Annotated in this window: 56 protein-coding genes and 1 pseudogene (2 of these 57 cut by a window edge); 12 read left to right on the forward strand and 45 right to left on the reverse strand. The window is 61.1% G+C overall.

Annotated elements, in window-relative coordinates:
* From ACVWSC_RS20450 to ACVWSC_RS20465, 4 genes are all read left to right on the forward strand, one after another.
* Window positions 1-1,037: the 3' portion of a mechanosensitive ion channel family protein gene (locus ACVWSC_RS20450; protein WP_442108908.1), read on the forward strand. 1,003 nt of this gene lie to the left of the window's left edge; only the last 1,037 of its 2,040 coding nucleotides appear in the window; its start codon lies off the left edge, out of view; its stop codon occupies window positions 1,035-1,037.
* Window positions 1,038-1,080: 43 nt separating this feature from the next.
* Window positions 1,081-1,467 carry a DUF2946 domain-containing protein gene (locus ACVWSC_RS20455; protein ID WP_442108909.1) on the forward strand — a complete coding sequence of 129 codons (387 nt, stop codon included), beginning with the start codon at window positions 1,081-1,083 and terminating at the stop codon, window positions 1,465-1,467.
* Between the two features lie 99 nt (window positions 1,468-1,566).
* Window positions 1,567-3,735, forward strand: a complete 2,169-nt coding sequence (locus ACVWSC_RS20460; RefSeq protein WP_442108910.1) for a TonB-dependent receptor — start codon at window positions 1,567-1,569, stop codon at window positions 3,733-3,735.
* 10 nt (window positions 3,736-3,745) lie between these two features.
* Window positions 3,746-5,209 carry a PepSY domain-containing protein gene (locus tag ACVWSC_RS20465; protein ID WP_442108911.1) on the forward strand — a complete coding sequence of 488 codons (1,464 nt, stop codon included), beginning with the start codon at window positions 3,746-3,748 and terminating at the stop codon, window positions 5,207-5,209.
* Window positions 5,210-5,279: 70 nt separating this feature from the next.
* On the opposite strand, the gene ACVWSC_RS20470 is transcribed toward ACVWSC_RS20465, so the two are convergent.
* Window positions 5,280-6,200, reverse strand: coding sequence for a class I SAM-dependent methyltransferase (locus ACVWSC_RS20470; protein ID WP_442108912.1), 921 nt, complete (start codon window positions 6,198-6,200; stop codon window positions 5,280-5,282).
* Between the two features lie 116 nt (window positions 6,201-6,316).
* Here ACVWSC_RS20470 and ACVWSC_RS20475 point away from each other — a divergent pair, with 116 nt between their 5' ends.
* Complete coding sequence (locus ACVWSC_RS20475; protein ID WP_442108913.1) at window positions 6,317-7,009, forward strand: alpha/beta hydrolase; 693 nt, start codon at window positions 6,317-6,319, stop codon at window positions 7,007-7,009.
* Here the strand turns inward: ACVWSC_RS20475 and ACVWSC_RS20480 are convergent.
* Window positions 6,996-7,901: a DMT family transporter gene (locus ACVWSC_RS20480; protein WP_442108914.1), complete on the reverse strand. Its 906-nt coding sequence runs from the start codon at window positions 7,899-7,901 to the stop codon at window positions 6,996-6,998. The two genes, ACVWSC_RS20475 and ACVWSC_RS20480, sit on opposite strands and share 14 nt — an antisense overlap.
* Window positions 7,902-8,031: 130 nt before the next feature.
* Between ACVWSC_RS20480 and ACVWSC_RS20485 the strand changes: the two genes are divergently transcribed.
* Window positions 8,032-8,469, forward strand: coding sequence for an Lrp/AsnC family transcriptional regulator (locus tag ACVWSC_RS20485; RefSeq protein WP_442108915.1), 438 nt, complete (start codon window positions 8,032-8,034; stop codon window positions 8,467-8,469).
* Between the two features lie 126 nt (window positions 8,470-8,595).
* Here the strand turns inward: ACVWSC_RS20485 and ACVWSC_RS20490 are convergent, their stop codons facing one another.
* From ACVWSC_RS20490 to ACVWSC_RS20500, 3 genes are all read right to left on the reverse strand, one after another.
* The gene (locus ACVWSC_RS20490) at window positions 8,596-9,258 is read right to left on the reverse strand and encodes a histidine phosphatase family protein (protein ID WP_442108916.1); all 663 of its coding nucleotides are present in this window, start codon (window positions 9,256-9,258) and stop codon (window positions 8,596-8,598) included.
* 212 nt (window positions 9,259-9,470) lie between these two features.
* Window positions 9,471-9,809, reverse strand: coding sequence for an FKBP-type peptidyl-prolyl cis-trans isomerase (locus ACVWSC_RS20495; protein ID WP_442108917.1), 339 nt, complete (start codon window positions 9,807-9,809; stop codon window positions 9,471-9,473).
* Between the two features lie 45 nt (window positions 9,810-9,854).
* A complete protein-coding gene (locus tag ACVWSC_RS20500) occupies window positions 9,855-10,796 on the reverse strand; it encodes a DMT family transporter (RefSeq protein WP_442108918.1) in 942 nt (313 codons plus the stop codon).
* Between the two features lie 154 nt (window positions 10,797-10,950).
* Here ACVWSC_RS20500 and ACVWSC_RS20505 point away from each other — a divergent pair, with 154 nt between their 5' ends.
* Window positions 10,951-11,844 (forward strand): LysR substrate-binding domain-containing protein, encoded by an 894-nt coding sequence (locus ACVWSC_RS20505; protein ID WP_442108919.1) that lies wholly within the window; start codon window positions 10,951-10,953, stop codon window positions 11,842-11,844.
* Here ACVWSC_RS20505 and ACVWSC_RS20510 read toward each other — a convergent pair.
* The 11 genes from ACVWSC_RS20510 to ccmA form a co-directional block, all read right to left on the reverse strand.
* Entirely contained in the window at window positions 11,830-12,252 is a 423-nt protein-coding gene (locus tag ACVWSC_RS20510) for a GFA family protein (protein WP_442108920.1), read from the reverse strand. The two genes, ACVWSC_RS20505 and ACVWSC_RS20510, sit on opposite strands and share 15 nt — an antisense overlap.
* Before the next feature lie 75 nt (window positions 12,253-12,327).
* On the reverse strand, window positions 12,328-12,744 hold the full coding sequence (locus ACVWSC_RS20515) for a hypothetical protein (RefSeq protein ID WP_442108921.1): 417 nt from the start codon (window positions 12,742-12,744) through the stop codon (window positions 12,328-12,330).
* 10 nt (window positions 12,745-12,754) lie between these two features.
* Entirely contained in the window at window positions 12,755-13,975 is a 1,221-nt protein-coding gene (gene ccmI, locus ACVWSC_RS20520; RefSeq protein WP_442108922.1) for a c-type cytochrome biogenesis protein CcmI, read from the reverse strand.
* Entirely contained in the window at window positions 13,968-14,444 is a 477-nt protein-coding gene (locus tag ACVWSC_RS20525) for a cytochrome c-type biogenesis protein (RefSeq protein ID WP_442108923.1), read from the reverse strand. Before ACVWSC_RS20525 ends, ccmI begins: the two co-directional genes overlap by 8 nt.
* Entirely contained in the window at window positions 14,441-14,977 is a 537-nt protein-coding gene (locus tag ACVWSC_RS20530) for a DsbE family thiol:disulfide interchange protein (RefSeq protein WP_442108924.1), read from the reverse strand. Before ACVWSC_RS20530 ends, ACVWSC_RS20525 begins: the two co-directional genes overlap by 4 nt.
* Entirely contained in the window at window positions 14,974-16,947 is a 1,974-nt protein-coding gene (locus ACVWSC_RS20535; protein ID WP_442114344.1) for a heme lyase CcmF/NrfE family subunit, read from the reverse strand. Before ACVWSC_RS20535 ends, ACVWSC_RS20530 begins: the two co-directional genes overlap by 4 nt.
* Before the next feature lie 11 nt (window positions 16,948-16,958).
* Window positions 16,959-17,414 (reverse strand): cytochrome c maturation protein CcmE, encoded by a 456-nt coding sequence (ccmE, locus tag ACVWSC_RS20540; RefSeq protein ID WP_442108925.1) that lies wholly within the window; start codon window positions 17,412-17,414, stop codon window positions 16,959-16,961.
* Window positions 17,411-17,587, reverse strand: coding sequence for a heme exporter protein CcmD (ccmD, locus tag ACVWSC_RS20545; protein WP_442108926.1), 177 nt, complete (start codon window positions 17,585-17,587; stop codon window positions 17,411-17,413). Before ccmD ends, ccmE begins: the two co-directional genes overlap by 4 nt.
* Window positions 17,584-18,360 (reverse strand): heme ABC transporter permease, encoded by a 777-nt coding sequence (locus ACVWSC_RS20550; protein WP_442108927.1) that lies wholly within the window; start codon window positions 18,358-18,360, stop codon window positions 17,584-17,586. Before ACVWSC_RS20550 ends, ccmD begins: the two co-directional genes overlap by 4 nt.
* Before the next feature lie 43 nt (window positions 18,361-18,403).
* Entirely contained in the window at window positions 18,404-19,072 is a 669-nt protein-coding gene (ccmB, locus tag ACVWSC_RS20555) for a heme exporter protein CcmB (protein ID WP_038616869.1), read from the reverse strand.
* Window positions 19,069-19,701, reverse strand: coding sequence for a cytochrome c biogenesis heme-transporting ATPase CcmA (gene ccmA, locus ACVWSC_RS20560; protein WP_442108928.1), 633 nt, complete (start codon window positions 19,699-19,701; stop codon window positions 19,069-19,071). The genes ccmB and ccmA overlap by 4 nt, the downstream gene beginning before the upstream one ends.
* Before the next feature lie 163 nt (window positions 19,702-19,864).
* Between ccmA and fliK the strand changes: the two genes are divergently transcribed.
* The 5 genes and pseudogenes from fliK (at window position 19,865) to ACVWSC_RS20585 (ending at window position 30,592) form a co-directional block, all read left to right on the forward strand.
* On the forward strand, window positions 19,865-21,433 hold the full coding sequence (gene fliK / locus ACVWSC_RS20565) for a flagellar hook-length control protein FliK (RefSeq protein ID WP_442108929.1): 1,569 nt from the start codon (window positions 19,865-19,867) through the stop codon (window positions 21,431-21,433).
* A gap of 93 nt (window positions 21,434-21,526) precedes the next feature.
* Window positions 21,527-21,862, forward strand: coding sequence for an EscU/YscU/HrcU family type III secretion system export apparatus switch protein (locus ACVWSC_RS20570; RefSeq protein WP_442108930.1), 336 nt, complete (start codon window positions 21,527-21,529; stop codon window positions 21,860-21,862).
* A gap of 75 nt (window positions 21,863-21,937) precedes the next feature.
* A complete protein-coding gene (locus ACVWSC_RS20575) occupies window positions 21,938-24,679 on the forward strand; it encodes a dermonecrotic toxin domain-containing protein (RefSeq protein ID WP_442108931.1) in 2,742 nt (913 codons plus the stop codon).
* Between the two features lie 168 nt (window positions 24,680-24,847).
* Complete coding sequence (locus tag ACVWSC_RS20580) at window positions 24,848-27,610, forward strand: dermonecrotic toxin domain-containing protein (protein WP_442108932.1); 2,763 nt, start codon at window positions 24,848-24,850, stop codon at window positions 27,608-27,610.
* A gap of 226 nt (window positions 27,611-27,836) precedes the next feature.
* Window positions 27,837-30,592: pseudogene (locus tag ACVWSC_RS20585) on the forward strand (dermonecrotic toxin domain-containing protein).
* A 248-nt stretch (window positions 30,593-30,840) separates the two neighbouring features.
* Here the strand turns inward: ACVWSC_RS20585 and ACVWSC_RS20590 are convergent.
* From ACVWSC_RS20590 to fliH, 29 genes are all read right to left on the reverse strand, one after another.
* Complete coding sequence (locus ACVWSC_RS20590; RefSeq protein WP_442108933.1) at window positions 30,841-31,236, reverse strand: DUF2802 domain-containing protein; 396 nt, start codon at window positions 31,234-31,236, stop codon at window positions 30,841-30,843.
* Between the two features lies 1 nt (window position 31,237).
* Complete coding sequence (locus ACVWSC_RS20595; RefSeq protein WP_442108934.1) at window positions 31,238-31,717, reverse strand: chemotaxis protein CheW; 480 nt, start codon at window positions 31,715-31,717, stop codon at window positions 31,238-31,240.
* 61 nt (window positions 31,718-31,778) lie between these two features.
* Window positions 31,779-32,645 (reverse strand): CheW domain-containing protein, encoded by an 867-nt coding sequence (locus ACVWSC_RS20600; protein ID WP_442108935.1) that lies wholly within the window; start codon window positions 32,643-32,645, stop codon window positions 31,779-31,781.
* Window positions 32,645-33,433, reverse strand: coding sequence for a ParA family protein (locus ACVWSC_RS20605; protein ID WP_442108936.1), 789 nt, complete (start codon window positions 33,431-33,433; stop codon window positions 32,645-32,647). The genes ACVWSC_RS20600 and ACVWSC_RS20605 overlap by 1 nt, the downstream gene beginning before the upstream one ends.
* A 45-nt stretch (window positions 33,434-33,478) precedes the next feature.
* Complete coding sequence (motD, locus tag ACVWSC_RS20610; protein WP_442108937.1) at window positions 33,479-34,366, reverse strand: flagellar motor protein MotD; 888 nt, start codon at window positions 34,364-34,366, stop codon at window positions 33,479-33,481.
* Between the two features lie 3 nt (window positions 34,367-34,369).
* Window positions 34,370-35,110 (reverse strand): flagellar motor protein, encoded by a 741-nt coding sequence (locus ACVWSC_RS20615; RefSeq protein ID WP_442108938.1) that lies wholly within the window; start codon window positions 35,108-35,110, stop codon window positions 34,370-34,372.
* Window positions 35,110-36,219, reverse strand: a complete 1,110-nt coding sequence (locus tag ACVWSC_RS20620; RefSeq protein ID WP_442108939.1) for a protein-glutamate methylesterase/protein-glutamine glutaminase — start codon at window positions 36,217-36,219, stop codon at window positions 35,110-35,112. Before ACVWSC_RS20620 ends, ACVWSC_RS20615 begins: the two co-directional genes overlap by 1 nt.
* A 45-nt stretch (window positions 36,220-36,264) precedes the next feature.
* Entirely contained in the window at window positions 36,265-38,481 is a 2,217-nt protein-coding gene (locus ACVWSC_RS20625) for a chemotaxis protein CheA (RefSeq protein WP_442108940.1), read from the reverse strand.
* 12 nt (window positions 38,482-38,493) lie between these two features.
* Window positions 38,494-39,282 (reverse strand): protein phosphatase CheZ, encoded by a 789-nt coding sequence (locus ACVWSC_RS20630; RefSeq protein WP_442108941.1) that lies wholly within the window; start codon window positions 39,280-39,282, stop codon window positions 38,494-38,496.
* A gap of 19 nt (window positions 39,283-39,301) precedes the next feature.
* Window positions 39,302-39,676 carry a chemotaxis response regulator CheY gene (locus ACVWSC_RS20635; protein ID WP_036990294.1) on the reverse strand — a complete coding sequence of 125 codons (375 nt, stop codon included), beginning with the start codon at window positions 39,674-39,676 and terminating at the stop codon, window positions 39,302-39,304.
* Window positions 39,677-39,780: 104 nt separating this feature from the next.
* Window positions 39,781-40,521: an RNA polymerase sigma factor FliA gene (gene fliA, locus ACVWSC_RS20640; protein WP_133217286.1), complete on the reverse strand. Its 741-nt coding sequence runs from the start codon at window positions 40,519-40,521 to the stop codon at window positions 39,781-39,783.
* Complete coding sequence (gene fleN, locus ACVWSC_RS20645; RefSeq protein WP_038613333.1) at window positions 40,518-41,351, reverse strand: flagellar synthesis regulator FleN; 834 nt, start codon at window positions 41,349-41,351, stop codon at window positions 40,518-40,520. Before fleN ends, fliA begins: the two co-directional genes overlap by 4 nt.
* A gap of 119 nt (window positions 41,352-41,470) precedes the next feature.
* Window positions 41,471-42,781: a flagellar biosynthesis protein FlhF gene (flhF, locus tag ACVWSC_RS20650; protein ID WP_442108942.1), complete on the reverse strand. Its 1,311-nt coding sequence runs from the start codon at window positions 42,779-42,781 to the stop codon at window positions 41,471-41,473.
* A gap of 11 nt (window positions 42,782-42,792) precedes the next feature.
* Window positions 42,793-44,922, reverse strand: coding sequence for a flagellar biosynthesis protein FlhA (flhA, locus tag ACVWSC_RS20655; protein WP_442108943.1), 2,130 nt, complete (start codon window positions 44,920-44,922; stop codon window positions 42,793-42,795).
* Between the two features lie 180 nt (window positions 44,923-45,102).
* On the reverse strand, window positions 45,103-46,236 hold the full coding sequence (gene flhB / locus ACVWSC_RS20660) for a flagellar biosynthesis protein FlhB (RefSeq protein WP_442108944.1): 1,134 nt from the start codon (window positions 46,234-46,236) through the stop codon (window positions 45,103-45,105).
* Between the two features lie 2 nt (window positions 46,237-46,238).
* The gene (gene fliR, locus ACVWSC_RS20665; protein WP_442108945.1) at window positions 46,239-47,015 is read right to left on the reverse strand and encodes a flagellar biosynthetic protein FliR; all 777 of its coding nucleotides are present in this window, start codon (window positions 47,013-47,015) and stop codon (window positions 46,239-46,241) included.
* A 7-nt stretch (window positions 47,016-47,022) separates the two neighbouring features.
* Window positions 47,023-47,292 (reverse strand): flagellar biosynthesis protein FliQ, encoded by a 270-nt coding sequence (fliQ, locus tag ACVWSC_RS20670; protein WP_133217292.1) that lies wholly within the window; start codon window positions 47,290-47,292, stop codon window positions 47,023-47,025.
* Window positions 47,293-47,313: 21 nt separating this feature from the next.
* Window positions 47,314-48,066 carry a flagellar type III secretion system pore protein FliP gene (gene fliP, locus ACVWSC_RS20675; RefSeq protein ID WP_442108946.1) on the reverse strand — a complete coding sequence of 251 codons (753 nt, stop codon included), beginning with the start codon at window positions 48,064-48,066 and terminating at the stop codon, window positions 47,314-47,316.
* Window positions 48,066-48,470, reverse strand: coding sequence for a flagellar biosynthetic protein FliO (fliO, locus tag ACVWSC_RS20680; RefSeq protein ID WP_442114345.1), 405 nt, complete (start codon window positions 48,468-48,470; stop codon window positions 48,066-48,068). The genes fliP and fliO overlap by 1 nt, the downstream gene beginning before the upstream one ends.
* A 54-nt stretch (window positions 48,471-48,524) precedes the next feature.
* On the reverse strand, window positions 48,525-48,989 hold the full coding sequence (gene fliN, locus ACVWSC_RS20685) for a flagellar motor switch protein FliN (protein WP_442108947.1): 465 nt from the start codon (window positions 48,987-48,989) through the stop codon (window positions 48,525-48,527).
* A gap of 48 nt (window positions 48,990-49,037) precedes the next feature.
* On the reverse strand, window positions 49,038-50,006 hold the full coding sequence (fliM, locus tag ACVWSC_RS20690; protein ID WP_442108948.1) for a flagellar motor switch protein FliM: 969 nt from the start codon (window positions 50,004-50,006) through the stop codon (window positions 49,038-49,040).
* A 9-nt stretch (window positions 50,007-50,015) separates the two neighbouring features.
* Entirely contained in the window at window positions 50,016-50,513 is a 498-nt protein-coding gene (gene fliL / locus ACVWSC_RS20695) for a flagellar basal body-associated protein FliL (RefSeq protein ID WP_442108949.1), read from the reverse strand.
* 152 nt (window positions 50,514-50,665) lie between these two features.
* Window positions 50,666-51,949: a flagellar hook-length control protein FliK gene (locus ACVWSC_RS20700; RefSeq protein ID WP_442108950.1), complete on the reverse strand. Its 1,284-nt coding sequence runs from the start codon at window positions 51,947-51,949 to the stop codon at window positions 50,666-50,668.
* A 137-nt stretch (window positions 51,950-52,086) separates the two neighbouring features.
* Entirely contained in the window at window positions 52,087-52,434 is a 348-nt protein-coding gene (locus ACVWSC_RS20705; RefSeq protein WP_442108951.1) for an Hpt domain-containing protein, read from the reverse strand.
* A gap of 25 nt (window positions 52,435-52,459) precedes the next feature.
* Window positions 52,460-54,160: a SpoIIE family protein phosphatase gene (locus tag ACVWSC_RS20710; RefSeq protein WP_442108952.1), complete on the reverse strand. Its 1,701-nt coding sequence runs from the start codon at window positions 54,158-54,160 to the stop codon at window positions 52,460-52,462.
* Between the two features lie 8 nt (window positions 54,161-54,168).
* Entirely contained in the window at window positions 54,169-54,465 is a 297-nt protein-coding gene (locus ACVWSC_RS20715; protein WP_442108953.1) for an STAS domain-containing protein, read from the reverse strand.
* A 90-nt stretch (window positions 54,466-54,555) separates the two neighbouring features.
* A complete protein-coding gene (gene fliJ, locus ACVWSC_RS20720) occupies window positions 54,556-55,005 on the reverse strand; it encodes a flagellar export protein FliJ (RefSeq protein ID WP_442108954.1) in 450 nt (149 codons plus the stop codon).
* Window positions 55,006-55,011: 6 nt separating this feature from the next.
* A complete protein-coding gene (gene fliI, locus ACVWSC_RS20725; protein WP_442108955.1) occupies window positions 55,012-56,379 on the reverse strand; it encodes a flagellar protein export ATPase FliI in 1,368 nt (455 codons plus the stop codon).
* A protein-coding gene (fliH, locus tag ACVWSC_RS20730) for a flagellar assembly protein FliH (RefSeq protein ID WP_442108956.1) crosses the window boundary here: on the reverse strand, window positions 56,369-56,747 show its 3' end. 395 nt of this gene lie beyond the right edge of the window; 379 of the gene's 774 nt are visible here — the last part of the coding sequence; the start codon falls outside the window, past its right edge; its stop codon occupies window positions 56,369-56,371. The genes fliI and fliH overlap by 11 nt, the downstream gene beginning before the upstream one ends.

A 56,747-nucleotide genomic window follows, 5' to 3' on the forward strand; every position in this document is an offset into this window, starting at 1 on the left:
TCGGCACGGTGTTTATCAGTACCGTGCTGCAACGCATGTTCAAGCACCAGAACGAAGAGGATGCCAGGGCCCGCCTGCGCCCCTACAAGGAGTTGTTGCGCAACCTCGCCCACGCCCTGCTGCGCATCGCCATTGCGGTGATTTTCATTGAACTGCTGGGGCGCATCTGGGGTTTTTCCGTGCTCGATTTCGCCCTGCGCAACAGCCTCGGCCGGGCCATCAGCGACTCGTTGAGCAGCATCGGCCTGATCCTGCTGGTCACCTGGCTGCTGTGGGTGGTGATCGACACCGCCATTCAGGAAGCACTCAAGCCCACGGTCGGGCGCCGCGCCGCCCGCCAGCCCAGCACGCGGGTGCGCACCATCCTGCCGATGCTGCGTAACGCGATAAAAATCGTGCTGGTGGTGATCTGCACCATCACCACCATGGCCAACCTGGGTATCAACGTCGCGCCGTTCCTGGCCGGTGCCGGGGTGGTTGGCCTGGCCATCGGCTTCGGCTCCCAGCAACTGGTGCAAGATGTTATTACCGGGCTGTTCATCCTCATCGAAGACACCATTGCCATCGGCGATTGGGTCGTGCTCGACTCCGGTCACGCCGGCACGGTCGAAAGCCTGACCATCCGCACCCTGCGCCTGCGTGACGGCAAAGGCTTCGTGCACTCGGTGCCGTTCGGCCAGATCAAGGCCGTCACCAACCAGTCGAGACAGTTCGCCTACGCGTTCTTTTCCGTGCAGTTCAGCTATGAAACCGACGTTGACAGTGCCTTGCGCCTGATCCGTGAAGTCGGCCACTCGATCAGTGAAGACCCGATGCTGCGCCACAGCCTGCAAGGCCCTCTGCAGGTGTTTGGCGTCGATAGCATGAACCTCAACGGCATCACCCTCACCGCGCAGTTTCGCACCACCTCTGGCGGGCAGTACGCGGTCAACCGGGCCTTCAATGAACGCCTGAAGAAGCGCGTGGACCAAACCGATGATGTCAGCTTCGCCCAGTACAACCCACCGCCCGCACGTTTGCCTGACGGACACGCCTGATATGCCTTTCTAGCCTTTGGCCATCAATGATAGAGTCGCGTCCATGAACCCATCCCCCGCCAACCGCCCGCTGATTGCCTGGACTCTGTATTTCTGTGTCCTGTTCAATCTGTTCGCCTGCGGTATCGGTCATGGGCAGATGATGGGCCTGCAGCTCAACGGTGTCGGCGGTGCCTACTGCTCGGCGATGGGCAGCGCCGGGCCGACGCTGAAAAGTGATTTCAGCGACCAGTCCGTCTCCGGCTGGGACAGCATGCAAACCTGCCCGGTGTGCGCCGCTGCCGTGGTGTGCCTGGGCCTGGCGCTGGTCATCGGCTGGCTGCTGGCTGCCACCCGCACTCGGCGTTATCACCGCGAACTGCGCAGCAAGGCCCCGCCACGCTATTGCTGGCCCGCTGCCAACCCCCGCGCCTCCCCGCTTCTGGCTTGATCCCTGCGGCAGCCTGTCCGGCTGCCGGTAACCGGCCATTTAGCTGCACCTGCCCGTCAGGTGTCGCTGGCCGCTGGCTCAATTTCCAGAGTACCTTTGATGCCTTACACCTATCGCCTTTCCGGTTGCGCGGCGCTGCTGTGCGCGTTGTCCTTTCAAGCCTCGGCCGAAGCGCCGTTGACCCTGCCTGACCTGCGCATCAGCGAGCGCGCAGAAAGCGACGAAGGCGTGCTGCTCGACACGCCGTCGCAAACCGGTTCACGCCTCGGCCTGACCCCACGGGAAACCCCCGCTTCGGTGACGGTCGTCAACCGCCAGCAGATCGAACAACGCGGCGCACAAACCACCCAGGACATGCTCAACGGCGTGCCCGGCATGACCGCCGCCTCACCGCCCGGTTCGGCAGGTTCGGTGGCCTACCGTGGCTTCTCCGGTGCGCAGATCACCCAGTTGTTCAACGGCATCAGCGTGCAGTACGACGCGATTGCCGCACGGCCGGTAGACAGCTGGATCTACGACCGCGTCGAAGCCATCGGCGGGCCTTCGAGCTTTCTGTTCGGCGCCGGTGCAGTGGGGGGCTCGATCAACTACATCACCAAGCTGGCCAGCCGCGACGAAAGCTTCAACGAAGGCCGCATCAAGTACGGCTCTTACGACAGCAGCGAAACCTCGTTTGGCTTCAATCACGCCCTCAACGACGGCGATGGCATACGCAACTACGCGCGCCTGGACTTCAGCCACACCCACAGCAATGGTTACGTCGACCGTGAAGAGCGCGATGCCTGGAGTGTGGCCTTCTCGCTGCTGACCGACATCAACGACCAGCTGTCGCATACCCTGGCCCTGGAATACCAGAACGAAAGCGTCGACAGCCCGTACTGGGGCAGCCCGGTGCTCAACCCGCTGGGCGGCGAAATGAAGGTCGACGAGAGCCGGCGCTTTGAAAACTACAACGTCGAAGATGGTCGCTACGAGCAACGCGTACGCTGGCTGCGTTCGATCACCGAGTACCGCTTCAACAGCGACACCTCGCTGCGCAACACCCTCTACCACTACAACACCGAGCGTAACTTCCGTAACCTCGAAACCTACACCTACAACGCCGACAACAGCCAGGTCATCCGCTCCAACGCACTGTTGCAGCGCCATGATCAGGAGCTCAACGGCAACCGCCTGGAACTGCTGCATCAAGGCACACTCTTTGGGATGAACAGCCAATGGTCGAGCGGCCTGGACTACAGCCACAACGTGCAGATGAACTACCCGCGCTCGGTCAGTGGGCCGTTCGGCAGCGTTGACCCGGCAAACTTCGACCCCGGGCACTTCTACGACCTCGATGGCATGGTGCCGGGCTACCAGAAAAACCGTCAGAACACCGTCGATACCTGGGCGGCGTTCGTGGAGAACCGCCTGCAACTGACCGAGCGCCTGTCGCTGCTGAGTGGCCTGCGCTACGACCACATCGACCTGCAGGTGCACAACTACCGGGCGGTCAACGCCAACAACCCACTGGACTTCAAACGCAACTACGAGCCCACCACCGGGCGTATCGGTCTGGTTTACGAGCTCACCCCAGCGGCCAACGTCTACGTGCAGTACAGCACCGCCGCCGATCCGCCCGCCGGTATCCTCACCACCGCCACCTTTGCCCAGCTGCGCGACTTTGACCTGAGCACTGGCAAACAGGTCGAGGTGGGCAGCAAGTTCAGCTTCCTTGACGGTCGCGGCGCCGCCACCGTGGCGGCTTACCATATCGAACGGAAAAACCTGGCCACCGCCGACCCGAACAACCCCGGCTTCACCCAGCCGGTGGGCAAACAATCGTCACACGGCGTGGAGCTGGCGGCATCACTGCGCGTCACCCCGCAACTGCTGGCCGAAGGTAACTTCGCCTACGTCGATGCCCAGTACGACGAATTCAACGAAAACGTCGGCGGCACCAGCGTCTCGCGCAAGGGCAACACACCCACCAACATCCCGGAACGGGTGGCTAATTTCTGGCTGACCTACGACATCGACCCCAACTGGCAGGTGGGCGCCGACAGCCGTTACGTGTCGTCGGTGTATGCCGATGCCGCCAACACCCGCCATGCGCCGTCCTACACGGTGTTCGGCGCGTTTGCCGGCTACAAGGTGGATCGCGACACCACCATCAGCGCCCGGGTGCGCAACCTGACCGACGAGGTATACGCCCGCTGGACCAGCGCCAGCATGCTCTACCTCGGCGCGCCGCGCACCCTGGAGCTGGCTGTGCAGACGCGCTTCTAGGACACCTTTGATGAAACGCTACCTGTACTTGTGGCACCGCTGGCTGGGCATTGGCCTGTGCCTGTTCATGGCGCTGTGGTTTTTCTCCGGCGTGGTCATGCTGTATGTCGGCTATCCCAAGCTGACACCCCGTGAACACCTGGCGCACCTGCCTGCACTCGATCTGCAGGACTGCTGCATCGACCTCGGCACCGCCTTGCACAGCGCCAACAGCGAACGGGCGCCGCTCAGCATCCGCCTCACCACGGTAGCCGGGGCGCCACGCTACCTGTTCAGCTATCCCGGCCGCAGCACGGTGGCCGTCGATGCGCGCAGCGGTGAGCGCCTGACCGGTATCGGGGAGGATCAGGCGCTGGCGGCTGCCCGCCAGTACCAGCCGATGGTTTCCGCGCACTACCGTGGCAGCGTGCAGGAAGACCTCTGGAGCCATTCCCGCGCCCTGGATGCCGAGCGCCCGTTGCACCGCGTGCAACTGGCCGACGCCGAACGCACGCTGTTGTACATCTCCGGGCAAACCGGCGAGGTGGTGCGTGATGCCAGCGCCCTGGAACGTGGCTGGAACCTGGTCGGCGCCTGGCTGCACTGGCTGTACCCGCTGCGCGGCATCGGCCTGGATGGTCTGTGGAGCAACCTGGTGATCTACCTGTCGCTGGCGGCTACCGTCATGGCCGTACTGGGAGCCGTGATCGGGGTGTTGCGCTGGCGCTTCACGGCGCCCTACCGCAGTGGTTCGCGCTCGCCCTATCGCGGCTTTGCCCGCTGGCACCACATCGGCGGCTTGCTGTTTGGGGTGCTGGCGATCACCTGGATCTTCAGTGGCCTGATGTCGATGAACCCCTGGCGGCTATTCAGCAGCGCCGCGCCACTGGAGACATCGGCGTATCAAGGGGGACCGCTGCAGGCCCAGGCGTTTCCGCTGTCCGCGAAGCAAGCGCTGGCGAAGTTTGCCGATAGCGGCCTGGATGCACGGGAGCTGGAATGGCGACTGATTGGCGGCGAAGGCTATCTCATCGGTCATGACCGCAGCGGCCGCACCCGCGTGTTGTCGATGGCCGATGGACAAGTGCATACGCAATTGCCGCAGGAGATGCTGGAGCGCGCCGCGCAGGCCGTATGGCCACAAGGACACATGCGCACCGAGCGGTTACAGGCTTACGACTTCTACTACTACGCCAGGGCCGAACAGAGCATGCTCGGCCACCTGGACAAGCGCTTGCCGGTGTTGCGCGTGCGCTTTGATGATCCGAACGCCACCTGGCTACATCTGGACCTGTACACCGGTGAAGTGCTGGGCACACTGGATCAGCCCAAACGTGTCTCACGCTGGTTGTTTTCGCTGCTGCACAGCTGGGACTGGTTGCCCCTACTGCAACGGCGGCCGTTGTGGGATGCATGGATGATCGGGCTGAGTGTCGGCGGCTTGGTACTCAGCGTCAGCGCTGTAGTACTGGGCTGGCGCCGCTTGCGCAAATAACCTGTAGGAGCGGGCTTGCCCCGCGATCGCGATGTATCAGACACACCGCGATCGCAGGTCAAGCCCGCGCCTACCGAAACACCAGCGCCTTGAGGCCACCTTCAGGATCGCTGTCAGGAAACTCCGGCGGATTGGCCAGGCGCTCGACAAAGGCCAGATCCGGCGCTTCTTCAGCCATGCCTTCAATCAGAAAGTCCGGGCCGATGGCCGGATCATTGACACAGGCCAGCACCGTCCCGCCCAGGGTCAACAACTCCGGCAAACGCCGCAGAATTTTGCGGTAGTCCTGGGTCAACACGAAGCTGCCCTTCTGGAAAGTCGGCGGATCGATAATGATCAGATCATAGGGGCCGGACTTACGCACCTTGCCCCACGACTTGAACAACTCATGGCCCAGAAAACTCACACGCCCCAGATCGTGACCGTTGAGGCGATGGTTGTCGCGCCCGCGGCTCAAGGCCGAACGTGCCATGTCGAGGTTGACCACCTGCTCGGCCCCCCCGGCAATCGCCGCCACGGAAAACCCGCAGGTGTAGGCGAACAGGTTCAGCACGCGCTTGCCCGCCGCCTGCTCACGGACCCAACGCCGCCCGTAACGCATGTCGAGGAACAAACCGGTGTTCTGCTTCAGGCCCAGATCCAGCTGATAGCGCAAGCCGTCTTCATCGATCAACCAGTGCTCGCTGGGCTCGCCGAGCAACCACTGCCCGGGGCTGTCGGGCAGATAGCGATGCTGAATCAAGATTGCCTGCCCACTCCAGCAAGACGCCTGCGCCAGCGCCAGGAGCATCTGCTCCAGCTCAGCGAGCTGGCCGCTTGGAGGCTCGCGAAACAACGATACCAGCAGCACCCCTTGCAACCAGTCCACGGTGATTTGCTCAAGCCCCGCCCAGCAACGGCCGCGGCCATGAAACAGGCGGCGGGTTTCGGCGGGTGCCGGGTCAAGCGACGCACGCAGGTGCTGGGCAAGGGTGTCGATTACAGAAGTCATGGGCCGGTTCAATCAGGGAAAGCCGACTATTGTAACCCGACCGCCCGGCTTTGCTGCTTCAGCAATCGCCTGCAGCATCTACACTGCAATTCCCACCCTCTATGCAGGACACCCTCATGAGAGCGAAACCCACCATTGTTCTGGTCCACGGCTTCTGGGGCGGAGCCGCGCACTGGAGCCATGTCATCCTGGAATTGTCACGCCTGGGCCACCGAAACCTGCATGCGGTGGAAATGCCGCTGACCTCGCTGGCCGATGATGCTGAACGAACGCGCAAGATGGTCGCCGCCGTGAACAATAACGTGCTGTTGGTTGGTCACTCGTATGGTGGCGCGGTCATTACCCAGATGGGCAATCAACCGAATGTCGTCGGTTTGGTCTACATCGCCGCCTTCGCCCCCGACGATGGTGAAAGCCCGGGCAGTATTACCGCGCAGAACCCGCCTGAAGCAGCCGCCAATTTGCAGCCTGACGACGATGGGTACCTATGGATCAAACCAGACAAACTGCATGAAAGCTTCTGCCAGGACCTGAGCAAGGACGAAGGCCTGATCATGAGCGTGACCCAGAAAGCGCCGCTGGCCAGCACCTTTGGCGACACCATCAGCAACCCGGCGTGGAAGCACAAACCCAGCTGGTATCAGCTGTCTAGCCATGACCGGATGATTGCGCCCGCCAATCAGGAAATGATGTCGAAACGCATGAACCCCAGAGAAGTGCTTCGCCTGGAGGCCAGCCATGCCTCGCTGGCCTCCAGGGCGGCCGAAGTGGCCGCTCTGATCGACCGTGCTGCCCTCAGTCTGACTTGACTGCGACTGTTTTGGCCGAAGGCTTGAACCACCAGCCTTGCTGCATACCGGCGGCGGCCAGCAGGATCGCCGCCACGCCCAACCACTGCAGCGGTTCCAGGCGGTGGCCGAAGGCAACCCAGTCGACCACGATCGCCGCGATCGGGTAGATGAACGACAAAGCCCCGGTCAACGCGGTCGGCAGTTTCTGGATGGCGCCGTACAGCAGTACATACATCACCCCGGTGTGAACGATGCCCAGGGTCACCAGCGAGGCCAGCGCGCTGGCGTCGCTGGGCAGGCCCGAGGTATTGGCCCAAGGCGCCAACAGCAGGATCCCGGCGCACACCTGAATCAGCGCGATCAGGTGCGGTGGCGTACCGCTCAGGCGCTTGATGATCAATGCTGCCACTGCGTACAGGAACGCCGCGCCTAGCGCCAGGGCAATGCCCAGCAAGTAGTCCGTGCCGCTGCCGCTGTGGCTGCCATGGGCGCTGACAATCGCCAGCATCCCGGCGAACGACAGCGCCAGCCAGAACAGCTTCTGCACGGTGATCCTCTCGCCGAGAAACAGCGCCGCCAGGCCCACCAGCATGAACGGCTGGACGTTATACACCGCCGTGCCAATCGCAATCGAAGCGCGTGAATAGGAGGCAAACAACAGCACCCAGTTGCCAACGATCGCCACACCACTGAATACGGCCAGCGCGAAGGTGGTCAGGGTGAGGATGCCGGGCTTGAGAAAACCCATGGCCAGGCAAATCAGCAGCAAGGTGCCCGCGCCGAACACACAGCGCCAGAACACCACGTCCAGCACCGGTTGCCCGGAGACCAGCACGAACCAACCGATGGTCCCCGATATGAGCATCGCAGCGACCATTTCCAACGAACCACGGCGTATTGAACTGTCCATCACTCACCTCCTTGACGATGGCTAAAGTATGCGAGCCTGGACACCGCCGCTCCAGCGGATTAAACAGGCTAAACTGCCAAGACACCTTTACTATCAAGGCTAATGTGGCAGTTTGCCTAACGAGGCCAGCATGACCGACGACATCGACCAATTATTGATAAAGGCGTTGATGGAAGATTCGCGCCGTTCACTCAAAGCCTTGGCACAACTGAGCGGCCTCTCCGCCCCCAGCGTCAGTGAGCGGCTGCGGCGTCTTGAAGAGCGCGGCGTGCTCAAGGGCTACACCGTGGAAATCGACCCTCGCTGCTTTGGCTATCAATTGCAGGCCATCGTGCGCATACGGCCCTTGCCGGGGCAACTGCACGAAGTGGAACGGCAGATCATGGCGATCCCTGAATTTACCGAGTGCGACAAAGTCACCGGTGATGACTGCTTCATCGCCCGCCTGCATGTGCGCTCGATGGAACAGTTGGACACCTTGCTGGACAAACTCAACAGCCATGCTGAAACCAACACCGCGATCGTGAAAAAGACCCCGGTCAAACGTCGGCTACCGCCGATGGCTTAACCCTGCCCTCTGGAGGGGACAAAGGTCTTACCCCGCCTGTGGGAGCGGGCTTGCCCCGCGATAGCGGTGTGTCAGGTAGATCGCTATCGCGGGGCAAGTCGGGTCGCCGCACCGCCGCTCCTACAGTCAGCTTGGGCAGCTGTGGGCGCCGTTGTTCAGGCCTTGCTTGTAGTTACGGCTGAGCAGGCTGGCCTTGCCGTCGTGCCAGGTCAGGGTCAGCACATACAGCGAATCAAAATCGCCACCGTCCCAGTCCTCGGTGATCACCTGTTTCTCACCCACGGCTTTGCCCGCCACGGTGTTGATCAGCTCAGGCAGGTAGCCATGCGACCAGGCGGTATAGACGGTGGCGTTGCGGTATTTGTTCTGCAGCAGCTCATCGGCCAGCGCGGCGGTGTCGTTGGCACCGAAATCGATGTTCACCGGCAGGCCCAGCTTGATCGCGCTGGGGCTGATGGTCATCAGTGGGCGGATGTAGCTGTAGGCGTCGTCTTTGCTGCCTTCTTCAACATGCCGGGACGGGTTGGCAGCGAATACGTAGTCGGCTTTGCCAAACTTCTGCGGCAGCAAAGTAGCCAGGTCGATGGCGCGATTAAGCCCCTGGCAGTTGAGCTGCCCCAGGCCTTCACCGGGTTTTTCGGCATGGCGCAGGAACACCAGGGTCTGGGTGCCGTCCACAGGCTCGGCGCGGCTTTCAACAGCCTCTACAGCCAGCAACGTGACAGCGCCGAGCAGCGCCAGTGAACAGCAGGCATGGCGGTGGCGTTTGAACAGGGTCAACAACTTCATCAAGCGGGCTCTATACGACAAAAAGGGATATGGCTGACCCGCTTGCCGACACACCCGCGGCCGAAGCCGCGGGTCATCCCTGTCTGTCGTACCGTCCGTGGAGCGGGCTAACTAAGAGTGCGCCAAGCCCGTTTGGTTCGATCCCTGAGTGCTCTACCCTGAGCAGAAGTGACTCTAACGCCTTGATGTTGCCGAATTAAGACAGGCACCGCTCAATCATCACGGGTCAGCACTTCCAGCAGTTCGATTTCGAAGGTCAGGTTCGAATGCGGGGTAATCGCCCCCATGCTGCGCTCGCCATAGGCCAGGTGTGAGGGCACGACCAACTTGCGCTTGCCGCCGACCTTCATGCCCATCAGGCCCTGGTCCCAGCCCTTGATCACCCTGCCGGTACCGATCACACACTGGAACGGCTTGCCCCGGTCATAGGAGGAGTCGAATTTCGTTCCGTCGTCCAGCCAACCGGTGTACTGGGTGGTAATCAGCGCGCCCTTGACCGCCTCTTTGCCCTCACCCACCTGGATATCGGTGATTTGCAGTTCGCTGCTCATGCTTGACCTCGTTGAAGCGTAAAAGTGTTTCGAGGCTGCCTTTTCTCAGGAATGCGCGGGTTTGGCAAGGCTTGCCTGTGGCGTGTGCTGGCGCATCGACCAGCACACGCCGCCAATCACCAGAATGATCGCCGCAGCCTCCAGCAAGGTCGGTGCGCTTTGTCGCCAGATAAAGGCATAGAGCAAGGCGAACAGGGTTTCGAACACAATCAATTGGCCACTCAAGGTCAGCGGCATGCGCTTGGAGGCCGCATTCCACAATAGCGCCGCCAGCCACGAACCAAAAATGGCGCAACCCAGGCTGTACAGCCAGAACAGCCACCAACGCTCGGTGGACACCTGCACCTGCAACTGCTCCGGCTGCCACAACGCGATGAACGCCACCAACGCCAGGCTGAACACCCCGGTCATCACCCCGCACAGTACCGACCACTGGTGGCTGTCAAAATGCCCGCATTGCTTGAGGTAACGGCTGTTGTTCACTGCATACCAGGTCCAGCAGCCCAGGGCCGCCAGGGCATACAGTACACCCGCGAGTTTGTCGCCCAGCGCCCCCGGCTCAAGGGCAAAGGTCTGCAGGTTGATACACAGCATGCCAGCAAGGATCAGCAACAGCGGGGCAAACAACTGCTTGAGTTCAACCCCGCCGCTGTCATGGCGGCCATACAGGGTGATGGTCAGTGGCAGAACGCCGACAATCAACGACGCCGGCGCCACTCCCAAACGCTGAATCGCCGCCACCAGGCAGATGAAATACAGCAGATTGCCCACCAGCGCCAATCGCCCCAGCATCCACACATCGGCCAGGGTCAGCTGGCGCAGTGCCTGGCGCATCGGCAGTGCCAGCACCAGGGTTACCAGGCCAAACAGCACAAAGCGGGCACAGCTAAGCAGCACCGGGCTGAACTCCGGCAACAACTGCGGCACCATCAGCACCATCCCCCACATCGCCCCGGCCACCGCGGCGTAGACCACACCCTGTTTCACGTGCCTGCTCCTGTTCAAAGACCTGCGCAGGCTACCGCTTGGCCCCACGGCGAACAAAAGATCATTCGGCATGCAGCCATTCCCACAGGGAATGGCTTTCAGCGTGAAAGCAACGACTCTATGATGCAGCCATTCCCCAAAGAGGATCACCCGCATGAGTCGTTTCAGCCGGCATTTGCCCCCGCTGGATACCTTGATCGCCTTCGAAGCGGTGGTTCGCACGGGCAGTTTCACCCGTGCCGCCAGCGAGCTGTACCTGACCCAGAGTGCGGTGAGTAAACAGATCAAACTGCTGGAGCAACACCTCGGCGCCGTGCTGTTCGAACGCCGGGCCCGGGGCATTGCCCTGACCTCGGCCGGGGAAGGCTTCAACGCCATTGTCGAACCGATGCTGGAAAACCTGCTGGCCAATGTGCTGCGCCTGAAGGCCGGCCACAGCAGCCGCAACGTCAGTGTCATCTGCACCCATGCCGTTGCCCAGTACTGGCTGTTCCCGCGCCTGCTGCGCTTTAACGAGCAGCACCCGGAACTCACCGTCAACATCCACGCCAGTAACGAGATCAGCGAAAGCGACATTGCCAACTACGACTTCGGCATCCTCTACGGCCACGGCCGTTGGAGCTCACTCTCGGCCAGCAAGCTGTTCGACGAAACCATCTACCCGATTGCCAGCGTCAAACGCACCTTGCCCAGCGTCACCTCGCTGGAGGCGTTGCAAAGCCTGCCACTGATTCAACTGGATGCCTCAGCCTGGAACTGTCTGGACTGGCAGGATTGGTTCAGCCACCAGGGCCTGCGCTACCAGGCGCCCGCCGACGCGGTGACGTTCAATCAGGTCAACCTGGTGTTCGAAGCTGTACTGCAAGGCATGGGGGTCGGCCTTGGCTGGGAGTTCATGGCCCGCGAGCGCATCGAACAGGGTGCGATCCGCCCGGTATCGGCATTTGTCGTGCACACCGGGCAAGCCGACTATCTGGTGCACGACAAACAGGCCCCCTGCTCACCAGCGGCGCAGGTGTTTGCAGACTGGTTGCTAGCCCTCGGTTGAAGCGCTGAACAGCGCTTCAACTTCAGCCCGGGTCATGGTTTTGGTCTGATTGGCAAAGCAGTAGTACGACGGTTTCTCGTCGATGTACACCTGCAGGTCGAAGACCCAGTCGGTATCGCCTTCCAGTACACCGACCGAAAGCGAGTCGAATTTGCCGTTTTTCAGGCGATACAGCAGATGCGTGCCGCACGTGCCGCAAAAGCCGCGTTCAGCCCACGCAGAAGACTCATAGAACACCGGCTGGCCGGCCGTGAAGGTGACCGGCTCGGCGCAGACCACCGATAGCAACGGCCCACCGCCCCACTTTCGACACATGCTGCAATGGCAGGCGTCGACGCTGGCGTTTTCCAGGCTGACACTGAGTGTGACAGCGCCGCACAAGCAACTACCGTGTTTTACCAGCGACATGGGCAAGGCTCCTCAGGCGGAAAGTAAGGGGACTAGTCTAGACCACGATCGCGGGGCAAGCCCGCTCCCACAAGGCTATTGCGCGAAAGCCCGGCCCAGACCACCAGGCACACCGCTGCTGTCGGTTTCCTGCCACGGGCCGTTGAGGTTGGTCGACCAGCTCCAGCCGTTGTTGAAGCGGTAGTAGGTACGCTGGCGATAGAAGGTGTTGGTCTTGCCTTCGAGCACATAGACACCCAGGCGCGGATCCCAGTGGCTGGCACCGCCGGGAGGCGGTGCGAAGCTGGCGGAGGTGCGCGGCATGGGTTTGGGCGCCGGTGTCACCACCGCCGGTTTGCTCGGGACTGTGCTCGGGCGTGGGGCCGGCTTGCTGCTCGGCCCCGGTGGCAAGGATTCGATCGGCGGTGTTGTCGGTTCGTACGGCTGATGAACAGTACACGCGCTCAGGCCCACGGCCAGGGAAAGAAGGGCAAGGCGGGCGATGCTGTTCATAGTGACTCTCTTACTGGTCCGGGCTGTCGATGGTCAGGTGCTGCGCCGCCGTGGTGCTGCTGGCCAGCGGGCTGCTGTGACCGATCCACTCACCCTGGGTCGGCTGGCCAGCGCGTGAGACGCGCGCAACCAGTTGGACTTCAGGAAAGCTCGACAGTTTCATGTTCGGCATCATTGCATCGCTGTCACTGAGCTCGACGTCGATTGGCAACTGCGCCACCGTCACGCGCTTGGCCGCCAGCGGCATGGGCGGGCCGGAACTGGCGCGGGCAAAGATGAACACGGTGTCGTCAGGCTTGACCTTGTCCTTGAGCGCCGCAGCAAGCTCTACCCGCACTTTCAGGCGTGCGCCTGCGGCGGGTGCAGCGGCAACGGGTGCTGCAGGCGTTGCCGCGACCTTGCCTTCACCGGCGCCCAGTTTTTCCTGAGCGCGCTCGATCCCCCCCTGCAACGCGGCCCGCGAGGCGTCGCCTTCCGGCAATTGCGCCAACAAGCGGTTCCAGTAGTCGATTGCTTGCTGATAACGCTCGCTCTCGAACGCGGCAATGCCCAGCAGGCCCAGGCTGGTGACTTCGTTAGGGTCAGCCTTGAGCGCTTCGTCGGTGAGTGCCTGCACCTGCGGCGTCCATTGCTTGTTGTTGGCAAAGTACAGCGCCTGGGCCCACTGCCCGAGCAACTCAGGCTGGCGCCCTGCCAGGGTGGCGGCCCGTTCGAAAACCTTGGCCGCATCGCCCGCGCGTTCCTGAGCCATGTAGGCACGCCCGAGGAAGTACAGGCCTTCGGCCGAATCCGGCTGCGCCTCGACCGCACGCTCAAGGCGTGTGGTCATCTCTTCCATCGACTGCGGCGCCTTGGCGAACTGTTGGGTCAGTTCCACCTGTTCACTGGCACCAAAATGCAGGTACAAGCCCAGGCCCATCACCGGCACCAATACCGCGGCCAGCAATGGCAGCGGCTTGCCCAGGCGCCCGAAGCGCTGCGGTTCGGCATTTTCGGTGTCGGCCAACAGCTCGCGGGCGGCCTCATCACGGCCCTTCGCCAGTTGCGCTTCATCGAGCACGCCTGCCGCTTGCTGGGCGGTCAATTCAGCCACCCGTTCCTGGTACAGCGCAACGTTCAGGGCAGTACGGTCTTCTTCCAGTTGCGCGCGACGGCCACGCAACACCGGGATCAGCAAAAAGCTCAGGGCTACCAACAACAGCAGGCCTGCGGCAAGCCAGAAATCAGTCATGGTTCTGTTCTTTGTTCAGCAATTTGGCGAGGCGCTCACGCTCCTCGGGGGAAAGGTCGGCATTACCTGCAGCAGCTTGCGCCCGACGCTTGCGCACAATCAGCGCCAGCAGGCCGAAACCGCCCACCAGCAACGCGCCCGGGCCGAACCAGAGCAGCCAGGTACGGGCTGTCAGCTCGGGCTTGTAGCGCACGAAATCACCGTAGCGATCGACCATGAAGTCGATGATCTGCTGATTGCTCTTGCCCTCGCCCAGCATGCGGAAGATTTCCCGACGCAAGTCGGCGGCAATCGGTGCGTTGGAGTCGGCGATGTCCTGATTCTGGCACTTGGGGCAGCGCAGCTCTTTGGTCAGGTCGTGATAGCGCTCGCGCTCGGCGTCATCGGCGAACTGGTAAGTGTCGATCGCGGCCTGGGTGACCCCAGCCAGGCTCAGGCCCAGCACCGCAGCGGCCAGCCAGCGCTTCATTGTTTGGCCTCATCGACCAGGCCTTGATACAGCGGCGCCAGCTGTTCGCGCCAGACCGTCGCATCCACCACACCTACGTGTTTGTAGCGAATGATGCCTTTGGCATCGACCAGGAAGGTTTCCGGCGCGCCGTATACCCCCAGGTTCAGGCCCAGCATGCCTTGGTCATCGGCAATGTTGAGCTGATACGGGTTATGGAACTCGGCCAGCCACTTCACCGCTGCGGCGTTGTCATCCTTGTAGTTGACCCCATGGATCACCACGCCCTGCTCCGCCAGCTTGTTCAGATACGGATGTTCAACCTTGCACGACGGGCACCAGGTGGCCCAGACGTTGACCAGCGCAGGCTTGCCAATGAGGTCGGCCTGGGTCAGCGGTTTGCCATCCTGTACCGATTTCAACGCGAACGCCGGGAACGCTTTGCCGATCATTGCCGACGGCAACTCGGTGGGGTCGAGGAACAGGCCCCGATAGAGAAACACCGCCACCAGCAAAAACACCGCCAATGGCAGCACCATGATCCAACGCTTCATGCAGTTGCTCCCGACATGCCCAGCACTTCACGCACCCGGGCTTTGACCTTGACTCGATAACGCCCGTCCATGGCCGCCAGCAGGCCGCCCAGACCGGTCAGCAAACCGCCCAGCCAGATCCAGCGCACGAAGGGTTTGACATGCACACGTACCGCCCAGGCACCGTTGTCCAGTGGTTCACCCAGCGCCACATAGAGGTCGCGGGTGAAACCGGCGTCGATGCCGGCTTCCGTCATCATCGACTGCTGCACGGTGTACAGGCGTTTTTCCGGATGCAACACGTTGATTTCGCGGCCATCTTTGACCACTCGCACCGTGCCTTTGTCGGAGGTGAAGTTCGGCCCTTCAAAATGCTTGGCACCTTCGAAGATGAAGTGATAACCACCCAATTCCACCGACTCACCAGGGGCCAGGCGCAGGTCACGTTCGGCACTGTTGTTGCTCGACAGCACCACACCCAGGGCGCAGACCGCCAGGCCCAGGTGGGCGATGTGCATGCCCCAGTAGCTGCGATTCAGGCCACGCAGCCCTTTGAACAGGCCCTTGTGGCGGGTCTTGTCGAGGATGTCGCGAGCCCCGGCCAGCACGATCCACGCGGCCAGGGCGAAGGTGGTCAGTACCTGCCAGTCGAAGTCATCGACCAGCAGCCCGCCCACCGGCGCCAGCACCGCAGCGCCGATCAGCACCGGGGTCAGCATGCTCACAAGCCATTTGCTCGGGGTGTCTTTCCAGCGCACCAGCACGCCGATGGCCATCACCACCATCAGCAACGCCATCAGTGGAAGGAACAGCGCATCGAAGTACGGTGGCCCCACCGACAGCTTGGCGCCGGTCAGGGCATCAAGAATCAGCGGGTACAGGGTGCCGAGCAGGATCATCGAGGCCGCCACCACCAGCACAATGTTGTTGGCCAGCAGCAGGGTTTCCCGCGACCACAGGGCAAAGCCGACCTGACTCTTGACCACCGGCGCGCGCAAGGCGAACAGGGTCAGCGAGCCGCCCACCACAAACAGCAGGAAAATCAGGATGAACACGCCGCGCTCAGGATCGGAGGCAAACGCATGCACCGACGTCAGCACCCCGGAACGAACCAGGAAGGTGCCGAGCAAGCTCAAGGAGAAGGCGGCAATCGCCAGCAGTACTGTCCAGCTCTTGAATACGCCACGTTTTTCCGTCACCGCCAGCGAGTGAATCAGTGCGGTACCCACCAGCCACGGCATGAACGAGGCGTTTTCCACCGGGTCCCAGAACCACCAGCCGCCCCAGCCCAGCTCGTAATAAGCCCACCACGAACCGAGGGTGATGCCGATGCCGAGAAACGCCCAGGCCACCAGGGTCCAGGGCCGCGACCAGCGCGCCCAGGCAGCGTCCAGGCGGCCACCCAGCAAGGCGGCAATGGCGAAGGCAAAGGCCACCGAGAAACCTACATAGCCCATGTACAGCATCGGCGGATGGACGATCAGGCCGATGTCCTGCAGCAGTGGATTGAGGTCGGCGCCGTCACTCGGCACCTGGGGCAGCAAGCGGGTGAACGGGTTGGAGGTGACGATCAGGAACGACAGGAAACCAACGCTGATCATGCCCATTACCGCCAGCACTCGGGCCAGCATCACCTGCGGCAACTGCCGGGAGAACACCGACACGGCGAAGGTCCAGCCGCCAAGGATCATCGCCCACAGCAGCAAGGAGCCTTCATGGGCGCCCCACACGGCACTGAACTTGAAGTACCAGGGCAAGGCGCTGTTGGAGTTGTTGGCCACATAAGCGACCGAGAAGTTGTCGGTCATGAAGGCGTGGGTCAGGCAGGCAAAGGCAAACGCCAGAAAGGCGAACTGCCCCCAGGCAGCGGGCCGCGCCAGGCCCATCCACAGGCTGTCACCGCGCCAGGCACCGAGCAGCGGCACCGTGGCCTGCACCGCAGCAAAGCAGATGGCCAGAATCATGGCCAGTTGGCCAAGTTCGGGAATGATCAGTGCCGCATTCATGGTTTGACTCCCGCGTCGCTGGCAGCCTGGCCACTTTCCTTGAGGGCTTTGGTGACCTCTGGCGGCATGTACTTCTCGTCGTGCTTGGCCAGCACTTCATCGGCCACCACCACGCCGTCGGCATTGAGCTTGCCGAGGGCGACGATGCCTTGGCCTTCACGGAACAGGTCAGGAAGGATACCGCGGTAGGTGATCGGCACCGACTTGTTGAAGTCGGTGACCACAAAGCGCACGTCGAGCGAGTCGCCCGAGCGCTGCAGCGAGCCCTTCTCAACCATGCCACCGGCACGAATCCGGGTGTCGAGCGGGGCTTCGCCGTTGGCGATCTGCGTCGGGGTGTAGAACAGGTTGATGTTCTGCTGCAGGGCGCTCAAGGCCAGGCCCACAGCGATGCCAACCCCGGCCAGCAGGCCGAGGATGATGAACAGGCGCTTTTTGCGTTGCGGATTCACGGCTTGCTCTCCCGGCGCAGACGGCGCGCCTCTTGTTGCAGGTAACGGCGCCGGGCCATCAGCGGCAGGGCAACGTTGATGCTCAGTGCCAACAGGCAGATGCCGTAGGCCGACCAGACGTACAGGCCGTGATGGCCCATGGCGAGAAAATCACTGAAAGAGGCGAAACTCATCGTGCCGCCCCCCGACCCAGGCTGTTCAATACCTCCTCCCTGACCCAACTGGCGCGCGCTTCGCGCTTGAGCACTTCAAGGCGCATGCGCAGCAACAGCACGGCGCCGAAGAAACAGTAGAAGCCCAGCACGGTCAGCAGCAACGGCAGCCACATCTCGGCGGGCATCGCCGGTTTTTCCGTGAGGGTGAAGGTGGCGCCCTGGTGCAGGGTGTTCCACCACTCCACCGAGTACTTGATGATCGGGATATTGATCACGCCGACAATCGCCAGCACCGCACAGGCCTTGGCCGCGCTCTCGCGATTGCTGATGGCATGGCCCAGGGCGATCAGGCCAAAGTACAGGAACAGCAGGATCAGCATCGACGTCAGGCGCGCATCCCAGACCCACCAGCTACCCCAGGTCGGCTTGCCCCAGATCGCCCCGGTGACCAGCGCCACGGCGGTCATCCAGGCGCCAATTGGCGCTGCGCTCTGCAAGGCGACGTCGGCAATTTTCATTTTCCACACCAGCCCGACCACCCCGGCCACGGCCAGCATCACGTAGCAGGACTGCGCCAGCATGGCGGCCGGTACGTGAATGTAGATGATGCGAAAGCTGTTGCCTTGTTGATAGTCCTGTGGCGCAAAGGCCAGGCCCCAGATCACGCCGATGCCGATCAACAGGATCGCGGCCACCGTAAGCCACGGCAGCATGCGGCCGCTGATGGCATAGAACCACTTGGGCGAACCCAGTTTATGAAACCACGTCCAGCTGATTGCGCTGCTTTTCATCACGGTACATCCAGGGTCTTTGCTGGGCAGGGCCCAGACCTCATTATTCGCCGACGCTGATCTTCAGGCCAGCCGCTATTGCAAAGGGTGCCAGAGTTACTGCCAAGGCGGTCAGGCTGCCAAGCCAGAGCAGATAACCGGTCGCCGGCATAGCTTGCAATGCCGCCTGCAAGGCGCCACTGCCAAGGATCAATACCGGGATATATAACGGCAAAATCAGTAGCGCCAACAGCAGGCCGCCACGTTTCAGACCGACTGTCAGGGCCGCCCCCACCGCGCCCAACAGGCTCAGTACCGGGGTGCCCAGCAACAACGATGCCAGCAGCACCGGCAGGCAGGCCGATGGCAAACCTAGCATCAGTGCCAGCAACGGTGCCAACAATACCAGTGCCAGGCCGGAAAAGGCCCAGTGTGCCAGTACTTTTGCCAGCACCAGAAGAGGCAGGGGGTGCGACGAAAGGACCCACTGCTCCAGCGATCCATCCTCGAAATCACTGCGGAAAAGCCCGTCCAGCGAGAGTAAAACCGATAAAAGGGCAGCTACCCAGACCAGTCCCGGAGACAAGGTTTGCAACAATTGAGTCTCGGGACCGACCGCCAGCGGGAACAAGGCAATGACAATGGCGAAGAACACCAGCGGGTTGGCCAACTCGGCCGGACGGCGGCACAACAGGCGCGCTTCACGACGCAACAACAAGACAAAGACACTCATGCGGCCCACTGCCCCAAATTCAGTTCGCGGTAGCCGGACGGCTTGCGTTCAAGTGTGTGGTGGGTGGTCAGCACGACCATTCCGCCCTGCTCGCAATGGGCTGCCAGGTGGGCTTCGAGCTGGGCCACACCCTGCTTGTCGAGGGCGGTGAAGGGTTCATCGAGAATCCACAACGGCGGGCTGTCGAGGTACAACCGGGCCAGGGCCACACGGCGCTGCTGGCCGGCCGACAGGGTATGACAAGGCACGTCTTCAAAACCGCGCAAGCCCACGGCTTCCAGGGCTTTGCAGATCGCCTTGGGGTCGGCGGGCCGATGCAGGGCACACAGCCAGGCGAGGTTCTCTTCAGGGCTGAGCAGGTCTTTGATGCCGGCCGCATGACCGATCCACAGCAGGATGCGCGCCAGCTCACTGCGCTGTTCTGCCAGCGGTTTGCCGTCGAGACGGATCTCCCCGGCGGTCGGGCTCATGAGCCCGGCCAGCAAACGCAGCAGGCTGGTTTTGCCGCTGCCGTTGGGGCCGCTGATTTGCAGCATGTCGCCTGCCGCCAGGTGCAATTCGAGGTTTTCGAAGAGCATTCGCCAGTCGCGCTCGCAGGCCAGGCCCACGGCTTCCAGATGAGGGGTCACAGTTTCGCCTTATGCTTGGGATACCTGTCTCAAGTCGGTCCCGGCCCTGCCGTTATACTGGCAGTGAAAATTCAGCCCGGCCGCTCTGATCGCGAAAGATCGGGCGGCATTATACATGTGATGTCCTACTGCAAAGAGGGCTATTTCAACAGGTTGCCAGCAGATGACAGGCGAAATTAACAACCTTGGCGCGCAGATGCCGACGCCCAGCCAATTGCGTTCCGCGATGACCGGCGAACTGTTGCGCCTGCTGCAACCGCAACCTGGCCTGCTGGCCCCCGGAGAAGTGGCCAAGGCCGAAGTGCTGACCCTGCGCCAGGTCGGCCAGGATTTCCTCATGCTGCTCAGGCTGACCCAGGAAAACGGCAAGCAGATCAACGTGCAGACCAGCAGCAACCAGCCGCTGGCGCAAGGCAGCCAACTGGCCGTCAGCCAGAGCAGTAACGCCAACCTGACCATCACCGTGCAGCAGGCGATTGCCCGTAACGTCGCCAGCCTGACGCAGATCGACACCCGGCAAATGCCGGTGGGCAGCCTGCTGCAGGGCAAGGTCCTGACCAGCCAGGCACTGCCGCAGACCGTCGGGCAACTGGCGCAGTTCCGCTCATTGGTCAGCCTGCTCAGCGGCCCGCAGGCGGGTGCCACGTTGACCATCGACAGCCCGCGCCCATTGCCGGTGGGCAGCCTGCTCAGCGCCCGGGTTCAAGGCGACCAGGCGCTGACCTTTGTGCCCTTGAGCGGACGCCATGAGCAATTGGCAATCGCCCAGCAGTTGAGCAGCCAACAGAGCCGCCAGGCGTCGTTGCAAGGCTTGCTCAGCAGCCTGCAACAACTGCGCGATGCCAACAACGCGCCCGACGAACTGCGCAACAGCGTCGACAAGCTGCTCGCCAGCCTGCCGGATGCACGCCAGCTCAGCGATCCCAAAGGCCTGGCCCAAGCGGTGCAAAACAGCGGCGTGTTCCTTGAAGCCAAGCTGCTCGCAGGTTTCCCCGCCCACCTCGCCCCCGACCTCAAGGCTCAGGTGATCCGCCTGGTGGCCCAGCTATTACCGGCAACGCCCGGCAGCGCACCGATGAACCCGGCCAGCACCGCCAGCACCCTGGTGCAGGTGATGCCCGGCATGGTCCGCACCGCCCTGGGCATGCTCGGCCAGGTCAGCCCGCGCCCGCACCCCAGCGGCTTTCCCCTGCCCTCGCGGTTGTTGCAAAGCGCCGAAGGCGAAGGCGACCTGGAACATCTGTTGCGTCTGGCCGCAGCGGCCATTTCACGCCTGCAGAGCCATCAGCTGGCAAGCCTGGAGCAAACCGGCAGCACCGCCGATGGCAACCTGCAAACCACCTGGCAGCTGGAAATCCCCGTGCGTAATGGCCAGGACTTCATGCCGCTGCAGGTCAAATTGCAACGTGAGGAAACCCCGGAGCAACAAGCCGACCCGGAGCGTGAACGGCGCGACCCACTGGAAATGCTCTGGCGTATCGAACTGTCGTTCGACCTGCACCCGCTCGGGCCACTGCAGGTTCAGGCGCAGATCAGCCAGGGCGCGTTGAGCAGCCAGCTATGGGCAGAACTGCCCGCAACCGCACACTTGATCGACAGCCAGCTCGGTGCCTTACGCACCCGTTTGCAGGCGCGTGGCCTGAACGTCACCGAACTGTATTGCCACCAGGGCACACCACCGCAGGGGCCGCGAACGCGCCTGGAACAGCGCTGGGTGGATGAAACCGCATGAAGACCGACGGTAGGAGCGGGCTTGCCCCGCGAATCGCTGTAACAGGTTCAACGCTATCGCGGGGCAAGCCCGCGCCTACAGGACGCTAACGGCATGACCGAGAAAAACCCACGCCAGGCCATTGCCCTGAGCTACGACGGCCAGCAAGCGCCCACCCTGACCGCCAAGGGCGACGATGCGCTGGCTGAGGCAATTCTGGCCATCGCCCGCGAACACGAAGTACCGATCTACGAAAACGCCGAATTGGTGCGCCTGCTGGCACGCATGGAACTGGGCGACCAGATCCCCGAAGCGCTGTACCTGACCATCGCCGAAATCATCGCCTTCGCCTGGCAACTTCGCGGCAAGGTACCGGCAGGCTTTGTCGACGCTACCAATGAGCAACGTGACATCACCCCAGCGCCACGCTATTTGCCAAGCGCAGAATGAGTACATAGTTAACGCAGGACACTGGCACCCCAGGTGTCAACTTGGCCTTCCGACACATCACCGAAGGTCATGATCATGCCCACCCCTACCGTCAACGAGGCTGGCATTCAGTTCGCCCGTCAACACCTCAGTTTCTTTCCTCGCCCAGACCGCGCGGCCAGCGAAGCCATTCGCAAATGGGCCAGTGACCAAGGGGTAAAACTCGACCCCGACAAGACCGATGTCGTCACCTTCCATTACCAACTCGCCGAAGACTTGAGCTGGCGCGGCATCATCACCGGCAAAACCACGCTGACCGAAGCGGTGATGTCCAACTGGCAAGGTGAATCCAACAACAATCTCGTCGGCAACCTGATAGGCGAGCCGTGGGCAGGGCATCTGCCGGGCACGATTCAGGTGGTCGATAGCTTGCGACCGCTGTCCTGGAATCAGCCTGGCACCAACCACAGCGTATTCAACGGCGTATTCCGGCGGACCGAGCCACAAGTGTATGGCCCACAGACCTTACTGAATCTACCTGCGCAAGACCTGCAGGCGTTCATCTGGTCACTGGATTTTCACACAACCTACAAGACGCAACTCGATCACTACTGGACCCATGCCAAGACCAGTCATACCACCTTGGCCAAAATGGCTTTCATCGCGACCTGCAATAAGCAAGTAAGCGAAGGCAGTCTGGATGACAACGGTCGCCAACTGGCCTGGCAAGCGGCTGGGCTAATGCCGCGGTCGCCGACTTTTCGTATGCGTGCACTGAACATCTATGGCTACAGCGCCACCGACCTGATCTACCTGTACGACAAACAGTCGCCACGCGCTGTGCTTTACATTCCTGGCAATAGCTCGGCACTGCACACCTTCGCCAACGAACGGGCGATGAAACTGTGGATCGCCAAACTGTGTCAGACCAAGGACACCCGCGAAGCTCTGGGATCGCATTTCGCCCTCGCCGATATGCCCGACGGCCTGGACTTCAGTGGCCTGCACACGGCACTTGCGGGCTTGGGCGTGTACCCGGCGGTGTACCACCTGCCCCCCGATCATCCTGGTTTCACCAATGATGGCACCTGGGCACCTCGTGACTACGTCAACTATCGCCCCGACACGTACAACCCGGCCATTAACGGCGATCTGTTCCAGGCGCTGACAGAGCGCCAGCGCTTGCGCAGCTACCAGGACGCCGACACCTTGATCACCACCAATGCGCAGGTCATCAAGTCACGCTGGCGGGGCTATCTGAATTGCGCCCTGAACCTGCTCGGGCCGCTGGCTATCGTCCTTCCGGAGCTTGCCCCATTGTTTGCGCTGGGCGGTATCGCGCAATTCGGCCTGGGGCTGGATGCGGCGATCAACGGCCACAACCAGGACGACAAGGCCCAAGGCGTCAGCGAAATCACCTTTGGCTTGCTCAACGCCCTGCCGCTGGTTCATGCCGGGGTGAGCAAGGCGCCGGCACTGTTTCGCTTCAAGTACGACGGTTTTGTCATGCCTCGCGAGGTCAACGGCCGCTGGGGTTACCCGTTGAGCCCTGTCGACCCTCCGCACTTACCTGCCGAAGCAGCGCTGGAGTACTTCCACCTGCCAGCTCCCGTGCAACCGTTGGCTGGCGCCGATCAGGCGGTCAGCGCGGCGGTCGAACGCACACCCAGCTTTTCCAACCTGCCCGATACCTTGAAAGGCTACATCGCCGATCAACCTACCGAACTGGTCTATGACATCGAAGCAGATGCCTTTATCAAAAAAAGCGACCTGAACGCCGTCGATGCTCCCCGTTACATCGCCAGCACCGAAAGCAAGAACCTCGCCCCAGTCCCTGAAGGCCGGCTTGTGGAGGATCAAATGCGTATGTCCAGTCTGCGCGCATTGGGGGTGGACATCACATTGCCGATCAAGCTGCCAAGCAGGCCGCCGTTCGAACCGTTGATACCCATCCCGAAAATCATCAGTTGCATCTGGGTCGGAGACAAACTCATCAGCAACAGTCTGCTGACGAACCTGGCAAACAATATGAAGCGGCTATCAGGAAGCGGTTACTGGATCCAGCTGTTCCTGTCCAACGCCTCGCGGGAGATCTACATTCAAAACTTGGGGCGACTGTCCGCGAAGGTACCGGGCTTACTGGCATTTCCCTTGGAGGAGCACCCGTTCTATATCCGCTTCAAAGAGACTGCCAACTACCCACAATACCAGGCTGCGCTTGGCGGCGCGGCCCCGAACTTCGCCTCGGCGGCCGATGTACTGCGTTACCCTCTGCTAGACCATGAAGGTGGCATCTACATGGACATCGACGACAAAATCCTCACCGAGGGCGAATACCCCTACAGCGTCGAAGGCATTGGTTTCGGAACGCCTGCCAGCTCGCTGGAAAAACTCAACTTGTCGACCACACCCGATGGTTTGCTGCTCTATCCACCGATTGCCAACGAGAAGATGAACATCAACTGCGCCTACAACAACAGCATTATTGCCAGCCACCCCAATAATCCGACGCTCAAGGCGATCAGTGCCGAGATGCACACCCGCTTTCAGGCCGATCCCACGTTCTACGACAGCAAGCCGGACGAACGGATCGACCCTGAAGGTTTTGCCAAGTACGCCAACAATTTGAGCCGCATGACCGGCCCGACATTGCTCACCGATGTCACCGATAAAGCCCTGCCCGATCTGCACACGCTGCGGCACCTGATCAACCTGAACAAACTGCCGACCATCAACAGCTATGGGCTTTATGATCGCTTCGCGATGGAAACCGCACAGCAGCAATTTCTGCCATTCAACCAACTCATCAAAATTGGCCAAAACAATGCCTGGGCCTGAAACCAGATGAGCAGCGCCTGATGCCCCAGCGGCGCTGGACCGCGCGATTCACACGGTAGCCCTCGGTAAGAGGGCTACCGGATAGAAGTCAGCACTCAAGCGTTATCTACCGCCTGACAGCGTGGCGGCCAGTCAATTCTATGACTTCCATAGACGACGGAGCCCAACATGCACATTCCTCACCTCAATACAGCCGGCGTGCAGTACGTACGTAACCATCTCGCCACACTGCCTCGGCCTGATCGCAAAGCCAAGCAAGTCATTGCCGACTGGCTGGTATCACAAGGCGTGAACCAAGACCCTGATCAGATCGATGTCGTTACGCTGCACCTCCATCCGCAGGCGCCAACAGGTTACCAGGCACAGGTCGTACAGCGCCTGAGCCTGACACAAGCGGTGATAACAAACTGGCAAGGCGAGTCCAGCAGCGACGTGTTCGGCGGGCTTTTCAAACGCCCTTGGGCGGGTACGCTTCCCGACAACGGCCCGATTACCATTGTCGACCAACTGCCCACACCACCCTTTTACGATAACAGCACGCGCTATCTCGTATTCAACGGCTTGTTCAAGCGCACTGAGCCCGCCCTTTACGACCATTCGACGCTGATCAACATCCGTGCCGAAGCATTGCAAAGCCACATTGAGTCGCTGGACTTCCACACGCTTTACAAGGCGTCGCTCGACACCTACTGGAGCGAGCAGCTGACGAGCTACCGCCAGTGCTGCAAACTCAACTTCATCGCCGCCTGCAACAAGCAGGCCGCCGAAGGCAGCCTCGGCGACGCCGCGCGCAAACTGGCCTGGCGAGCAGCTGGACTGATTCCCCGGGGCAAAGGGCTACGCCTGAGCACCTTGAGCATCTATGGTTATGCGGCCACCGACCTGCTGTACATCAACGACGCCAGCAGCGACCTTACGCTGCTCTACGCACCGGGCAACAGCTCGCCACTGCTGGAGTTCGCCAGTGAAAACCTGCTCAAAGACTGGATCGCTGAGCAGTGCAAGGATGCCGCCAAACGCAAGGCGCTGAAACAACACTTTCGCTTGGCCGACGGCCCCCAAGGCATCGAATTCAGCGGCCTGGATACCGCCCTGGAGGGCTTGGGTGAATACCCCAAAAGCCACAGGCTGCCCCCGGAACATGGCTTCTTCAATGATGACGGCCGTTGGCCACCGCGCACCTATGTGAACTACCGACCCGGCAAATACAACCCGAAAATCACCGGTGACCTGTTCCTGGCATTGGCACAGCGTCAGCGTCAACGGTGCTACGACGATGCTGACTTCCTCATCACCAGCAACGCTGAGGTGACCAAGTCCAGGTGGGTCGGTTACCTGAACACCACCTTGAATATTGTCGCCCCCCTGACCTTCGTCGTGCCTGGGCTGGCACCGTTGCTGGCGTTGGGCGGGATTGCTCAGATGGGCCTTGGCCTGGACCAGGCGATCAATGGCAAAACGCTCAAAGCCAAGGAGGAAGGCGTCGGTAACCTGGTCTGGGGACTGCTCAATGCTGCGCCCGCCGCCGCACACGCCGTGTCGCGGGGTGCAAAGCTGTTCACGTTCAAATCTGCCCGCTTTGTAAGCCCCAGCCGGGTCAATGAACAGTGGGGCTACCCACTGAGCCCGATCAATCCTCCGCGCCTGCCGGAGCTGGATGTCGCGCCGTACTTCGACGCTGCAGCGGCACCCGCAGTGGAGCTCCCGGAAACAGAGCACTTTCCGGTCGAACGCACGGTGGATTGGGAGAAAAAGTCGCAGTCCATAACAGGGAAATTTGCCAAAGGGGGTTACCTGGTAGAGCTCGACCTGATCTACGACATCGAGCTTGACCTGTTTGTCGAAACAAGCGATCTCAACAGCCTGGAACCCAAGACCTATGAAGCCCGTCAGGGCGATATATTGATGCGTCGCGTACAGCCCGGCACGCGCCCGGTGACCGACGAAATGCGCATGGCTACGCTGCGCAGGCTTGGCGTTGACCTGCAGTTACCTGTGCAGGTCCCCAACCTGCCGGCCGATGTTCGTCCGATTCCCAAGCGTATTTCATCGTTATGGATCGGCGACAAACCGATCCCGCCAGAACTGCTGGAGAACCTCGCCAGGAACACGAACCGGCTGACCGATACGCAGTACCAGTACCGCTTATTCCTGTCCAATGCCCACCCGCACATCTATGAGCAAAACCTTCGGCAATTGGCCGAAAAAGCCCCCAACCTGAAGGTAGAAACGCTGGAGCAGCAGCCTTTTTTCAGCACATTCAAAGACAGTAAGTTCTATGCGCAGTATCAGGATGCACTCGACGGCAATGGCGGCGTCGCCACCAACTACAGCTCGGCCTCGGACGTTTTGCGTTATCCCTTGCTGAGCGCCGAAGGTGGCCTGTACATGGACGTCGATGACGAGCTGCTTCAAGCAGGGGAGCAATACCCAGGTTGCGTAGGCTTCGGCCCATGCACTGCGCAAGCACTCGACACTGTCGAACTGGCCACCACCAACGAAGGGCTGCTGTTCCACCCCCCAGTGAGCAACCAGTTACTCGACATGGAGCACGAATTCAATACCAGCTTGATTGGCAGCCACCCGGGCAACCCGACCCTGGATGCCATTAGCGAGAAAATCCATGAGCGCTACCAGCAAGACCCTGAGTTCTATCAATCCAGACCAGACCGCGAACAAGACCCGGCGGCCTTCCACGACTACACGCGGCGCCTGAGCAAACTGACGGGCCCCGGGATGCTCAATGACGCAATCGATCAGACGCTACCGCAGCTGAGCCAGATGCGCCAACTTGAACGACTGTTCAAACTGCCGCTGATCAATGGCCGTACGTTCGTCGACCTCGACCGCTGGATCTTGGCTCAACAGGAACTGATGCCGCTGAATCGGATCGCGCGCATCGGTGGCGCGCAATCCTGGACCACGCACTGAGCGAGGAAGGCCGACCAGCAACACGCATGGGCTTTATGGTCGCCTCGCGCTCGAAGCACTATGCCTGGACATAGATAACTGAAAGCGACGCCAGGCCTTGTCATCCCCACTGTAGCCTTCCGTAAGAGGGCTACTTGACCCAGCCCGCTCACCTCAAGCTTTATCTACCGCCTTACAGCTCACTGGTCAGCCGAATCTGTGACACTCACAGACAACGGAGCCCGACATGCACATTCCCCACCTCAATACTGCCGGCGTGCAGTACGTACGCGACCACCTCGCCAACCTTCCGCAGCCTGATCGCGAAGCCGAGCGCGTGATTAAAAGCTGGCTTTCATCACAAGGCGTGAACCTCGACCCCGATCAGATCGAGGTCGTCACCTTGCATCTCCATCCGCAGGTTCCAGCACACTATCAGGCCCTTGTGGTGCAGCGCCAAAGCCTGACGCAAGCGGTTGTGAGCAATTGGCAAGGCGAATCCAGCAGCGACGTGTTCGGCGGGATTTTCAAACGGCCTTGGGCGGGTACGCTGCCCAATGACGGGCCGATCACTATCGTCGACACAGTGCCGACACCGCCGGTTTACGATAACAGCGTGCGCTATCAGGTGTTCAACGGCCTGTTCAAACGCACTGAACCGGCCCTTTACGATCATTCGACGCTGCTCGCCATCCGCGCCGAAGCACTGCAAGCGCATATTGAGGCGCTGGACTTCCACACCCTGTACAAGGCGTCGCTCGACACTTACTGGCGCAACCACCTGTCCAGCTACCGCCTGTGCTGCAAACTCAACTTCATCGCTGCGTGCAACAAGCAGGCCGCCGAAGGCAGCCTGAGCGACGCTGCGCGTGAACTGGCCTGGCGAGCCGCCCAGATGATTCCCCGCAGTGCGGGTCTACGTATGAGCACCTTGAACATCTATGGTTATGCGGCCGCCGACTTGCTGTACATCAACGACAAAAGCAGCGGCCTTACCTTGCTCTATGCACCGGGCAACAGCTCACCACTGCTGGAATTCGCCAGTGAAGACCTGCTCAAGGACTGGGTCGGCAAGCAGTGCAAGGAGGCCGCCACACGCAACGCGCAAAACAGCACTTTCGCTTGGCCGACGGCCCCCAGGGTCCGGATTTCAGCGGCCTGGATACCGCCCTGGAAGCCCTCGGTGAGTACCCCAAAAGCCACAGGCTGCCCCCGGAGCATGGCTTCTTCAATAATGACGGTGTCTGGCCACCGCGCACTTACGTGAACTATCGGCCAGACAAATACAACCGCAGAATCACTGGCGACCTGTTCCTCGCGTTGGCAAAGCGCCAGCGTCAACGTTGCTATGATGACGCTGATTTCCTCATCACCAGCGACGCTGAGCTCACCGAAGCCAGGTGGGCCGGCTACCTGAACACCACCCTGAATATCATCGCCCCGCTGACACTTGTCATACCCGGGCTGGCACCGCTGCTGGCGCTGGGCGGGATTGCACAGATCGGCGTTGGCCTGGACCAGGCTATCAATGGCAAAACCTTGAAGAACAAGCAGGAAGGTATCGCCAACCTGGCTTGGGGGCTGCTCAATGCTGCGCCGGGCATCGGCCATGCAGCGTCGCGCGGGACCAAGCTATTCAGTTTCAAATCCAGCAGATTCGTCAGCCCAAGCCGGGTCAACGAACGCTGGGGCTATCCGCTAACCCCCATTACTCCACCGCACCTGCAGGAACTGGATGTTGCGCCGTACTTCGACGCTGCAGGCGCCTCTGCAGAGGCACGTCCTGAGGCGCAGCTGTTTCCGGTCGAGCTCTCAGTCGATTGGAAAAACCATACACATGGCATCACAGGTAATTTTTCAAGTAAGGGTTATCTGGTAGAACTTGACCTCGCCTATGACATCGAACACGACCTGTTCATCGAGACAAGCGATGTGAACAGCGTTAGCCCCAAGACCTATGAAGCCAGCCCGGGAGAAGTCGTGTTGCGCCATGTGCAGCCCGGTACACGTCAGGTGACCAACGAGATGCGCATGGCCACGCTGCGCAAGCTTGGCGTTGACCTGCAGTTGCCCGTACAGATCCCCATACCACCGGCCGATGTTCGTCCGATTCCCCGGCACATTTCATCGTTGTGGATCGGCGACAAGCCGATCCCGCCGGAGCTGCTGGACAACCTCTCTCAAAACGCCAGCCGTTTGGCCGACAGTCAGTATCAGTACCGCTTGTTTCTCTCCAATGCCCACCCGCAAATCTATGAACAGAACCTTCGGCAATTGGCCGAGAAAGCCCCTCTTTTGAAGGTGGAAACACTGGAGCAGCAGCCTTTTTTCAATACCTTCAAAGACAGCAAATACTTCAAGCAGTATCAGGACGCACTCGATGGTAATGGTGGCGTTGCCACCAACTACAGTTCGGCCTCCGACATTCTGCGCTATCCAATGCTCAACGCTGAAGGTGGCCTGTACATGGATGTTGATGACGAACTGCTCCAGGCAGGTGAGCAGCTTTCTGCGGGGGTGGGAGCGGGCGTGGCTGAAACACTCGACGCTGTCGGGCTGGCCACCAGCGACAACGGCCTGCTGCTACATTCGCCGGTCAGCAATCAAATGCTCGATATGCAGCTTCAATTCAATACCAGCCTGATCGGCAGCCACCCTGGCAACCCGACACTGGAGGCGATGTCCGAGGAAATGCATCAACGCTACCTGGCCGACCCTGATTTCTACCAGGCCAGACCCGATCGCGTGAAAGATCCTGCAGCCTTCTTTGACTACACACGCAGACTGAGCAAACTGACGGGGCCAGCGATGCTCAACGACGTGATCGACAAAACGCTACCGCACCTGAGCCAGATGCGCAGACTTGAAAAGCTGTTCAGCCTACCCGTCATCAATGGCCGTTTACACGCCGACATCGAACGCTGGATAGAGGTTGGACGCGAGCTGACCCCCCTTGGCCGGATCGCCCGCATCGGCGGCACACAATCCTGGGCTACGCACTGAACAAAAATAGGTTCTACACAGGTTGTCGGGCAAGGGTTGGCTTTGAGGGCGGTGGGAGCGGGCTTGCCCCGCGATGTGCTGTATCGCGCGAGATCGCGGGGCACGCCCGCTCCTACCTCGACTTCAGGTAGCTGAGGGAGGTATTCGGGCCAATTGGATAAGCTCGCAGCCTGCAAAGCCAACGCCAATCCTGCCCCGGAAATCCGTGAAGAAGCCAAAAAAGGCGACCTCCGGGTCGCCTTCTTGGTTCACTCCGAGCGGTGCACCTTGCTCATCAACTCCGCCTCGGCCTGGGTCAGGCCGCAGGTCTGGGTCAATTCATCGACGCTGGCACCCATTCCCACCAGGCGTGCCGCCTGGGCGAACGACAGGCTGTTGGGGTCACGCTGCTCCAGTTGCAGAAGCTTGTCTGGCAACGGCGCGACCGTGGCACGCAGTTCATGCAGTGCTTCACCCATGCGCACAGTGCCGTTCTGGTAGTCATCCAGGCGTTTGCCCAGGTCTTTGATACGCTGGTCACGCACCGCATCAGCCTGGGCTTGCTGGGCAGCCAGCTCGCGCTGACGCTTGCTGTAGTTCAGGAAGAACCACAGGCTCAGCGCCCAGAGCAGCGCCAGAAATATGACTGCAACCTCGAAGATCAACTCAGATGTTCTCCAGCTCAGACCATTCTTCTTCGGTCATCATCTTGTCCAGCTCGACCAGAATCAGCAGTTCGTTGTTCTTGTTGCACACGCCCTGGATGAACTTGGCCGACTCTTCGTTGCCAACATTCGACGCGGTTTCGATTTCCGACTGACGCAGGTACACCACTTCGGCCACGCTATCGACCAGGATACCGACCACTTGCTTGTCGGCCTCGATGATGACGATACGGCTGTTGTCAGTGATCTCGCTGGACATCAGGCCAAAACGCTGACGGGTGTCGATCACGGTGACCACGTTGCCACGCAGGTTGATAATGCCCAGCACGTAGCTTGGCGCACCCGGGACCGGGGCGATCTCGGTATAGCGCAGCACTTCCTGCACCTGCATGACATTGATGCCGTAGGACTCATTGTCCAGTTTGAAGGTTACCCACTGCAGGATCGGATCTTCGGAACCTTGCGCAGACGACTTTTTCATTCCCCTATCCCTCAAAAACCGCCTTCGGCGGCGTGCTCTGTGCGATCGCAGTTGCGACCGATTATTTTTGGCTGACGTGCAGTTGCTTGACGGCGCCGCTGGCGATCAACTCGGCCAGCTCGGCAACGTCGAGCAACGCGCACATGTGTTCGATGACCGTGCCAGCCAGCCAGGGTCGCTGGCCACGCTGGCTTCGCCATTTGATCTCGTTGGGGTCCAGGCGCAGCGATCGGCTGACCTGATGCACCGCCAGCCCCCATTCATAACCCTGCACCGAAATCACGTACTGCAGGCCCTGACGGAAATCGTCGCGGTAGCGGTCGGGCATGACCCAACGCGCGGTATCCAGCACTTTCAGGTTGCCGCTCTGGCTCGGCAGGATGCCCAGAAACCAGTCGGGCTGGCCGAACAGCGGTGTCAGCTCATGACCGGCCAGTGAATAGATCGAACCCAGGCATACCAGTGGCACCGCGAGGGTCAGACCGGCGACGTCGAACAGCAAACATTCAAACGGCTCGGCCGCCCAGGCCGGGCGCCCGTCAACGGTTTGCGGCGGCTGATTGGCGGCTGGCGGCAGGTGTACCTGTACCAGAGGCTCAATCGGTTCTGGCGACTCGGCCAGCACCTCAATGGTGGCAGGTTCAGGTTCAGGTTCGGGCTCAGGCAGGCGCACCGGCAGGATCGCGGGCAACACCACAGGCGCAGGCTCGGCGAACGGCAATGGCGCTAGCGCCACCACGACCGGCCGTTGCGTCTGGGCGACCTGGGCATCACGGGCCTGCTCCTCGAGCACGGCAGCCTGAAAGTCATCGATCTCGACCGTCGGCTCAGCCAGCTCGACGTCTTCTGTGGCCTCGTGCAGCAAGCCATCGAGGTACGACTGCAGCGCCAGTTGCGGGCCGGAGGCAAGCGTGTGCGGACGGTTCATCAGGCCACCTGCTGGGCAAGGTTGTGCGACAGCAGGTGCTTGAGCAGCGCCCGGTAGGCGACTACACCGCGGCTCTTGCCATCGAACTGCGACGGCGTCAGGCCCGCCCGGCTGGCATCGCGCAAGCGCGTATCAACCGGGATATAGCCTTGCCAGATGTTCTCTGGGTAAGCATCGCGCAGCACCCGCAAGGTGCCCATGGAGGCCTGGGTGCGGCGGTCGAACAGGGTCGGCACGATGTGGTAAGGCAGCGCCTGCTTGCGCGAGCGGTTGACCATCGCCAGGGTACTGACCATGCGCTCCAGGCCCTTGACCGCCAGGTATTCGGTTTGCACCGGAATCACCAACTGCTGGCTGGCCGCCAGGGCGTTGACCATCAGCACACCGAGCAAGGGCGGGCTGTCGATGATGGCGTAGTCGAAATCCTGCCACAGCTGCGCCAGAGACTTGGCGATCACCAGGCCCAGCCCGCTTTGCCCGGGTGACTGGCGTTCAAGCACCGCCAACGCCGTGCTCGAAGGCAACAGCGAGATGTTTTCATCACTGGTGGGCAGCAGCAGCTGACCGGGCAGGCCTTCCGGCACCGCGCCTTTGTGCAGAAACAGGTCGTAGCTGCTGTGTTCCAGGGTGTCCGGATTGTGCCCGAAGTAGCTGGTCATCGAGCCGTGCGGGTCAAGGTCAACCACAACCACGCGCTTGCCCGCTTCGGCCAGCAAACCGGCCAGGGCGATGGATGTGGTGGTCTTACCGACGCCACCTTTTTGATTGGCTACTGCCCAGACTCTCATTACGTTGCTTCCTCCCGGTATGACAACCTGCCCCACCGGGAACGGTTATAGGGTCGGTGACGGAGGATTGACGCGATTGCCCCCCACCGTCGGTGATACCGCTGGCGGTGCAGTTTGTGTGCCAGCCCGCTGCATTGCCGCATCCGGCGTGGCATTGGCACTGCCGGTACCGGTCAGGCTGCGGCGCACTTCCAGGTTACGGGAAATCACCAGCACCACCCGCCGGTTGCGTGCGCGGCCCTCTGCGCTGGCGTTGCTGGCAATCGGCTGGAACTCGCCGTAGCCAACCGAGGCCATGCGCGCCGGGTTGACCCCTTGCATGGCCAGCAGGCGGACGATGCTGGCGGCACGCGCCGAAGACAGCTCCCAGTTGGTCGGGTACTGCGCCGTGCGGATCGGCAAGTCATCGGTAAAGCCTTCGACGTGTACCGGGTTGGCGAAGGGCTTGAGAATGTTGGCGACCTTTTCGATGATGTTGAACGCCACATCGCTGGGCATCGCATCACCACTGCCAAACAGCAGCGCGGAGTTGAGCTCGATTTCAACCCACAGCTCGTTGCCACGCACCGTCATCTGGTCAGATTTGATCAGGTCGCCAAAGGCATCGCGCACATCATCGGTGATGGTTTTCAGCGGGTCACTGCTGGTTTGCGCCAGCCCCGCATCGACCTGATCGCTGTCTTTGATCAGCGGCTCGGCCGGTTTGACGGTCAGTGGCCGTTCTTCACCGATGGGGATCGGCCGCATGCTTTTCTCAGGGTCGTTGAACACCCCGATCAGGGCCTGGGAGAGGATCTTGTACTTGCCCTCATTGATCGAGGAAATCGAGTACATGACCACGAAAAAGGCGAACAGCAAGGTGATGAAGTCGGCGTAGGACACCAGCCAGCGTTCGTGGTTTTCGTGTTCCTCGGGTTGTCGACGGCGGGCCATGTATTACTCCATGAAGCCCTGAAGCTTCAGCTCGATCGAGCGTGGGTTCTCACCTTCGGCAATCGACAGCAGCCCTTCCAGGAGCATTTCCCGGTAACGCGACTGACGCATGGCCAGCGCCTTGAGCTTGTTGGCAATCGGCAGCAGGATCAGGTTGGCACTGGCCACACCGTAGATGGTGGCCACGAATGCCACGGCGATACCGTTGCCCAGCTGCGAAGGATCGGCGAGGTTGCCCATGACATGAATCAGGCCCATGACCGCACCGATGATGCCGATGGTCGGGGCATAGCCGCCCATGCACTCGAACACCTTGGCCGCCTGGATGTCACGGCCTTCCTGGGTGTAGAAATCCACTTCCAGAATGCTGCGAATGGCTTCCGGCTCGGCACCATCAACCAGCAGTTGCAGGCCTTTGCGGGCGTAAGGGTCCGGCTCGGCATCAGCGACACCTTCCAGGCCCAGCAAGCCTTCCTTGCGCGCCGTCAGGCTCCAGTTGACCACCCGATCGATACCGCCAGCGAGGTCGATGCGCGGCGGAAAGATGATCCAGCGGACAATCTGCAAGGCACGCTTGAAGGCGCTCATCGGCGACTGCAGCAACGCCGCCGCCAGGGTACCGCCCAGTACGATCAAGGCCGCCGGGCCGTTGATCAGTGCCGACAGGTGACCACCCTCAAGGTAGTTGCCGCCGACAATCGCGACAAACGCCAGGATGATGCCGATTAAGCTCAAAACATCCATCAGACGCACGCCTCAACCAGGTGCTTGCCGATTTCATCGAGGCTGTACACCGCATCGGCAAGGTTGGCTTTGACGATCGCCATCGGCATGCCATAGATCACGCAACTGGCTTCATCCTGAGCCCACACCGTGCTGCCGCCCTGCTTGAGCAGGCGTGCGCCTTCACGGCCGTCGGCGCCCATGCCGGTCAGCACCACCGAGAGCACCTTGTCGCCATAGGACTTGGCCGCCGAGCCGAAGGTGATATCCACACACGGCTTGTAATTCAAACGCTCGTCGCCCGGCAGAATCTTCACCGCACCGCGACCATCAATCATCATCTGCTTGCCACCCGGGGCCAGCAGCGCCAGACCAGGACGCAGCATGTCACCGTCTTCGGCCTCTTTGACGCGGATCTTGCACAGCTTGTCCAAACGCTCGGCAAAGGCCTTGGTGAACGCCGCCGGCATATGCTGAATCAGCACGATAGGTGCCGGAAAACTGGCAGGCAGTTGCGTCAGCACCCGCTGCAGCGCCACCGGGCCGCCGGTCGAGGTGCCAATGGCCACCAGTTTGTAAGGCTTGCGCTTGGGCGCTGGCGAACTGGCCACAGCTGCCGCGCGAACCGGCGCTGCCGCACGAGGTGCAGCGCTGCTGCCCAGGCTACTGACGCTTGGCTGAGCCGCCGCTGCCGGTTGCGGCGCAGGGGCGGCATAGCTGCCCAGACGGCGGTTACTGCGCGAAATGGTATGCACCTTTTCGCACAGCATTTGTTTGACCTTCTCCGGATTGCGCGAGATGTCTTCGAAGTTTTTCGGCAGGTAATCGACCGCACCGGCATCCAGGGCGTCGAGGGTCACCCGCGCGCCTTCATGGGTCAGCGAGGAGAACATCAACACCGGGGTCGGGCAGCGCTGCATGATGTGACGTACAGCGGTGATGCCATCCATCATGGGCATTTCGTAGTCCATGGTGATGACATCGGGCTTGAGCGACAGTGCCTGGTCGATCGCTTCCTTGCCGTTGGTCGCGGTACCGACGACCTGAATAGTCGGGTCCGCTGAAAGAATTTCCGAGACACGGCGGCGGAAGAAACCGGAATCATCCACCACCAGGACCTTGACTGCCATAAACACTCCATTAGGGGGCGCGGCGTGCAAGCCGCGCCACCAGAATCAAATACGCCGGGCGGCGTAACGCTTGAGCATGCTCGGCACGTCGAGGATCAGCGCAATGCGCCCGTCACCGGTAATGGTGGCACCCGACATGCCTGGCGTGCCCTGGAGCATCTTGCCCAGCGGTTTGATGACCACTTCTTCCTGGCCCACCAGTTGATCGACGACAAAGCCGATCCGCTGGGTGCCCACCGAAAGGATCACCACGTGCCCTTCGCGTTGCTCTTCATGAGCGGCGGAACTGACCAGCCAGCGCTTGAGGTAGAACAGCGGCAAGGCTTTGTCGCGCACGATCACCACCTCCTGGCCGTCGACCACGTTGGTGCGCGACAGGTCCAGGTGGAAGATTTCGTTGACGTTGACCAGCGGGAAGGCGAATGCCTGGTTGCCCAGCATCACCATCAGGGTCGGCATGATCGCCAGGGTCAGCGGCACCTTGATGACGATCTTCGAGCCCAGGCCCTTGGTCGAATAGATATTGATCGAGCCGTTGAGCTGGGAGATTTTGGTTTTCACCACGTCCATGCCCACGCCGCGGCCGGACACGTCGGAAATCTCGGTTTTGGTCGAGAAACCCGGGGCGAAAATCAGGTTGTAGCATTCGGTTTCGCTGAGACGGTCGGCGGCGTCTTTGTCCATCACCCCGCGCTTGACCGCGATGGCGCGCAGGACGTTAGCGTCCATGCCCTTGCCATCATCGGAGATCGACAAGAGGATGTGGTCGCCTTCCTGCTCGGCCGACAGCACCACTTTGCCGCCACGCGGCTTGCCTGCGGCTTCACGCTCTTCCGGGGTTTCGACACCGTGGTCGACGGCGTTGCGCACCAAGTGCACCAGCGGGTCGGCCAGGGCCTCGACGAGGTTCTTGTCGAGGTCGGTTTCTTCACCGACCAGCTCCAGGTTGATCTCTTTTTTCAGCTGCCGGGCCAGGTCGCGAACCAGGCGCGGGAAGCGCCCGAAGACCTTCTTGATCGGCTGCATACGGGTTTTCATCACCGCGGTCTGCAGGTCGGCGGTCACTACATCCAGGTTCGATACCGCCTTGGACATGGCCTCATCGCCGCTGTTCAGGCCCAGGCGCACCAGACGGTTACGCACCAGCACCAGTTCGCCGACCATGTTCATGATCTCGTCCAGGCGCGCAGTGTCGACGCGTACGGTGGTTTCCGTTTCGCTGACCGCGTGTTTGTCGGCCGCCGCAGGGGCTTGCCGCGCAGGCGCCGCAGCCTTGGCCGGTGCAGCAGCTGGTTTGGCAGCAGGTGCAGGCGCTGGTGCTGCCGCAGGCTTGGCAGCGACAACAGCGGCAGCCGGAGCTACGGCAACAGCCGCCGGGGCAACGCTGTCGGGGGTGAACTTGCCTTTACCGTGCAGTTCATCGAGCAAGGCTTCGAATTCATGCTCGGAAATATGATCGCCCGACGTCGCCTCAGGCGCGGGAGCGGCAGCCGCGGCGGGCGCAGTTGCACCTGGCAGGGCATCGACGGCAAAGTTGCCCTTGCCATGCAGTTGATCCAGCAGCGCTTCAAACTCGGCATCGGTGATTTCGTCGGTAGCGCCTTGCGGCGCCTCCTGCGCGGGTGCCGCTGCGCTGATGCTGTCGGGCGCGAACTGGCCCTTGCCATGCAACTGATCGAGCAGCGACTCGAACTCGGCGTCGGTGATTTCGTCACTGGCCGCTTCAGGCGCCTGCACCTGAGCTTCGGCTTCGGCCTTGACCGCATTGAGCGAGTCCAGCAGTTGCTCGAATTCGGTGTCGGTAATGTCGGTGCTAGCTTGAGCTTCAACGACCGGTTCAGGTTCGGGCGCTGGTGCTTGTTCGGCAGCAGCAGCAGGCTCGGCCAGACGCGACAGCGCCGCCAGCAACTCAGGCGTAGCCGGGGTGATGTCGCTACGCTCACGCACCTGACCGAACATGCTGTTGACCGTGTCCAGGGCCTCCAGCACCACGTCCATCAGTTCCGCATCAACGCGACGCTCACCCTTGCGCAGGATGTCGAAGACGTTTTCGGCGATGTGGCAGCACTCCACCAGCTCGTTGAGCTGGAGGAAGCCGGCGCCCCCTTTTACAGTGTGAAAACCGCGAAAGATTGCATTGAGCAGATCGGCATCATCCGGACGGCTTTCCAGCTCGACCAGTTGCTCGGACAGTTGCTCAAGAATCTCGCCGGCTTCTACCAGAAAATCCTGAAGGATCTCTTCATCGGCGCCGAAGCTCATTAAACGTGCTCCCTAAAAACCCAGGCTGGACAGCAGATCGTCGACATCGTCCTGACCGGACACAACGTCTTCACGCTTATCGGCATGAATCTGCGGACCTTCACCCCGAGTCGGATGTTTTTCTTGATCTTTCTCAGCGCGCAGCTGCTGGTGGTCATGTTCGATACCGGCAAAGCGGTCGACTTGACTGGCCATCAGCACAAGCTTGAGCAGATTGCTTTCTACTTCGGTGACCAGCGCGGTAACACGCTTGATCACCTGCCCGGTCAGGTCCTGATAGTCCTGTGCCAGGAGAATGTCATTGAGGTGACCGGCGACCTTGCGGCTACCCTCCTCGCTACGTTCCAGGAAACGGTCGATGCGGTGCATCAGCTCGCGGAACTCCGGGGCCGCCACTTCGCGGCGCAAGAATCGCTGCCAGTCGGTGCGCAGGTCACGGGCTTCATCGCTGAGCTCATGCAGCACCGGGGTGCTTTCCTCAACCAGATCCATCGTGCGGTTGGCCGCCCCTTCGGTCAGCTTGACCACATAGGACAGGCGCTCGGTGGCATCGGTGATCTGCGAGACTTCCTCGGCCTGCGGCATTTGCGGGTCGATCTGGAAGCTGACGATCGCGCTGTGCAGCTCTCGCGTGAGCTTGCCGACTTCCTGGTACAGGCCACGGTCACGGGTCTGGTTCAGCTGATGGATCAGTTGCACCGCGTCGCCGAATTTGCCGCGCTCAAGACTGTCGACCAGTTCGTGAGCGTGCTTCTTCAGTGTCGACTCGAAGCCGTCCAGTGATGAATGTGTTTGCTCCATAGCGCCCCCGTGGCGTGTCTTAGCTGTTGACGCGCTCGAAGATCTTCTCGATCTTTTCTTTCAGCACTTGCGCGGTGAACGGCTTGACCACGTAGCCATTCACACCGGCCTGGGCGGCTTCGATGATTTGCTCGCGCTTGGCTTCGGCAGTCACCATCAGCACTGGCAGGTGCTTGAGGCGCTCGTCGGCACGCACTTTGCGCAGCAGGTCGATACCCGACATGCCTGGCATGTTCCAGTCGGTGACGAGGAAATCGAAATGGCCGCTTTCGAGCATCGGCAGTGCAGTGTTGCCGTCATCCGCTTCCTGGGTATTGGTGAAGCCCAGGTCACGCAACAGGTTCTTGATGATCCGCCGCATCGTCGAAAAATCGTCGACGATGAGGATTTTCATGTCTTTGTTCAATTAGACCTCCAAGCAGTCTTTAACGCGTTCAGCGCTGAACGCGCATTCAATCAATTCGGGCACTACATTTCGCGACTGCATTGAACCTGCGTTCAACGCGCCCGCCATTCCCCCAGGCGACTGCGCAAACGCGCCGCGCACTGACTGTGCAACTGGCTGACGCGCGATTCGCTGACCCCCAGGACCTCACCGATTTCCTTGAGGTTCAGCTCTTCGTCGTAGTACAGCGCCAGCACCAGACGCTCACGTTCAGGCAAGTTGGCGATGGCATCGGCCAGCGCCGCCTGAAAGCGTTCGTCTTCCAGATCGCGCGAAGGCTCGAGCTGGACACTGGCGCCGTCCTCGTGCAGTCCTTCATGTTCGCCGTCCTGCAACAGGTCGTCGAAACTGAACAGGCGACTGCCCAAGGTGTCATTCAAAATCCCGTAGTAATCATCGAGACTCAATTGAAGTTCGGCAGCAACTTCGTGATCTTTAGCGTCACGGCCGGTTTTTGCTTCAATTGCACGAATCGCGTCGCTGACCATGCGGGTATTGCGGTGAACCGAACGCGGTGCCCAGTCCCCTTTACGTACTTCGTCCAACATTGCCCCGCGGATGCGGATACCGGCGTAGGTCTCGAAACTGGCACCCTTGCTCGCGTCGTATTTGTTGCTGACTTCGAGCAAGCCGATCATGCCGGCCTGGATCAGATCTTCCACCTGCACACTGGCCGGCAAGCGTGCCAGCAAGTGATAGGCGATACGCTTGACCAACGGTGCGTAACGCTCGATCAACTCATACTGGCCATCGCGCGAAGCCTTGCTGTACATCCGATAGCCGCTGGCGTTCATAGCACCGGTCCCGCGCTTGTCGGTTGCACCAGGCGCTCGACAAAAAACTCCAGATGACCACGCGGGTTGGCTGGCAGCGGCCAGGTATCGACCTTCTGAGCAATGGCCTTGAATGCCAACGCGCACTTGGAACGCGGAAAGGCTTCATAGACCGCTCGCTGCTTCTGCACCGCCTTGCGTACGCATTCGTCGTAAGGCACCGCGCCGACGTATTGTAGGGCGACGTCAAGGAAGCGATCCGTGACCTTGGTCAACTTGGCGAACAGGTTGCGCCCTTCCTGAGGGCTCTGCGCCATGTTCGCCAGCACGCGGAAACGATTCATACCGTAATCGCGGTTGAGCAGCTTGATCAGCGCATAGGCGTCGGTGATCGAGGTGGGCTCATCGCACACCACCAACAGCACCTCTTGCGCCGCACGGACAAAACTGACTACCGAGTCACCAATACCCGCAGCGGTATCGATCACCAGCACATCGAGGTTGTCGCCGATCTCGCTGAACGCCTGGATCAGGCCGGCATGTTGGGCAGGCGCCAGGTGCACCATGCTCTGCGTGCCCGAGGCCGCCGGCACGATGCGTACACCGCCGGGCCCCTGCAGCAGCACGTCGCGCAGCTCGCAACGGCCTTCGATGACGTCGGCCAGGGTGCGCTTGGGCGTCAGTCCCAGGAGAACGTCGACGTTGGCCAGGCCCAGGTCGGCATCGAGCAGCATGACCCGACGGCCAAGCTCTGCCAGCGCCAATGACAAATTCACCGACACATTGGTCTTGCCGACGCCACCTTTACCGCCGGTTACGGCGATCACCTGTACGGGATGCATGCTACCCATGTTTGCTTATTACCTTGTCTTGCTTAGACCGAGGCCACATGACCGGCTGCGCTTTCAACACCTGAAAAATGCCTGGCAGTCCATCAATGCAGATACTTTGCAACGTCTTCACAATCACCTCAGCCAACTCGCTTGCCGGGGCTGTGGTAGAGATCAGCGAACATATCGGCCATCGCCTCTTCGCTGGGCTCGTCTTGCATCTGCACACTCACTGCGCGGCTAACCAACTGGTGGCGGCGCGGCAGGTGCAGGTCGTCAGGAATGCGCGGACCATCGGTTAGATAGGCCACAGGCAGTTCGTGACTGATCGCCAAGCTCAGGACTTCCCCGAGGCTGGCCGTTTCATCAAGCTTGGTCAGGATGCACCCGGCCAGCCCACAGCGTTTGTAGCTGTGATAAGCGGCCGTCAGCACCTGCTTCTGGCTGGTGGTCGCCAGCACCAGATAATTTTTAGACGCAATACCGCGTCCGGCAAGGGTTTCCAGCTGCATCCGCAAAGCCGGATCGCTGGCTTGCAGACCGGCGGTATCGATCAGCACCACGCGCTTGCGCAGCAGTGGGTCCAGTGCCTGCGCCAGCGATTGCCCCGGGTCGACATGGGTCACCGAGACATTGAGGATGCGCCCCAGGGTTTTCAATTGTTCCTGGGCACCGATACGGAAACTGTCCATGCTCACCAGTGCCAGGTTCTGCGCGCCGTATTTGAGTACGTAGCGCGCTGCCAGCTTGGCCAGCGTAGTGGTCTTGCCCATGCCCGCCGGGCCGACCATGGCAATCACGCCACCTTCTTCGATCGGCTCGATCTCTGGCACATCGATACGCCGCGCCAGGTGCGCGAGCAGCATGCGCCAGGCATGACGCGGCTCTTCGATGCCCGCGGTAAGGTCCAGCAGCTCGCGCGCGATCGGCGCAGACAGACCAATGCGTTGCAAACGCCGCCAGAGGTTGGCTTGCTGTGGCTGGTTGCCCTGCAACTGGCTCCAGGCCAACGAGCCCAGCTGAACTTCGAGTAACTCGCGCAGGCCAGTCAGTTCGCTGCGCATGGCATCGAACAGACGCGGGTCAACCGGCGCAGCGGCTGCAGCCACCGGGGCCGCAGGCGCTTCAACCTGTGGCTCGACCAGTGGCTCGGAAGCGGTCAGCGGCAAACCGGCAAACAGTTGACGGTTGCCTTCCTCGCTCTCGGAGCGGCTGCTGAGCTCGGCCTGTGCCGTGACTATCCGCGACTGGGTCTTGCGCAGCTCATCTTCGAGCTCGACGTTCGGAACCCGTGGCGCCAGGGCGGACAGCTTGTAGTCCAGCGCAGCCGTCAGCTCGACACCGCCAGCAATCCGTCGGTTACCGATGATGGCGGCATCAGCCCCCAGCTCATCTCGAACCAGCTTCATGGCCTGACGCATATCGGCGGCGAAAAAACGCTTAACTTGCATAACCCACTACCTCAGCCGTTGGGGCCTACTGTGGCAACGATGGTAACTTGCTTGTTGTCAGGTATTTCCTGATACGCCAAAACATGCAAATTCGGTACAGCCAGGCGGCCGAAGCGCGACAGCATTGCCCGCACTGGTCCTGCGACCAGCAGGATCGCCGGTTGCCCCTGCATCTCTTGACGCTGGGCAGCCTCGATCAACGAACGCTGAAGCTTTTCAGCCATGCTCGGTTCAAGAAGAACACCGTCTTCCTGACCTTGCCCGGCCCTTTGCAGACTATTGAGCAAAATCTGTTCCAACCTTGGCTCAAGGGTGATCACAGGCAGCTCGGACTCAACGCCAACAATGCTTTGCACGATTGCGCGACACAATCCGACGCGCACCACTGCGACCAGCGCGGCGGTATCTTGACTCTTGGCCGGATTGTTGGCGATAGCCTCGGCAATGCTGCGAATGTCACGCACCGGCACTTGCTCGGCGAGCAACGCCTGCAGGACCTTGAGCAGGCCTGACAATGTAATGACGCCCGGCACCAACTCTTCGGCAAGTTTCGGCGAGGCCTTGGCCAGCACCTGTAGCAACTGCTGCACTTCTTCATGGCCGATCAGCTCATGGCAGTGCTTGTGCAGAATCTGGTTCAAGTGGGTGGCAACCACGGTACTGGCGTCCACCACGGTGTAGCCCAGCGACTGCGCCTGGCTGCGCTGATTGACGTCGATCCACACTGCCTCCAGGCCAAAGGCCGGATCACGTGCGGCGATGCCGTTGAGGGTACCGAAGACCTGCCCCGGGTTGATCGCCAACTCGCGGTCCGGATAAATCTCGGCCTCGGCCAAAATTACCCCCATCAGGGTCAGGCGATAGGCACTGGGCGCCAGGTCGAGGTTGTCGCGGATGTGCACCGTCGGCATGAGAAAGCCCAGGTCCTGGGAGAGCTTCTTGCGCACCCCCTTGATTCGCGCCAGCAACTGCCCACCCTGGTTGCGGTCAACCAGCGGAATCAGCCGGTAACCGACTTCCAGGCCGATCATGTCGATCGGCGTCACGTCGTCCCAGCCCAGTTCCTTGGTATCGATGGCCCGCTGCGGCGAGGGGAGCAGGTCCTGCTGACGCTGCACCTCTTCCTGCGCCTTGATCTTGGCCTGTTGCTGCTTGCGCCACAGCAGATAAGCGCCGCCACCGGCCAACGCACCCAGGCTCAGGAAGGCGATATGCGGCATGCCTGGCACCAGGCCCATGACGATCATCACGCCCGCCGACACTGCCAGCGCTTTAGGTGACTCGAACATCTGCCGATTGATTTGCTGGCCCATCTCTTCGGAGCCAGAAGCACGGGTCACCATGATCGCTGCGGCGGTGGACAGCAGCAGTGATGGCAGTTGCGCCACCAAACCGTCACCAATCGCCAGCAAGGCATACACTTTGCCGGCGTCGGCAAAGTTCATGTTGTGCTGGAACATACCGACCAGAATGCCGCCGATCAGGTTGATGAACAGAATCAACAGGCCAGCGATGGCATCACCGCGGACGAACTTGCTGGCACCGTCCATCGAACCGTAGAACTCGGCCTCAGACGCCACCTCGGTACGACGCGCCTTGGCCTGGGCCTGATCGATCAAGCCGGCGTTGAGGTCGGCGTCGATGGCCATCTGTTTACCGGGCATCGCATCGAGGGTGAAACGCGCGCTCACCTCGGAAATACGCCCGGCACCCTTGGTCACCACCACAAAGTTGATGATCATCAAAATGGCGAATACCACGATACCGACCACGTAGTTACCGCCGATCACCACCTCGCCGAAGGCCTGAATCACCTTACCGGCGGCAGCGTGACCGTCGTGACCGTGGAGCATCACCACCCGCGTGGAGGCCACGTTCAGGGCCAGGCGCAATAGCGTCGCTACCAGCAAAATGGTCGGGAACGCAGCGAAATCGAGGGGGCGCAGGGCGTAAACACAGACCAACAACACCACAATCGACAAGGCAATGTTGAAGGTAAAAAACACATCGAGCAGGAACGGCGGGATCGGCAACATCATCATTGCCAGCAGCACCAGCAACAACAGCGGCACACCCAGATTCCCCCGACCTAAACCGGCCAGGTTGTTACGGGCACTGTTGATTAACTGAGAGCGATCCACCGGTATTCCTCGTCTAGCTCAAGCAAAACTTTGACGCGTTTGACGCGCGCAGCGCTGCCTTTGCAAGAAGCTTTCCAACTTTGCGAAATACAGTGTTTTTGCCCGGTGGGAGCGGGCTTGCCCCGCGATGGCGGTGTGTCAGTCGGTACGCCTCGCGGGGCAAGCCCGCTCCTACAGGCGTTAGTCGTGCTGCAGGTCGGGAGGGATCGGCAGGTCTTTGAGCGGCTCCGGCGGCTTGCCTTTGCCCGCGCGGTATTGGCGGATCTGGTAGACGTAGGCCAATACCTGGGCCACCGCCAGGTACAGGCCTGCGGGGATTTCTTGCTCAAGCTCGGTGGAGTAGTAGATCGACCGCGCCAACGCCGGCGATTCCAGCACCTGGATCTTGTGCTCGTTGGCAATTTCGCGGATTTTCAGGGCGATGAAGTCGGCACCTTTGGCCAGCAACAACGGCGCACCGCCCTTCTCCGGGTCGTACTTGAGCGCTACGGCGTAGTGCGTCGGGTTGGTGATGATGACGTCGGCATCGGGAATCGCCGCCATCATCCTGCGCTGCGAAGCGTCGCGCTGCAGCTGCCTGATGCGCTGCTTGACCTCCGGTTTACCCTCGCTGTCTTTGTATTCATCGCGAATTTCCTGCTTGGTCATCAGCATTTTCTGATGCGTTTGCCACAGCTGGATCGGCACGTCGATCGCCGCGATCAACAGCAGCCCGGCGGCCATCCACAAGGCACTCCAACCCACCACCTGGACACCATGGATGATCGCTTGATCCAACGGCTCGTTGGCAATCGCCAGCAGGTCGTCGCGGTCTGCCGAGAGCACCACCAGGGCGACGATCAGAATCATGAAAAACTTGGCCAGCGCTTTGAGCAACTCGGACAGGGCATTGACCGAGAACATCCGCTTGATCCCGGCCATAGGGTTCATGCGGCTGAATTTGGGCTCCAGCAAGCTGCCGGAAAACAGGAAACCACCCAGGGCGACCGGGCCGATGATCGAGGCCACCAGCAACACCAGCAACACCGGCTGGATGCTCAACATCGCCGACTTGCCAGCGGCCATGAGGAAGATGCCCATGAAGCGCTCATCGGTAATGACTTCACGCGATAACACGAAGTTGCTGCGCATCAGTTCCATCATCGACTGGGCGATACCCCCACCAAACGCCAGCAGCGCACCGGCACCGGCCAAGGTTACCGCCACCGTGTTGAGTTCCTTGGAACGGGCGATCTCGCCCTTTTCCCGGGCGTCTTTTTTGCGTTTCTCGGTGGGGTCTTCTGTTTTGTCCTGACCGCTTTCGCTCTCTGCCATGCTCAGCGCGCCCTTGCCAGTTCACGCAACCATTGCAAGGCCTCGGAGGCCAGCGCCTGGTAATGCGGAACGAGGTCAGCCAGTGTCACCCAGAAAATCCCGAGCCCCAGCACCAGGGTCAGCGGAAAGCCGATGGAGAAGATGTTCAACTGCGGCGCCGCACGGGTCATCACGCCAAAGGCGATGTTGACCACCAGCAGCGCGGTGATCGCTGGCAACACCAGCAACAGCGCCGCACCGAGCACCCAGCTCAGGCGCCCGGCCAGATCCCAGAAGTGATTGACCAGCAAACCGCCACCCACCGGCAAGGTGGTAAAGCTTTCGGTCAGCACCTCGAACACCACCAGATGGCCGTTGATAGCCAGGAACATCAAGGTCACCAGCATGGTCAGGAACTGACTGATCACCGCCACGTTGACGCCGTTGGCCGGGTCGACCATCGAGGCGAAGGCCATACCCATCTGGATCGCGACAATCTGCCCGGCAATCACGAAGATCTGGAAAAACAGCTGCAGCGCCATGCCAAACAGCGCACCGATGATGATCTGCTCGGCGATCAACAGCAGCGCACTGAGGTCCAGCGCACTGACCGGCGGAATCGGCGGCAGGCCGGGCACGATCACCACAGTGATCGCCACGGCCAGGTACAGGCGGATACGCGTCGACACCAGGGTGGTGCCAATCACCGGCATGGTCATCAATACCGCAGCCACACGAAACAGCGGCAGGATGAAGCTGGCCACCCAGGTGCTGATCTGCGTGTCGGTCAACTCAAGCATCGACAGCTCAGCCGATCAACTGCGGGATGCTGCCGTACAGCGACAGCATGTATTCCATGAACTTCTGCACCAGCCAAGGCCCGACCACGATCAAGGTCAGCAGCATCACCAACAACCGCGGCAGAAAGCTCAGGGTTTGTTCGTTGATCTGCGTGGCCGCCTGGAACATCGCCACGATCAAGCCGACCAGCAGGCTGGGCACCACCAGCACGGCCACCATCAGGGTGGTCAGCCACAAGGCATCGCGAAACAGGTCGACGGCGACTTCAGGGGTCATGGTCTTGCTCTCCTTGCGGCGTCAGACGCCACCAAAACTGCCGGCCAGGGTGCCCATGATCAAGGCCCAGCCATCGACCAGCACGAACAGCATGATTTTGAACGGCAACGAGATGATCAACGGCGAGAGCATCATCATACCCATGGCCATCAGCACACTGGCCACCACCAGGTCGATGATCAGAAACGGAATGAAGATCATGAAGCCGATCTGGAACGCGGTTTTCAGCTCCGAGGTGACAAAGGCCGGCACCAGGATCGTCAGCGGCACCTGATCGGGGCCGGCAATGTCGGTGCGTTTGGACAAGCGCATGAACAGGTCCAGGTCACTCTGCCGGGTTTGCGCCAGCATGAAATCCTTGAGCGGCACCTGTGCCTTGGCAATCGCTTCCTGAGCCACCATTTTCTCGTTCAGATACGGCTGCAGAGCGTCTTTGTTCACCCGGTCGAACACCGGCGCCATGATGAACATGGTCAGAAACAGCGCCATACCGGTAAGGATCTGGTTCGACGGCGTCTGCTGCAAACCCAACGCCTGACGCAGAATGGAAAAGACAATGATGATGCGGGTGAAGCTGGTCATCAGGATGACAAACGCCGGAATGAAACTCAGCGCCGTCATGATCAGCAGAATCTGCAGGCTGACCGAATATTCCTGCTGCCCGTCCGCACCGTTGGACAGGGTAATGGCCGGGATCGACAGCGGATCGGCGGCCAGCGCCAGTGGCGCTGCCAACAGCAACAGCAGCGTCAACATCATGCGCAATGCGCCCATTACGACTTACCCTTCTGATCCTTGCCCATCAGCTCCAACAGGCGCTGGGCGAATTCTGGTGTGGCCTGACGCGCATTGGCAGGCACCTCGACCGGCTCGGCCAAGACATGCAAGGCTTCGATGCTGCCGGGTGTGTGGCCGATCAGGATCTGCTCCTTGCCGACCTGAATCAGCAACAGGCGATCCCTGGGGCCGATGCTGCGACTGCCGATGATGTCGATGACCTGGCCACTGCCTGGCGCTGCGTTCTGCACCCGGCGCAACAGCCAGGCGAGCAGAAAGATCAGCCCCAGCACCAACAGCAAACCGAGCACCAACTGCCCGAGCTGACCGACAGCACTGCCGCTGCCGCCCGGCGCGACCACCGCTGCGGCAGGCTGCACTGTCGCCGCTGCCAGACTCATCTGCGCATACAACGCACCGGCCAGTGCCAGGCCGCGGCAGACAACGCTTTTCACTCAGCGCAGCTTCTTGATGCGTTCGCTCGGACTGATCACATCAGTCAGGCGAATACCGAATTTTTCGTTGACCACCACCACTTCACCGTGGGCGATCAGTGTGCCGTTGACCAACACATCCAGCGGCTCACCGGCCAGGCGATCAAGCTCGATCACCGAACCCTGGTTGAGCTGCAGCAGGTTACGGATGTTGATCTCGGTGCTGCCCACTTCCATGGAAATGCTCACCGGGATGTCGAGGATCACATCCAGGTTCGGGCCTTCCAGGCTGACCTGCTCGTTGCTGCGCGGCGAGCTGCCGAACTCTTCCATCGGCAGACGGTTGGAGCCACCGCTGCCGCTGTCGGCAGCCAGCAAGGCATCAATATCGGCCTGACCGGCGTCGCCGGTTTCTTCCAGGGCAGCCGCCCACTCATCGGCCAGAGCCTGCTCTTCCGGAGAGGTGATGTCGTTTTCGTTAGCCATTTTGTCCTCGACGGGCAATCAATTCGGAGTTGGACCAACCGACGCCGCTCAGCGGCGCTCGATCGGATCGATAATCTGCAGGGCCAGGGTGCCTTTGTGCGAACCGAGCTTGGCCTTGAACGACGGTACGCCGTTGGCCCGCAGGATCAGGTGTTCAGGCAGCTCGACCGGAATCACATCACCGGGCTGCATATGCAGAATGTCGCGCAGCTTCAACTGGCGACGGGCGACGGTGGCGCTCAGCGGTACGCTGACATCCAGCACGTCTTCGCGCAGGGCTTTGATCCAGCGCTCGTCCTGGTCGTCCAGGTCGGACTGGAAACCGGCGTCGAGCATTTCCCGTACCGGCTCGATCATCGAGTACGGCATGGTTACGTGCAGGTCGCCGCCACCCCCATCGAGTTCGATGTGGAAGGTCGACACCACCACCGCTTCGCTCGGCCCGACGATGTTGGCCATGGCCGGGTTGACCTCGGAGTTGATGTACTCGAAGTTGACCGGCATGATCGCCTGCCAGGCCTCTTTCAGGTCGACGAAGGCCTGATCCAGCACCATGCGCACCACGCGCAGCTCGGTCGGGGTGAACTCCCGGCCTTCAATCTTGGCGTGACGACCGTCACCGCCAAAGAAGTTGTCTACCAGCTTGAACACCAGCTTGGCGTCGAGAATGAACAACGACGTGCCGCGCAGTGGCTTGATCTTGACCAGGTTCAGACTGGTCGGTACGTACAGCGAATGCACGTACTCGCCGAACTTCATCACCTGCACACCGCCCACCGCCACGTCCGCCGAGCGACGCAGCAAGTTGAACATGCTGATGCGGGTATAACGGGCGAAACGCTCGTTGATCATTTCCAGGGTCGGCATGCGTCCGCGGACGATGCGATCCTGACTGGTCAGGTCATAGCTTTTGACACTGCCAGGTTCGGCGTTGGCCTCGGTTTGCACCAAGCCATCGTCGACGCCATGCAACAAGGCATCGATTTCATCCTGGGACAGCAGGTCCTGCACGGCCATCGGTGGCTCCTACTGCAATACGAAATTGGTGAACAGCAACTGGTCGACGACCGGTTTGCCAACTTCCTTCTGGGCGACTTCCTGCACGCTGGCGGTCGCTTTCTGGCGCAACATCTCCTGGCCAACCGGGCTAGCCAGGGTGTCAAAACCTTGCCCGGAAAACAGCATCACCAGGTTGTTGCGGATCACCGGCATGTGCACCTTCAAGGCATCCAGTGCAGCCTGATCGCGGCCTTGCAGGGTGATACTCACCTGCATGTAGCGCTGGCGCCCGTTCTGGTTGAAGTTGACCACGAAGGCTGGCGTCAGCGCCTCATAGATGGCCGCAGGCTTGAGGTTACTGGTTTGCGCTGCGTCTGCTGCCGGCTTGTCTTCAGACTTGTGCAGGAAGAACCAGGTAGCGCCTACCGACAGACCGATGGCCAGCAGCAATGCCAGCACCACCAGCAGGATCAGCTTGATTTTGCCTTTAGCGGCGGGGTCTTTATCTACGTCGCTCTTCGCCATGCCAATATTCCGTCATTCATCGGAGAATTCAGTCACATGGCGTGCTTTGAGCAAGTGTTATGCCAACTGGCGGGTGTAGGAGCGGGCTTGCCCCGCGAGGCGCACTGACTGACACACCGCAATCGCGGGGCAAGCCCGCTCCCACAGGAAGACTAGGCGTAGTAGTCCACGGCGCTAGTGCCAATCACGGTCTGCTGTTCGATGGGCGCAGTGCTGGCAGCCAGCTCACCTTCTTCTGCAGCAGCAGCGTTGCGGCGCGCCGCTACGCCACTCAGGCGCGGCGCATCAGGGTTACCCTGTTGCTGCTCGCCTCGTGACTGATCGGCAACATTGACGTCCGGTTGCCCCAACCCTTGCTGGGCGAACATTTCCTTGAGCCGGTGCACCTGGTTTTCCAGCGCTTCACGCACACCAACGTGGCCGCTGGTGAAAGTGATTTGCGCCTGCTGCTCCGGCGCCATATGCACGCGAATATCCAGACGCCCAAGCTCTGCCGGCTCCAGTTGAATGTCTGCCGACTTCAGGCTCTGGCTGGACAGGAACATCACCCGGTTGACCAGACCTTCGGTCCAGCCGCCCTGGTTCATTGCCAGCGGCTGATGCAAAGGCGCTGGCGCAACCGGGATGGCATTGGCGGTTTTCGCCGTGGTCGCCTGGGTCAGCGCACTCAGACGCTCGGAAAAGTTATCCACACGGGTATCGCTAGCGGCGCTTTTCAAGTCTTTGAGGCCATCATCGAGCAATCCGGAAAACGCCTTCTCGCCCGCCTCACCCTGCTCAGCCTCGGCACCTGGCTTGTCGAGCAGCGCCGCCAGGGTATTGACGGCAGGCTGGGCTGGCGTCGCTTCCGGCTGAGCGGTCGTCGGTTTGCTGGCAGCGTGCGCCGAGGTCGTGCCTTGCGCCTGCGCGGTTTGCTCCAGCGCCATGCGCAAGGCAGGCATATCGGCCAGTGGGTCTGCCTCGGGGTCGAATGCAGGGTCTGCAGCAGGTGTTGTGGCGGGCGCCACCTGCGCCTGCAACTGCGCTGCCTGAACCACTGGCGCAACGGCTTCGGCTTGCGCCTGGATCAGTTGCGCGCCCGGCTGCGCATCGGTCACCTGACCGGCCACCAGGCTCGGGTCCAGGAGTGTCGGCTCTGGCGTATCGCCAGCCGCCAGGGTGTCGTCCTGGTCGTCTGGCAAGTTCTTGCCGCTATCGGCAAGCTTTGCGTCTTTGGCGGCAGTGTCTTTGCCTTCCTTTACGTTCTTCTCGCCTTTGTCACGCGCTGGCGCCTCAGCCGTCGTTTTGGAGGCCGGGCGTGACTGCTGCTCATACACACTGGAAAAGCCCGAGCTCTTGTCGCTTGCAGGCTGCGGCGCTTTGTCCGATTGATTGGCAGCACGGGAAGCGTTGGTCGCGGCACCGACTTGCAGCAAGGGATTGGAAGCAACCGGCATGAAATTTTCTCCGCGACAGAGGGGCTTGGACATTAACTAACCAAGAGAACAGCAAGAGTCGAGCCAAGTCTGTAGGAGCGGGCTTGCCCCGCGATACGGCGGCACTGACACAGCGCAATCGCGGGGCAAGCCTGCGCCTACCCGATCAGGACGCGCTGGCGCTCTTGGGCGTACAGCTGGCGAACCGCCTGGTACTCGTTATCAATCTGATTGATCAGGTCTTCGATGTTGTTCAGCGGTGGGGATTTGACGCGCTCCTCCAGACGCCCGCACAACTCGGCCAGGACTTTGGCGCCCATGTTGCTGCTGCTGCCTTTGAAGCTGTGCGCAGCTAGGCCAAGCGCTTCCGGGCTGGTGGCCTCGTGCAACTGGCTGAGGCGAATTTCGGAGTCGTTGAGAAAAGTATCGAGCAAGGTCAGGTATTCATCCTCCATCACCTCCTGAAGGCTGCTCAGTACTTCTTGATCGATATGGATATCGGACACTTGTTCACTCCTTGATCAAGTTCAATTATGCCAGAGCCTCCCAAGCGAACTCCACGCGTACGCGGCGCCCCTCGTCAGCCCACTCGGCACGTCGGCTCAGCCGACGTATCAGGTTCAATCCACGCCCACACAAACCTTGCTCGGCCAGCGGGCGCGCCAGCACTTTACTCACATCAAAACCTTTACCACTGTCTTCGATGTCGATGATCAGACGCCCACCCAAACCCTGGGGTTCAATCCGTAACCCTACTCGAATATAGCCGCTGTTGAGCGCCTGCATGCGTTCATTGCGCTGGCGGTAGTATTCGCCAAAGCCCTGGGCGTCGCGCTTGAGCCCGGAATCCAGTGCCAACACCCCATGCTCCAGGGCATTGGAGTACAGCTCACTCAGTACGCAATGCAGGGCACCGCTCTGGGCACGCAAGCCATGAATGTCCTGCAGAAGATGCAACAAATGAGGCAACGGGTTGAAGCGTTTAAGTGTTTCAGCACGAAACTCGAAGCTCACCGACCAGTCCAGCGGTGTGGACTGCCCGCTGTCAGAATAGATCACCGCGGGCGGGGTCAAGGCTTCCGGCTCGACAACAGTAATCTCCAGCAGACTGACGTCATCACGACACTGCCCGCGAAACGCCTCTAGCGCCTGCAGCACCTCTTCGAACAACAAATCAGCCTGGCGATTATCATTGAGCACCTGCAACAACCGCTCGACACCGAACAGCTGATCGTTCTCGTCGCTGGTGTCGACCACCCCATCAGACAGCAAAAACAGGCGCTCACCCAAGGCCAGCGGCAAGACCTGGGTCGAATCGTCAAAACGTTCTGCAGCCAGCACCCCCAGCGGCAGATGCCGGGACACCAACGGCAACGGCGCACCGCCATTGGCCGGCAATAAGTAACTGTCGGGCATGCCGCCGTTCCACACCTCGACCTGCCGACGCTGAAAACTCAGCTTCAGCAATAGCGCACAACAGAACATATCCACAGGCAGGATGCGCTTGAGCTTGGCATTCATCTCGCGCAGGGTTTCGGCCAGACCGTAGCCCTTGGCGGTCATGCCATAGAAAATTTCCGCCAGCGGCATCGCCCCGACCGCGGCCGGCAAGCCATGCCCGGTGAAGTCACCCAGCAACACATGCATATCCCCCGCAGGCGAATACGCCGCCAGCAGCAGATCGCCGTTGAACAATGCATAGGGCGATTGCAGGTAGCGGATATTCGAGGCACTCAGGCAACCGGCATGGGCGACCTTGTCGAACACCGCTTTGGCCACCCGCTGCTCATTGAGCAAGTGATGATGGTGACGGCTGATCTGGTCACGCTGCTCCAGCACCGTCGCCTGCAGGCGGCGCAGGCGATCCATGGCCCTGATCTTCGCCGCGAGAATCACCGGGCTGTAAGGCTTGGCCAGAAAGTCATCGCCACCGGCTTCCAGGCAACGCACCAGTGCCTCCTCCTCACTGAGCGATGTGAGGAAGATGATCGGCACCAGGGCCTCACCGGCCAGGGCTTTGATTTGCCGCGCCGCTTCAAAGCCGTCCATGACCGGCATCAGCGCATCGAGCAGCACCAGTTGCGGGCGCTGCTCGGCAAACAGCGCCAGTGCCTGCTGACCGTTTTCAGCGGTGAGCACGGCGTGGCCCTGTTTGCTGACAATGCGTGCCAACAACAGCCGGTCGACTGCACTGTCCTCGGCAATCAGCACCGTCAGGCGCGACTCGGACATGGCCTGAATCAACTGATGTCGAACAGCTTGTCGAAATTGGAAATAGCGAGAATCTTGCGCACATCCGGATTGGTATTGATCACCTGGACGTCCGCATCATCCCCACCTGCGTGATCACGCAGCATCAACAACATGCCCAGCGCCGAGCTGTCGAGATAGGTGGTGTGCTTGAGATCGACAATGACCAGATCCGGCTTGCCGAGCCGCTCGTAGGCACTGCGAAATTCCTGATGCTTGCCAAAGTCAAAGCGGCCCTTGACCCTGATCGTCAACTTCCCGTCCTGGGAGATGGATTCAACTGCCATGTAGGCGATTCCTTCGATAAAGACGAATACAGACACCCAGTAGGTTTAGCAGCCCAAGGCCTGAGCAGCAAGCGCGTGCAGGGCTGCAGATCAACGATTAAGACGCGGCAGGCGCTGAGACAACTCGTCGAGCAATTTTTGTTCGCGTTTGTCTTCGAGCATCCGCGCTTCTTCGATATAGCGCTGCACCAACTTGCGCAGACCTTCAACCCGGGCATACGCCTGCTGCCAGGTACCCCGGGCGTTGTTGAGGTTGTTCTGATGCCACACCAGGCTTTGGCGCTGCTGGGTCATGGCGCTTTCCAGCTGGCCGAGAAAGCGCTGGTAGTTCACCAGCCAACTGCCCGACACCCCCTGCCCGCCGCGGTTGATCCATTGCAGTTGATAGTCTTCGCGAAAGCGGTCCAGCTCAGCCAACTTAGCCTGCGCCATGTTGACCTGTTGCTGGAACTGCCCCAGGCGCTGGGCAGCCTGGCGCTCGGCATTTTCAGCCATTTCCACTACAGGGGTCAGACGCGCCGCACGGCTGGGTTGAGCCATGGCCTATCAACCACCAAGATCAGGGTTAGGCTGAGCGAACACACTTTCCAGATGCTCGCGGCTTTGCTGCATGCTGACATTGTCGTGCAGGCCCTGGCGCAGGTAATGCACCAGCTTCGGTTGCAAGGCGATCGCCAGGTCGGTCTCGGCATCACCGCCAGCCACATAGGCACCAACACTGATCAAGTCACGGCTCTGCGACAGGCGCGCCCACAGCTGCTTGAACTGCTGCGCCTCGCGCATTTGTTCAGGGCTGACCACCTGCGGCATCACCCGGCTGATCGACGCTTCAATGTCGATGGCCGGGTAATGCCCCTCTTCTGCCAGGCGCCGTGACAACACGATGTGACCGTCGAGCACGCCACGCGCCGAGTCGGCAATCGGGTCTTGCTGGTCGTCGCCTTCGGACAACACGGTGTAGAACGCGGTAATCGATCCACCGCCCGCCTCACCGTTACCGGCACGCTCCACCAGCTTGGGCAGTTTGGCAAATACCGAGGGTGGATAGCCCTTGGTCGCCGGTGGCTCGCCGATGGCCAGGGCAATCTCACGCTGGGCCTGGGCGAAACGGGTCAGCGAGTCCATCAGCAACAGGACATTCTTGCCCTTGTCGCGAAAGTACTCGGCAATACGTGTGCAATACATGGCGGCGCGCAGGCGCATCAGCGGCGCATCGTCCGCGGGCGAGGCGACGACCACCGAGCGCTTGATACCTTCGGCACCGAGAATATGCTCGATGAACTCCTTGACCTCGCGACCCCGCTCGCCGATCAGGCCAACGACGATGATGTCGGCCTCGGTGAAGCGGGTCATCATGCCCAACAGCACACTCTTACCCACCCCGGTACCGGCGAACAGACCCAGGCGCTGGCCGCGCCCCACGGTCAACAGGCCGTTGATGCTGCGGATGCCGACATCCAGCGGTACGCTGATCGGGTCGCGATTGAGCGGGTTGATGGTCGGGCCATCCATCGGCACCCAGTCTTCAGCCTTCATCCCGCCCTTGCCGTCCAGCGCCCGGCCGGCGCCATCGAGCACACGCCCGAGCATGCTCATGCCCATCGGCAGGCGGCCGTTGTCGGCCAGCGGCACGACCCGCGCACCCGGCGCGATGCCAGCAACGCTGCCGACCGGCATCAGGAATACTTTGCTGCCAGCGAAGCCCATGACTTCCGCCTCGACCTGTACCGGATGGTAACTGTCGTCGTTGATCACTACACAGCGGCTGCCGATCGGCGCGCGCAGGCCTTCTGCTTCCAGGGTCAAACCGACCATGCGCAGCAGGCGCCCTTCAACCACCGGCTGAGCAGGCAGTTTCACCGTGCCGGCATAGCCACCCAGGCGCTTGGCGAAACTGGTGCGTTCAAGGCGCATCGACGGCATCCAGATCCACGTGCAGATCAGCCGCCGCAGGGTGCAGGCCTTGATCGTGCAATTGATCGAACAACTGCGCCAAGGCCTTCTCGATGCGGGTTTCCATGCTTGCGTCGATGCGGCTGTGGTCGGTCTCGATGCGGCAGCCGCCTGGCAGCAGCGACTGGTCCTCAAGCAGCTTCCAGCGCTCTTCGTGACGCTCACGCAAGGCCTTGGCCTGCTCGAAGTCCTGCGGGTTGATATGGATTCGAATGTTTTCCGCACCCATCGGCAGCAGCTTGAGGGCTTCGCGCAGCACTTGGCCGATCTGGCTGGAGTCAGTACGCAACTCGCGGCCGATGACTTCGCGGGTCATGTGCGCCACCAGG

The organism is Pseudomonas sp. NUPR-002, from assembly GCF_056322725.1.

What these genes read in the sequence shown, in the direction of transcription:
- ACVWSC_RS20455 (WP_442108909.1), top strand. Translation starts at nt 1,081, where the DNA reads ATGAACCCATCCCCCGCCAACCGCCCGCTGATTGCCTGGACTCTGTAT.
- ACVWSC_RS20460 (WP_442108910.1), top strand. Translation starts at nt 1,567, where the DNA reads ATGCCTTACACCTATCGCCTTTCCGGTTGCGCGGCGCTGCTGTGCGCG.
- ACVWSC_RS20465 (WP_442108911.1), top strand. Translation starts at nt 3,746, where the DNA reads ATGAAACGCTACCTGTACTTGTGGCACCGCTGGCTGGGCATTGGCCTG.
- ACVWSC_RS20470 (WP_442108912.1), bottom strand. Translation starts at nt 6,200, where the DNA reads ATGACTTCTGTAATCGACACCCTTGCCCAGCACCTGCGTGCGTCGCTT.
- ACVWSC_RS20475 (WP_442108913.1), top strand. Translation starts at nt 6,317, where the DNA reads ATGAGAGCGAAACCCACCATTGTTCTGGTCCACGGCTTCTGGGGCGGA.
- ACVWSC_RS20480 (WP_442108914.1), bottom strand. Translation starts at nt 7,901, where the DNA reads ATGGACAGTTCAATACGCCGTGGTTCGTTGGAAATGGTCGCTGCGATG.
- ACVWSC_RS20485 (WP_442108915.1), top strand. Translation starts at nt 8,032, where the DNA reads ATGACCGACGACATCGACCAATTATTGATAAAGGCGTTGATGGAAGAT.
- ACVWSC_RS20490 (WP_442108916.1), bottom strand. Translation starts at nt 9,258, where the DNA reads ATGAAGTTGTTGACCCTGTTCAAACGCCACCGCCATGCCTGCTGTTCA.
- ACVWSC_RS20495 (WP_442108917.1), bottom strand. Translation starts at nt 9,809, where the DNA reads ATGAGCAGCGAACTGCAAATCACCGATATCCAGGTGGGTGAGGGCAAA.
- ACVWSC_RS20505 (WP_442108919.1), top strand. Translation starts at nt 10,951, where the DNA reads ATGAGTCGTTTCAGCCGGCATTTGCCCCCGCTGGATACCTTGATCGCC.
- ACVWSC_RS20510 (WP_442108920.1), bottom strand. Translation starts at nt 12,252, where the DNA reads ATGTCGCTGGTAAAACACGGTAGTTGCTTGTGCGGCGCTGTCACACTC.
- ACVWSC_RS20515 (WP_442108921.1), bottom strand. Translation starts at nt 12,744, where the DNA reads ATGAACAGCATCGCCCGCCTTGCCCTTCTTTCCCTGGCCGTGGGCCTG.
- ccmI (WP_442108922.1), bottom strand. Translation starts at nt 13,975, where the DNA reads ATGACTGATTTCTGGCTTGCCGCAGGCCTGCTGTTGTTGGTAGCCCTG.
- ACVWSC_RS20525 (WP_442108923.1), bottom strand. Translation starts at nt 14,444, where the DNA reads ATGAAGCGCTGGCTGGCCGCTGCGGTGCTGGGCCTGAGCCTGGCTGGG.
- ACVWSC_RS20530 (WP_442108924.1), bottom strand. Translation starts at nt 14,977, where the DNA reads ATGAAGCGTTGGATCATGGTGCTGCCATTGGCGGTGTTTTTGCTGGTG.
- ccmD (WP_442108926.1), bottom strand. Translation starts at nt 17,587, where the DNA reads ATGAGTTTCGCCTCTTTCAGTGATTTTCTCGCCATGGGCCATCACGGC.
- ACVWSC_RS20550 (WP_442108927.1), bottom strand. Translation starts at nt 18,360, where the DNA reads ATGAAAAGCAGCGCAATCAGCTGGACGTGGTTTCATAAACTGGGTTCG.
- ccmB (WP_038616869.1), bottom strand. Translation starts at nt 19,072, where the DNA reads ATGAGTGTCTTTGTCTTGTTGTTGCGTCGTGAAGCGCGCCTGTTGTGC.
- fliK (WP_442108929.1), top strand. Translation starts at nt 19,865, where the DNA reads ATGACAGGCGAAATTAACAACCTTGGCGCGCAGATGCCGACGCCCAGC.
- ACVWSC_RS20570 (WP_442108930.1), top strand. Translation starts at nt 21,527, where the DNA reads ATGACCGAGAAAAACCCACGCCAGGCCATTGCCCTGAGCTACGACGGC.
- ACVWSC_RS20575 (WP_442108931.1), top strand. Translation starts at nt 21,938, where the DNA reads ATGCCCACCCCTACCGTCAACGAGGCTGGCATTCAGTTCGCCCGTCAA.
- ACVWSC_RS20580 (WP_442108932.1), top strand. Translation starts at nt 24,848, where the DNA reads ATGCACATTCCTCACCTCAATACAGCCGGCGTGCAGTACGTACGTAAC.
- ACVWSC_RS20595 (WP_442108934.1), bottom strand. Translation starts at nt 31,717, where the DNA reads ATGAAAAAGTCGTCTGCGCAAGGTTCCGAAGATCCGATCCTGCAGTGG.
- ACVWSC_RS20600 (WP_442108935.1), bottom strand. Translation starts at nt 32,645, where the DNA reads ATGAACCGTCCGCACACGCTTGCCTCCGGCCCGCAACTGGCGCTGCAG.
- ACVWSC_RS20605 (WP_442108936.1), bottom strand. Translation starts at nt 33,433, where the DNA reads ATGAGAGTCTGGGCAGTAGCCAATCAAAAAGGTGGCGTCGGTAAGACC.
- motD (WP_442108937.1), bottom strand. Translation starts at nt 34,366, where the DNA reads ATGGCCCGCCGTCGACAACCCGAGGAACACGAAAACCACGAACGCTGG.
- ACVWSC_RS20615 (WP_442108938.1), bottom strand. Translation starts at nt 35,110, where the DNA reads ATGGATGTTTTGAGCTTAATCGGCATCATCCTGGCGTTTGTCGCGATT.
- ACVWSC_RS20620 (WP_442108939.1), bottom strand. Translation starts at nt 36,219, where the DNA reads ATGGCAGTCAAGGTCCTGGTGGTGGATGATTCCGGTTTCTTCCGCCGC.
- ACVWSC_RS20625 (WP_442108940.1), bottom strand. Translation starts at nt 38,481, where the DNA reads ATGAGCTTCGGCGCCGATGAAGAGATCCTTCAGGATTTTCTGGTAGAA.
- ACVWSC_RS20630 (WP_442108941.1), bottom strand. Translation starts at nt 39,282, where the DNA reads ATGGAGCAAACACATTCATCACTGGACGGCTTCGAGTCGACACTGAAG.
- ACVWSC_RS20635 (WP_036990294.1), bottom strand. Translation starts at nt 39,676, where the DNA reads ATGAAAATCCTCATCGTCGACGATTTTTCGACGATGCGGCGGATCATC.
- fliA (WP_133217286.1), bottom strand. Translation starts at nt 40,521, where the DNA reads ATGAACGCCAGCGGCTATCGGATGTACAGCAAGGCTTCGCGCGATGGC.
- fleN (WP_038613333.1), bottom strand. Translation starts at nt 41,351, where the DNA reads ATGGGTAGCATGCATCCCGTACAGGTGATCGCCGTAACCGGCGGTAAA.
- flhF (WP_442108942.1), bottom strand. Translation starts at nt 42,781, where the DNA reads ATGCAAGTTAAGCGTTTTTTCGCCGCCGATATGCGTCAGGCCATGAAG.
- flhB (WP_442108944.1), bottom strand. Translation starts at nt 46,236, where the DNA reads ATGGCAGAGAGCGAAAGCGGTCAGGACAAAACAGAAGACCCCACCGAG.
- fliR (WP_442108945.1), bottom strand. Translation starts at nt 47,015, where the DNA reads ATGCTTGAGTTGACCGACACGCAGATCAGCACCTGGGTGGCCAGCTTC.
- fliQ (WP_133217292.1), bottom strand. Translation starts at nt 47,292, where the DNA reads ATGACCCCTGAAGTCGCCGTCGACCTGTTTCGCGATGCCTTGTGGCTG.
- fliP (WP_442108946.1), bottom strand. Translation starts at nt 48,066, where the DNA reads ATGGGCGCATTGCGCATGATGTTGACGCTGCTGTTGCTGTTGGCAGCG.
- fliO (WP_442114345.1), bottom strand. Translation starts at nt 48,470, where the DNA reads ATGAGTCTGGCAGCGGCGACAGTGCAGCCTGCCGCAGCGGTGGTCGCG.
- fliN (WP_442108947.1), bottom strand. Translation starts at nt 48,989, where the DNA reads ATGGCTAACGAAAACGACATCACCTCTCCGGAAGAGCAGGCTCTGGCC.
- fliM (WP_442108948.1), bottom strand. Translation starts at nt 50,006, where the DNA reads ATGGCCGTGCAGGACCTGCTGTCCCAGGATGAAATCGATGCCTTGTTG.
- fliL (WP_442108949.1), bottom strand. Translation starts at nt 50,513, where the DNA reads ATGGCGAAGAGCGACGTAGATAAAGACCCCGCCGCTAAAGGCAAAATC.
- ACVWSC_RS20700 (WP_442108950.1), bottom strand. Translation starts at nt 51,949, where the DNA reads ATGCCGGTTGCTTCCAATCCCTTGCTGCAAGTCGGTGCCGCGACCAAC.
- ACVWSC_RS20710 (WP_442108952.1), bottom strand. Translation starts at nt 54,160, where the DNA reads ATGTCCGAGTCGCGCCTGACGGTGCTGATTGCCGAGGACAGTGCAGTC.
- ACVWSC_RS20715 (WP_442108953.1), bottom strand. Translation starts at nt 54,465, where the DNA reads ATGGCAGTTGAATCCATCTCCCAGGACGGGAAGTTGACGATCAGGGTC.
- fliJ (WP_442108954.1), bottom strand. Translation starts at nt 55,005, where the DNA reads ATGGCTCAACCCAGCCGTGCGGCGCGTCTGACCCCTGTAGTGGAAATG.
- fliI (WP_442108955.1), bottom strand. Translation starts at nt 56,379, where the DNA reads ATGCGCCTTGAACGCACCAGTTTCGCCAAGCGCCTGGGTGGCTATGCC.